Origin of the sequence: Zymomonas mobilis subsp. pomaceae ATCC 29192 (assembly GCF_000218875.1) — a bacterium.
Classification (GTDB): Bacteria; Pseudomonadota; Alphaproteobacteria; order Sphingomonadales; family Sphingomonadaceae; genus Zymomonas; species Zymomonas pomaceae.
Window position 1 is genome coordinate 1,095,758 of the sequence record NC_015709.1, and the last position, 57,671, is coordinate 1,153,428.

45 protein-coding genes and 1 tRNA gene (2 of these 46 running past the window's edge) are annotated in these 57,671 nt (G+C 44.1%); 21 read left to right on the forward strand and 25 right to left on the reverse strand.

What is annotated here, in order from left to right; translation table 11 throughout:
* Positions 1-866, forward strand: the 3' portion of a protein-coding gene (locus tag ZYMOP_RS04810) for a Do family serine endopeptidase (protein WP_013934231.1). The gene continues 715 nt to the left of window position 1, outside the view; only the last 866 of its 1,581 coding nucleotides appear in the window; its start codon lies beyond the left edge, outside the window; it ends in the stop codon at positions 864-866.
* 245 nt (positions 867-1,111) lie between these two features.
* On the opposite strand, the gene ZYMOP_RS04815 is transcribed toward ZYMOP_RS04810, so the two are convergent.
* Positions 1,112-1,198 (reverse strand) — tRNA-Tyr (locus tag ZYMOP_RS04815).
* Positions 1,199-1,433: 235 nt separating this feature from the next.
* Between ZYMOP_RS04815 and rlmB the strand changes: the two genes are divergently transcribed.
* Positions 1,434-2,180, forward strand: coding sequence for a 23S rRNA (guanosine(2251)-2'-O)-methyltransferase RlmB (gene rlmB, locus ZYMOP_RS04820; protein ID WP_013934232.1), 747 nt, complete (start codon positions 1,434-1,436; stop codon positions 2,178-2,180).
* Positions 2,181-2,270: 90 nt separating this feature from the next.
* Here rlmB and ZYMOP_RS04825 read toward each other — a convergent pair whose 3' ends face one another.
* From ZYMOP_RS04825 to ZYMOP_RS04850, 6 genes are all read right to left on the reverse strand, one after another.
* The gene (locus tag ZYMOP_RS04825) at positions 2,271-2,819 is read right to left on the reverse strand and encodes a hypothetical protein (RefSeq protein ID WP_013934233.1); all 549 of its coding nucleotides are present in this window, start codon (positions 2,817-2,819) and stop codon (positions 2,271-2,273) included.
* A gap of 233 nt (positions 2,820-3,052) precedes the next feature.
* Entirely contained in the window at positions 3,053-3,838 is a 786-nt protein-coding gene (locus tag ZYMOP_RS04830) for an ABC transporter ATP-binding protein (RefSeq protein WP_013934234.1), read from the reverse strand.
* Positions 3,835-4,854, reverse strand: coding sequence for a FecCD family ABC transporter permease (locus ZYMOP_RS04835; RefSeq protein WP_013934235.1), 1,020 nt, complete (start codon positions 4,852-4,854; stop codon positions 3,835-3,837). Before ZYMOP_RS04835 ends, ZYMOP_RS04830 begins: the two co-directional genes overlap by 4 nt.
* 11 nt (positions 4,855-4,865) lie before the next feature.
* Positions 4,866-6,356, reverse strand: a complete 1,491-nt coding sequence (locus tag ZYMOP_RS04840; RefSeq protein ID WP_371851889.1) for a lipopolysaccharide biosynthesis protein — start codon at positions 6,354-6,356, stop codon at positions 4,866-4,868.
* 41 nt (positions 6,357-6,397) lie between these two features.
* On the reverse strand, positions 6,398-9,157 hold the full coding sequence (gene polA / locus ZYMOP_RS04845; RefSeq protein WP_013934237.1) for a DNA polymerase I: 2,760 nt from the start codon (positions 9,155-9,157) through the stop codon (positions 6,398-6,400).
* A gap of 15 nt (positions 9,158-9,172) precedes the next feature.
* Positions 9,173-9,922: an SDR family NAD(P)-dependent oxidoreductase gene (locus ZYMOP_RS04850; RefSeq protein ID WP_013934238.1), complete on the reverse strand. Its 750-nt coding sequence runs from the start codon at positions 9,920-9,922 to the stop codon at positions 9,173-9,175.
* 222 nt (positions 9,923-10,144) lie between these two features.
* On the opposite strand from ZYMOP_RS04850, the gene metX reads away from it, so the two are divergent.
* Complete coding sequence (gene metX / locus ZYMOP_RS04855) at positions 10,145-11,266, forward strand: homoserine O-acetyltransferase MetX (RefSeq protein ID WP_013934239.1); 1,122 nt, start codon at positions 10,145-10,147, stop codon at positions 11,264-11,266.
* Positions 11,263-11,913, forward strand: a complete 651-nt coding sequence (gene metW, locus ZYMOP_RS04860; RefSeq protein ID WP_013934240.1) for a methionine biosynthesis protein MetW — start codon at positions 11,263-11,265, stop codon at positions 11,911-11,913. Before metX ends, metW begins: the two co-directional genes overlap by 4 nt.
* 179 nt (positions 11,914-12,092) lie before the next feature.
* Here metW and ZYMOP_RS04865 read toward each other — a convergent pair whose 3' ends face one another.
* From ZYMOP_RS04865 to ZYMOP_RS04875, 3 genes are all read right to left on the reverse strand, one after another.
* Positions 12,093-12,635 (reverse strand): CarD family transcriptional regulator, encoded by a 543-nt coding sequence (locus ZYMOP_RS04865; RefSeq protein WP_013934241.1) that lies wholly within the window; start codon positions 12,633-12,635, stop codon positions 12,093-12,095.
* Positions 12,636-12,969: 334 nt separating this feature from the next.
* Positions 12,970-13,308, reverse strand: coding sequence for a ferredoxin FdxA (fdxA, locus tag ZYMOP_RS04870; RefSeq protein WP_013934242.1), 339 nt, complete (start codon positions 13,306-13,308; stop codon positions 12,970-12,972).
* Between the two features lie 273 nt (positions 13,309-13,581).
* Positions 13,582-16,362 (reverse strand): helicase-related protein, encoded by a 2,781-nt coding sequence (locus tag ZYMOP_RS04875; protein ID WP_013934243.1) that lies wholly within the window; start codon positions 16,360-16,362, stop codon positions 13,582-13,584.
* Positions 16,363-16,819: 457 nt separating this feature from the next.
* Between ZYMOP_RS04875 and ZYMOP_RS04880 the strand changes: the two genes are divergently transcribed.
* Positions 16,820-18,373 (forward strand): M23 family metallopeptidase, encoded by a 1,554-nt coding sequence (locus ZYMOP_RS04880; protein WP_013934244.1) that lies wholly within the window; start codon positions 16,820-16,822, stop codon positions 18,371-18,373.
* 35 nt (positions 18,374-18,408) lie between these two features.
* Here the strand turns inward: ZYMOP_RS04880 and ZYMOP_RS04885 are convergent, their stop codons facing one another.
* On the reverse strand, positions 18,409-19,059 hold the full coding sequence (locus tag ZYMOP_RS04885) for a 5-formyltetrahydrofolate cyclo-ligase (RefSeq protein WP_013934245.1): 651 nt from the start codon (positions 19,057-19,059) through the stop codon (positions 18,409-18,411).
* A 279-nt stretch (positions 19,060-19,338) separates the two neighbouring features.
* Between ZYMOP_RS04885 and ZYMOP_RS04890 the strand changes: the two genes are divergently transcribed.
* From ZYMOP_RS04890 to ZYMOP_RS04920, 7 genes are all read left to right on the forward strand, one after another.
* On the forward strand, positions 19,339-20,769 hold the full coding sequence (locus ZYMOP_RS04890) for an MATE family efflux transporter (protein WP_013934246.1): 1,431 nt from the start codon (positions 19,339-19,341) through the stop codon (positions 20,767-20,769).
* Between the two features lie 291 nt (positions 20,770-21,060).
* Positions 21,061-21,369: a 50S ribosomal protein L21 gene (rplU, locus tag ZYMOP_RS04895; protein ID WP_013934247.1), complete on the forward strand. Its 309-nt coding sequence runs from the start codon at positions 21,061-21,063 to the stop codon at positions 21,367-21,369.
* A 136-nt stretch (positions 21,370-21,505) separates the two neighbouring features.
* Positions 21,506-21,775 (forward strand): 50S ribosomal protein L27, encoded by a 270-nt coding sequence (gene rpmA / locus ZYMOP_RS04900; protein ID WP_013934248.1) that lies wholly within the window; start codon positions 21,506-21,508, stop codon positions 21,773-21,775.
* A gap of 190 nt (positions 21,776-21,965) precedes the next feature.
* Positions 21,966-22,571 (forward strand): GNAT family N-acetyltransferase, encoded by a 606-nt coding sequence (locus ZYMOP_RS04905; RefSeq protein WP_013934249.1) that lies wholly within the window; start codon positions 21,966-21,968, stop codon positions 22,569-22,571.
* A gap of 97 nt (positions 22,572-22,668) precedes the next feature.
* The gene (gene obgE, locus ZYMOP_RS04910; RefSeq protein ID WP_013934250.1) at positions 22,669-23,712 is read left to right on the forward strand and encodes a GTPase ObgE; all 1,044 of its coding nucleotides are present in this window, start codon (positions 22,669-22,671) and stop codon (positions 23,710-23,712) included.
* Positions 23,697-24,902 (forward strand): glutamate 5-kinase, encoded by a 1,206-nt coding sequence (gene proB, locus ZYMOP_RS04915; RefSeq protein ID WP_013934251.1) that lies wholly within the window; start codon positions 23,697-23,699, stop codon positions 24,900-24,902. Before obgE ends, proB begins: the two co-directional genes overlap by 16 nt.
* Positions 24,899-25,822, forward strand: a complete 924-nt coding sequence (locus tag ZYMOP_RS04920; protein ID WP_013934252.1) for an SDR family oxidoreductase — start codon at positions 24,899-24,901, stop codon at positions 25,820-25,822. Before proB ends, ZYMOP_RS04920 begins: the two co-directional genes overlap by 4 nt.
* A 58-nt stretch (positions 25,823-25,880) precedes the next feature.
* Here ZYMOP_RS04920 and ZYMOP_RS04925 read toward each other — a convergent pair whose 3' ends face one another.
* Complete coding sequence (locus ZYMOP_RS04925) at positions 25,881-26,513, reverse strand: cation efflux transmembrane domain-containing protein (RefSeq protein ID WP_013934253.1); 633 nt, start codon at positions 26,511-26,513, stop codon at positions 25,881-25,883.
* Between the two features lie 68 nt (positions 26,514-26,581).
* On the opposite strand from ZYMOP_RS04925, the gene ZYMOP_RS04930 reads away from it, so the two are divergent.
* Positions 26,582-26,983: a MerR family transcriptional regulator gene (locus tag ZYMOP_RS04930; protein WP_013934254.1), complete on the forward strand. Its 402-nt coding sequence runs from the start codon at positions 26,582-26,584 to the stop codon at positions 26,981-26,983.
* Positions 26,984-27,110: 127 nt separating this feature from the next.
* On the opposite strand, the gene ZYMOP_RS04935 is transcribed toward ZYMOP_RS04930, so the two are convergent.
* From ZYMOP_RS04935 to ZYMOP_RS04980, 9 genes are all read right to left on the reverse strand, one after another.
* Positions 27,111-27,653: a gamma-glutamylcyclotransferase family protein gene (locus tag ZYMOP_RS04935; RefSeq protein ID WP_013934255.1), complete on the reverse strand. Its 543-nt coding sequence runs from the start codon at positions 27,651-27,653 to the stop codon at positions 27,111-27,113.
* Between the two features lie 57 nt (positions 27,654-27,710).
* Entirely contained in the window at positions 27,711-28,409 is a 699-nt protein-coding gene (gene anfO, locus ZYMOP_RS04940) for a Fe-only nitrogenase accessory protein AnfO (protein ID WP_013934256.1), read from the reverse strand.
* Positions 28,410-28,506: 97 nt separating this feature from the next.
* Positions 28,507-29,895, reverse strand: a complete 1,389-nt coding sequence (gene anfK, locus ZYMOP_RS04945; protein WP_013934257.1) for a Fe-only nitrogenase subunit beta — start codon at positions 29,893-29,895, stop codon at positions 28,507-28,509.
* 14 nt (positions 29,896-29,909) lie between these two features.
* The gene (anfG, locus tag ZYMOP_RS04950) at positions 29,910-30,260 is read right to left on the reverse strand and encodes a Fe-only nitrogenase subunit delta (RefSeq protein ID WP_013934258.1); all 351 of its coding nucleotides are present in this window, start codon (positions 30,258-30,260) and stop codon (positions 29,910-29,912) included.
* A gap of 14 nt (positions 30,261-30,274) precedes the next feature.
* Entirely contained in the window at positions 30,275-31,843 is a 1,569-nt protein-coding gene (gene anfD, locus ZYMOP_RS04955) for a nitrogenase iron-iron protein, alpha chain (protein WP_013934259.1), read from the reverse strand.
* A 112-nt stretch (positions 31,844-31,955) separates the two neighbouring features.
* Positions 31,956-32,798, reverse strand: coding sequence for a nitrogenase iron protein (gene nifH / locus ZYMOP_RS04960; protein WP_013934260.1), 843 nt, complete (start codon positions 32,796-32,798; stop codon positions 31,956-31,958).
* A 578-nt stretch (positions 32,799-33,376) separates the two neighbouring features.
* Positions 33,377-35,020 (reverse strand): sigma-54-dependent Fis family transcriptional regulator, encoded by a 1,644-nt coding sequence (locus tag ZYMOP_RS04965; protein WP_013934261.1) that lies wholly within the window; start codon positions 35,018-35,020, stop codon positions 33,377-33,379.
* 399 nt (positions 35,021-35,419) lie between these two features.
* The gene (locus ZYMOP_RS04975) at positions 35,420-37,327 is read right to left on the reverse strand and encodes a methyl-accepting chemotaxis protein (RefSeq protein WP_013934262.1); all 1,908 of its coding nucleotides are present in this window, start codon (positions 37,325-37,327) and stop codon (positions 35,420-35,422) included.
* Positions 37,328-37,646: 319 nt separating this feature from the next.
* On the reverse strand, positions 37,647-39,374 hold the full coding sequence (locus tag ZYMOP_RS04980) for a methyl-accepting chemotaxis protein (protein WP_013934263.1): 1,728 nt from the start codon (positions 39,372-39,374) through the stop codon (positions 37,647-37,649).
* Positions 39,375-39,833: 459 nt separating this feature from the next.
* Between ZYMOP_RS04980 and ZYMOP_RS04985 the strand changes: the two genes are divergently transcribed.
* The 3 genes from ZYMOP_RS04985 to lexA all read left to right on the forward strand — a co-directional run bounded on the left by ZYMOP_RS04985 (position 39,834) and on the right by lexA (position 42,359).
* The gene (locus ZYMOP_RS04985; RefSeq protein ID WP_013934264.1) at positions 39,834-40,418 is read left to right on the forward strand and encodes an anthranilate synthase component II; all 585 of its coding nucleotides are present in this window, start codon (positions 39,834-39,836) and stop codon (positions 40,416-40,418) included.
* Positions 40,419-40,507: 89 nt separating this feature from the next.
* Positions 40,508-41,530: an anthranilate phosphoribosyltransferase gene (gene trpD, locus ZYMOP_RS04990; RefSeq protein WP_013934265.1), complete on the forward strand. Its 1,023-nt coding sequence runs from the start codon at positions 40,508-40,510 to the stop codon at positions 41,528-41,530.
* 166 nt (positions 41,531-41,696) lie between these two features.
* Positions 41,697-42,359: a transcriptional repressor LexA gene (lexA, locus tag ZYMOP_RS04995; RefSeq protein ID WP_013934266.1), complete on the forward strand. Its 663-nt coding sequence runs from the start codon at positions 41,697-41,699 to the stop codon at positions 42,357-42,359.
* A gap of 54 nt (positions 42,360-42,413) precedes the next feature.
* On the opposite strand, the gene prfB is transcribed toward lexA, so the two are convergent.
* From prfB to ZYMOP_RS05010, 3 genes are all read right to left on the reverse strand, one after another.
* Positions 42,414-43,541, reverse strand: a complete 1,128-nt coding sequence (prfB, locus tag ZYMOP_RS05000; RefSeq protein ID WP_013934267.1) for a peptide chain release factor 2 — start codon at positions 43,539-43,541, stop codon at positions 42,414-42,416.
* A 120-nt stretch (positions 43,542-43,661) separates the two neighbouring features.
* Positions 43,662-46,253 carry a penicillin-binding protein 1A gene (locus tag ZYMOP_RS05005; protein ID WP_013934268.1) on the reverse strand — a complete coding sequence of 864 codons (2,592 nt, stop codon included), beginning with the start codon at positions 46,251-46,253 and terminating at the stop codon, positions 43,662-43,664.
* A gap of 190 nt (positions 46,254-46,443) precedes the next feature.
* Positions 46,444-47,340, reverse strand: coding sequence for an N-acetylmuramoyl-L-alanine amidase family protein (locus ZYMOP_RS05010; RefSeq protein WP_307722258.1), 897 nt, complete (start codon positions 47,338-47,340; stop codon positions 46,444-46,446).
* 680 nt (positions 47,341-48,020) lie between these two features.
* On the opposite strand from ZYMOP_RS05010, the gene ZYMOP_RS05015 reads away from it, so the two are divergent.
* The 5 genes from ZYMOP_RS05015 to ZYMOP_RS05035 all read left to right on the forward strand — a co-directional run bounded on the left by ZYMOP_RS05015 (position 48,021) and on the right by ZYMOP_RS05035 (position 55,896).
* Complete coding sequence (locus tag ZYMOP_RS05015) at positions 48,021-50,723, forward strand: Rne/Rng family ribonuclease (RefSeq protein WP_013934271.1); 2,703 nt, start codon at positions 48,021-48,023, stop codon at positions 50,721-50,723.
* A 289-nt stretch (positions 50,724-51,012) separates the two neighbouring features.
* Positions 51,013-52,374: a M48 family metalloprotease gene (locus ZYMOP_RS05020; protein ID WP_013934272.1), complete on the forward strand. Its 1,362-nt coding sequence runs from the start codon at positions 51,013-51,015 to the stop codon at positions 52,372-52,374.
* Positions 52,371-53,192: a DsbA family protein gene (locus tag ZYMOP_RS05025; protein WP_013934273.1), complete on the forward strand. Its 822-nt coding sequence runs from the start codon at positions 52,371-52,373 to the stop codon at positions 53,190-53,192. Before ZYMOP_RS05020 ends, ZYMOP_RS05025 begins: the two co-directional genes overlap by 4 nt.
* A 340-nt stretch (positions 53,193-53,532) precedes the next feature.
* Positions 53,533-54,444 (forward strand): MurR/RpiR family transcriptional regulator, encoded by a 912-nt coding sequence (locus ZYMOP_RS05030; protein WP_013934274.1) that lies wholly within the window; start codon positions 53,533-53,535, stop codon positions 54,442-54,444.
* Between the two features lie 96 nt (positions 54,445-54,540).
* Positions 54,541-55,896 (forward strand): L-serine ammonia-lyase, encoded by a 1,356-nt coding sequence (locus tag ZYMOP_RS05035; RefSeq protein ID WP_013934275.1) that lies wholly within the window; start codon positions 54,541-54,543, stop codon positions 55,894-55,896.
* 24 nt (positions 55,897-55,920) lie between these two features.
* On the opposite strand, the gene ZYMOP_RS05040 is transcribed toward ZYMOP_RS05035, so the two are convergent.
* On the reverse strand, positions 55,921-57,671 hold the 3' portion of the coding sequence (locus tag ZYMOP_RS05040) for a TonB-dependent siderophore receptor (RefSeq protein ID WP_013934276.1). 646 nt of this gene lie beyond the right edge of the window; the window shows 1,751 of its 2,397 coding nt (coding positions 647-2,397); its start codon lies beyond the right edge, outside the window; the stop codon is at positions 55,921-55,923.

Below are 57,671 nucleotides of genomic sequence, written 5' to 3' on the forward strand. Positions count from 1 at the left end.
CGGCGATCAATCAGGGTAACTCCGGCGGCCCAATGTTTGATGTTAATGGCAATGTTATCGGCATTAATACGGCTATCTGGGCCCCTAATGGCGGCAATATCGGCATTGGTTTTGCTATTCCGGCAGAAATTGCCAAACCTGTTGTTGATACGTTGCGTTCTGGCAAAAAAGTCCGTCATGGTTATCTCGGCATTGCGATTCAATTATTAACCGATGACATTGCGGCCGGTCTTGGTTTGCCCAAAGATCATGGTGAAATCGTCGTCAGAGTGGAACCAGGTGGTCCGGGCTTTAAAGCAGGTATCCGCCAAGGCGACGTCTTGGTTAAAGTTAATAACATCGACGTCACGCCTGATAATACCCTCAGCTATTTGGTTGCCAGCCAACCCGTGGGTGCCAAGGTGCCGATTGAAGTTATCCGTAATGGCAAACATCTAACGATCTATGCTGTTTTGGCAGAACGTCCGCCCGAAGATCAGTTAGCTGCCAGTGGTATGCCTGATAATCAGGATTCGGATGATGATAGCGCACAGAATACACCGCGTAATTCAGCGCGCACGGCCTTGGGCTTAACCCTCGAAGCTGTAACGCCCGAAGTCGCCGGTCGCCTCAATATTCCTCAAAATTCCCATGGATTATGGGTTGCCAATGTTGATCCTGCTAGTGATGCGGCTGAAAAAGGATTACGTCGAGGCGATGTTATTCTTTCCATGAACGAAAGACCTGTAACCAGCATTGGTGATGCCGTGGCCGCTATCACAGCGACAAAGGCTGCCGGTCGAGATACAGTTTTAGTTTTGGTGCAGCGTGGCAATAATCCGCCGCTCTTCACGGGCTTGAAACTGATGCAGAATCCTAAAAAATAATTTAGAATATTATTCTCTTGGAAGACCTGTCCTCAATTTAGCAGAGGGCAGGTCTTTTTATTAAATCAGACCATTGCCCGTATAAAAACACAGTTTGCCATAGGTTTTTTGAATTCGATCTTTAGAAAAAATCAAACTGATCAGAACACATATCAGCATCATGAAGATACGTTTCTAAAGATAAATTTTTATGGGAAAGAAAAGGAAGAAGGCTGGTTAGGCCTTAAACCATCTTAATAAAAAGATGGTGGACAGGAATGGATTCGAACCATTGTAGGGCGAAGCCCGGCAGATTTACAGTCTGCTGCCTTTAACCACTCGGCCACCTGTCCGCAAAAAGGTGTTTTTATTTGAGGGGGTTCAATGACGAAAACACAGCCTTCTGTCAACCGAATATTTGAAAAATAATTGTTTTTTCTGCGCTTATGCCGATAAAATAGCTAAAAATTGCTATCATCTCTTTTGAATTTACCCTCCATTAAGGGTAATGCGTTCTAATCTTAAAATATTTCAGGGTTTATTCTAACCGCCTTGAATTTGTCCCCCTTCGATAAGGAATTAAACTCTATGGCTCGAAACCGGCACAGTGCTTCCCCTTCACATCCTCGTTTTTGGGGTCGCCATGCGGTAGAGGCTGCACTAAACAATCCAGAACGTCATATTCGACGCATATGGGCGACACGGGAAGCTTTAGCTCCCTATTCTATTGATAAATCCATTCCTGTTACCATTGCAGAGGTCACAGATCTCGGTCGCTTTGTGCCGAATGATGCGCCCCATCAAGGTATTATTGTGGAAGTTGATCCCCTTCCTGACATTTGGTTAGCGGATTTATTGGAACAACCCGATACCGATAAAAGACCTCTACTCATTCTCGATCAGGTAACTGATCCGCATAATGTAGGGGCTATTTTACGCTCGGCAGCGGCATTTAATGCCCTTGGCATTGTAACACAGGATCGCCATTCGCCACCAGAATCCGGGGCATTGGCGCGGGCAGCGAGTGGTGCGCTTGAAATTGTTCCTTGGGTCAGGGTAACCAATTTAGCGCGGGCACTAGATGAAATTGCTGAAGCAGATTATTGGCGTATTGGTCTTAGTGGCCATGCAGAAGAGACACTAGCAAAGACCTTAGGCAGCGGTAAAACAGCCTTAGTGCTTGGTGCTGAAGGTGAAGGGCTACGCCAGAATACAGAAGCGCATTGTGATCAAATAGCTAAATTGCCTATCAGTGCGAATATCGAAAGCCTGAATGTGTCAAATGCGGCAGCGGTTGCGCTTTATGCCGCTGTTGAAAAACTAAATGCCGAATAAAGCCTGATCCCTAAGGTAAACATTCTGAAAAAGACCGCCGGCTATATATTAACGAGCGGTCTCATCAGAAATATCAGCCTTTTGTTATGATCAATTAGGCAGGTGCTGCTGCACCTTCTCTACCCATTCGGGGATGAAGCAAGGTTCACGGTTCGACCAACCTGGCGCGGTGACGGCAGCTTCACTAATCGACTGCAACAACAGACGACGTTTATCAGGGTGAAGATGGGGCAAAGCTGCTGCCGCACAAAAGGCCGAGGGCAACCATGGTCTGGCAGCAGCGCCGACCAGACGTTCATAAAGAAAACGATAAGCAGAAAAACCATTCAGACGATCTTGCCCGAGATCGAAAGCTGACATGATAACCAATGGCGTCAGAAAATGATGGAGCGATTCCAAACCATTATCATCAGGTAAATGCTGCCTGACCGTATCAAGATGCTGATAGATTTGGATCTGGGCCCGGATACTTGCAGCCTCGATCACATCACGTGACCATCTTCCCAGCACATCATGACGCTTTAGTCCGATGTCTAGCGAGCGACGAATATAACGCTGAGTCGCAGCCGGAAAGGTAGCGAATTCTTTCATTTCCACCAAAGCCATGGCACCATTCGCCGGTTTTTTCGGGGAATTCATTACACGTCCTCCCGTTGGTGCTGAAGCTTCTTTCCGCCTGAAACAAGGCTGAAAAAATACAACCGCAATCCTTCTTTTGTTATCTTCACCACATTTAAAGATAATAAAGATTGATAATCTTAAAAGTCTAAAAGACTGAAAACTATCATTTTATGAAAATGAACATTTTTTCTCTGTTAGACAAGCGGTGATTATAGGTTTTTTGTATAAATACAGTGAAGAAAGAAAATTTTTTAAAAATTCACACGCTCAAAGGGCGTAACCAATAAATGGCCATCTTGTTTTTTAATAAATGCCCTTATGTGATAAATAGTAGCGAGATGCTTTTCCGTCAAGACTGACTCGGGATCAGAATCAGCGATAATCTGCCCTTTATTCCATAAAATCAGCTTATCACAATAGCGCGCAGCCAAAGTTAAATCATGAAGCGCTACAATAACAATCCGTCCCTGACAGGCTTCCTTCCTTAATATCTCCATCATCTGCATAGCGTAACCAGGATCAAGCGCTGCCAAAGGTTCATCGGCCAATAAAATATCAGCTTCTACCGCTAAGGCACGCGCCAATAGGACACGCGCACGCTCTCCGCCTGAAAGGCTTGAGACCGGACGATCGACAAAAGCCCCCACCTCTGTCACCCTGATAGCATAATCTATAGCGGTCTTATCGGTGGCATTGATCTGATTTAAAGATCGACCATAGGCTAACCGTCCAAGGCTAATCAAATGACGCCCGACAACCCTGCTTTGTATCATTTGCCCTTGTGGTAAATAGGCTATATGTCTGGCACGCAGCCTAGAAGGCATCGTAGTAATATCGACGTTATCAAAATAAACGCTTCCCTTAGAAGGCGCAATAAGACCAGCCAATCCTTTTAAAAAGGTCGTCTTACCTGCCCCATTGGGGCCGATCATACCTGTCAGAGAACCACCTTTAAAAACACAATCACCCAAAACAGAAAGTGCATCCGGAGAATGCCCTGCTTTTACTAACAGGTCTTTAGCGACAAGCTTGGTCATAAAGCCCTGATAGAAGATTGCCGACCGAGGGTTTCCCGCAAAAAAATCGGGACTCCTAAAAAAGCCGTTATAACGCCTAATTGTAGTTCATTACTGGTCGGTAATATCCGCACTACAATATCTGCCATAGTAACAACTAAGGCCCCACCGATAGCCGAAGGCCATAAAAGGGCGGAAGGTATCTGATTAGTAAAAGGTCGTAAAATATGAGGGACTATCAGACCGACAAATCCAACGGCACCACTTACCGCGACAGCGCCCCCGACGCCAATAGCTAACCCCAACATCACTTGCCATCGCAGTCGGATAAGATTGAAACCCAAACTAGATGCAACCTCTTCTCCCAAAATCAAGGCATCTAAGGCCGAAGCTGTCTTCATAAAAATAAACAGAGCAAGACAGACAGAGGGTGATAACAAAATCACATGGAGCCAGGTGCGATCAGCAATTGACCCCATAAGCCAATTCATAATTTCCATCGCGGCAAAGGGATTTGACGATAAATTAAGGACTAAACTGATACAGGCGCCACTAAAAGCAGCCATAGCAACGCCCCCCAAAATCAGACTTTGAGGGTCACAGCTTCGGCGAATAAACCACAAAAGCGGCAACAGGCCGACAAGGGCACCCAAAAAGGCAAATAAAGATAAGCTTAGGGGAAAAGCACTGGCATAACCAAAATAAAAAGCAATAACAGCGCCTAACGCCGCCGCGTTAGAAGTCCCCAATAAAGAAGGATCAGCCAAAGGGTTGCGCAAATAACCTTGGTTAACGGCACCGGCCATCCCTAGAATCGCCCCCACCCCCAGCCCTGTTAGTAAACGAGGCAAGCGTAATAAGACCAAAATCATCTTTAAAAGTGGATCACCCTGACCCAAGACCGACTGCAACAAGGCTTGGAATCCGATATGGGATGATCCTATCGATAAAGAGAGCAAAGAGACAGGCAGTAAGAGTAAAAGCAGCCCAAGTGCCAATCGATGACCCTGATAAAAAGAAGAGGGGGCGTTACACATCAGGGTATAATTTAAGCTATATTGTCATCGCTAATGGGCGATGACAAAGCCTTATTACGAGTGAATAAAAGTCGATCCTCAGGCGAAAACCCTAAATACCAGATAATCGCGCTATAGCTTATTAGAATCATGGCAACGCCCAACGACAATTCAAGCCATTCTGGAAACTGACGCGCGATCATCCCTACACACAATGTCCCTAAAGTAGCGGGCAATAAGGCCCATTTCCATGGAGATACTGGGGCTTTTAACAGACGTTTTAACAACCATGATTTTAAAAGCGATCCTGTCCCTAACGATATAGCCAAAGCCAAAGCAGGCCCAGCAGCGGCGGCCAGATCATGGGGCAAGTCCCGATGCCCAAAATGCCGATGTAATACCGACATTAAAGGGATAGAAAGCGCGGCTTGCAAAGTCAGCATCGCAATAGAAATAGCCATATTAGTTTTAGGCGCGATATAGATAAGGGCTGCTTCAGAAATAACAGCGGTCGCAGCGACTACCTCGGCCACCAGCAAGAAGCATAGTGCCCCATCCCCTCCTGCAAATCGGGGGCCAACTAACCCCATGACGCCATGACTGGTAATTCCCAAAGCCAAGGTAATTCCTGTCTGGGCGGCAATAACCCAAAAACCTACCTGACGCACTTGATGCGCGACCGCCTGCTTGTCACCGGCTTCTAAGCTACGCGTAATAACCGGCCCTAAAATAGGATCGAAACTAGTCTTCAACTTTTGGACTAAAGAGGCCACTTGTTGGGCAACATAATAGACCCCCACGACGGAAGAGGAAAAGAACAACCCCAATAAAACAATATCGAGCCGCCTTGAACTCCACTCAATCGCATCAGCAGTAGCCAAAGGGATATTTCGCCGTGCCAAGTTAAAAATGGTCGGCAGATGCGGTTTCCATCCTGTCGGCCAGCCATAATGACGGAGTAAAGGCGATAAAGAAGCCACCAAAGCTGCGAGTGCTGAGCAGACGTAAGAAAGGATCAGCCCTTCATGGGGGGCAACCCAGATAAATATTACCGAAGCAATCGAAAGTACCCATGGCTCGATAATAGCCTGTGCTTTTACACTGGCCGCAATATTTCCATGGAAAGCAAGCGCAGCCAAAGCAATATCGGACCAGACCAAAGGAATTATGATCCAGGGAAGCAACCAATGATCTGCAAAACTGATGGAACCATCACGGAACATCAAAAAAGGCATCAGGGATAAGATAATCGCGCCCAAAGAAGCAGTTATCAACGATAAGAGTAAAGCATCTCCGACAATATAATTCTCATTATTTTTTGTTCGGGCTAGTTGTTCAGCCAATCCTCTTGTTAAACCCAATGTCGCTAATTGGTCGACAAACTCGATCACTAAAACAGCATAGGCAAAGCGTCCCAAAGCATCGGCACCGTATATCCGGCCCGCAATGAACAAAAACGGGATACGCGCTGCCAAGCGCAACAGAAAACCAAAAACATTTGTGCGACCACCTTTAGCCAGCATCGCAATATCTTTTGCTTCTGCCGCTTCTTTTTTGTCAGAAATCAATGTGCGGTACCCCAACTTGAACCCGTTCCGATTTCGACTTCTAAAGCCACGGGTAACTGAATAGTGGGTAAAGCCGCATCCATCATAACCCGACGAATGATCGGTTTGGCTTTTTCAACATCGGCTTTTGGAACTTCAAAAACTAATTCATCATGGACTTGCAACAGCATCTTTACAGAAGAGAGCCCCGCTTCCTCTAAAGCCGCTTCCATTCTGGCCATCGCACGTTTGATTATATCAGCAGACATACCCTGAATAGGGGCATTAACTGCTTGTCGCTCGGCCGCCTGACGCTCCGTGACTTTGCGCCCTTTAATGGCCGGCAAATGTGTTTTTCTACCAAAGGGCGTCACGACATAGCCATGTTCACGTACAAAATTTAAGGTACGATCGATATACTGACGAATGGCAGGGAAACGCTCAAAATAACGATCTATAATCGCCTGTGCAGTAGTACGATCAATTTCCAGTCTTGCCGCTAACCCCCATGCTGAAATGCCATAAAGAATAGCAAAATTAATGGTTTTGGCGCGGGCACGGCTTTCCCGATCCACATGCCCAAAAAGCTGTTTTGCTGTTAAGGCGTGAATATCTTCTTTATCCTTAAAAGCCTGAAGCAAAGCCGGTTCATCTGCGACACAAGCCGCTAAACGAAGTTCGATCTGGGAATAATCGGCAGATAATAAAACATGATCGGGCGTTGCAATAAACGCCTCTCTGATTTCTCTGCCGATGTCCGTTCGGATAGGAATATTTTGTAAATTAGGATCTGTAGAAGAAAGACGACCCGTCTGCGCTCCGGTTAGCGTAAAGTTAGTATGGACACGCCCTGTTTCTGGATTAATCTTTCCGATTAAAGCATCACTATAGGTGCTTTTCAGTTTAGTGAGTTGCCGCCATTCCATAATTTTGACCGCAATTTTTTCACCGGATGCTGATAAGCGTTCTAATTCAGTAACATTAGTAGACCATTGACCTGTTTTACTTTTTTTTCCGCCTTCTAATCCCAGTTGTCCGAATAAAATTTCACCCATTTGTTTTGGGCTGGAAATCAAAAATCTTGTCCCGGCAAGATCATATATTTCTTGTTCTAACCGGCTAATATCGGTTGCAAAACGACGGGATAAACGGGCTAAAGCAGACTGATCGACCGCAATACCGGCTTGTTCCATGCGGGCAATAACCGGCGGCAAAGGCCGATCGACATATTCATAGATAGCGGTAACCTGTTCTGTCGATAAGCGCGGTTTAAAAAGCTGCCGCAGTCTTAAAGTAATATCCGCATCTTCAGCGGCATAAGGCGCCGCTTGCTCGATGGGTAGCTGATTAAAAGATAGGGCGGACTTCCCGCTACCGCAAAGAGATTTAAAACTAATCGGCTCATGGTTGAAATGAAGCCGACTTAATTCATCCATACCATGGCCATGTTTTCCGGCATCCAAATCGTAACTCATCACCATCGTATCATCATAAGGGGTAATGGCGACCTGATGGCGTGCCAAAACAATCATATCATATTTGATATTTTGGCCAATTTTAAGGATAGAAGGGTCTTCTAAAAGGGGCCTTATACGGTCAGTTAAGGCTTTAACCTCTATTTGCTTGGGGGCTTGATCCAAAAGATCAAAACCACCATGCCCGCAAGGAATATAGCACGCCTTATTAGGCGCGGTGGCTAAACTTATCCCCACTAAATTGGCCTGTGTGGCTTCAAGATTGTCGGTTTCGGTATCAACCGCAACAAACCCCGTTTTATAAGCCTCGGCAATCCAACGATCCAAAGTCTCAATATCAAGCACGGTTTCGTAAAGACTGCGATCAAAATTTTGCTGAACGGTAGCAGCTTCACTGACACTGGCCGCGACTGGTGGTGTTTTACCCGCCCCCGCCCGTGCCAATAAGGATTGAAAACCTTGTTCTGCTAAAAAGGCTTGTAAAGGCGCCATATTAACGCCTCGAATAACTAAATCATCCAAGGGGGCAGGAAGCGTTTTATCATCCGCCAAGGATACCAATTGTCGAGATAATAGCGCCGTATCGGCATAGGCTATCATATTCTGCCGCAACTTGGGTTGCTTAATTTCAGGAGCGGCCGCCAATACTTTGGTTAAAGACCCATATTCATTTAATAATCGGCTAGCCGTTTTCGGCCCTACACCTGGCACACCAGGAATATTATCTGAAGTATCGCCGGTTAAAGCCAAGAGATCACCTAATTTCTCAGGCTCAACACCGAATTTCTCGATAACTTCTGTAGATCCAATAGAACGATTATTAACAGGATCAAATAAACTAAGTCCCGGCTGTATCAGCTGCATTAAATCTTTATCAGAAGAATAGACCGTTACTGAAAAGCCCCGTTGTAAGGCGACTTTGGAATAGCCGGCGATAATATCATCGGCTTCCAACCCTTCTTTCTCAAGGCAAGGCACAGAAAAAGCGCGCGTGGCTTCTCGAATCAAAGGAAATTGCGGCACTAAATCTTCAGGAGGGGGCGGACGATGGGCCTTATATTCTGAATAAATAGCCTGCCGAAAATTTTTTCGGCTAGAATCAAAAATAACAGCAAAATGCGTAGGACCATCTTGCTTGCGAACATTCTCAATCAGTTTCCACAGCATCGTGGTAAAACCGTAAACGGCACCCGCCGGCTGCCCTTCTTTATTCGTTAAAGGCGGCAGACGATGATAGGCACGAAAAATATAGCCGGAACCATCAATCAAAATAAGATGGGGCTTTTCAGAATGATCTGTCACAAAAGACCTTAATAATTAATCACGATAAATACGAAATGAATTCCAGGTTTGACTGACCGGCATCAGTTCCAAAGAATTGATATTAACATGCGGGGGCTGGCTCGCTACCCAGAAAAGCGTTTCAGCAATATCCTCTGGTTGTAAAGCATGGGCACCCTTGTAGGTCTGGTCATAAGCTTCTTTATCGCCCTTGGTTCGAACAAGCGTGAATTCACTTTCGCATAAACCGGGTTCTATAGACGTCACACGCACACCCGTGCCATGTAAATCACATCGCAAGCCATAAGAAAATTGACGCACAAAAGCCTTAGTCCCCCCATAGCAATTTCCACCGGGATAAGGCCAACGAGAGGCCGTAGAACTAAGATTAATAATCATACCGCGCTGTTTGATCAGTTTTGGTAATAAGTGCTGTGTAATAACAGCAAGGGCGGTGACGTTAGTATCAATCATAGTACGCCAATCCGCAAGATCGATATCAGGGGCGGGCTTTACGCCTAAAGCGAGTCCGGCATTATTGATTAAGACATCAATATCAGAAAATTCTGATGGTAAATCTAATAAGGCCGCCGTCATAGCGGCTTCATCCCGAATATCAAAAGCAGCGGGATGCACTTTATCCGCCCCTAACTCGGTGACTAATTGAGCAAGACGATCGGCCCGACGTCCTGTTACAACCGCTTTCCATCCCTGCTTTACAAAAAGACGGGCGGCGGCGGCACCAAACCCTGCGGTAGCGCCTGTAATCAAAACTGTTTTTGACATATCATCCTCCTCATATTTTTCGTGCTGTAATCGTCCCGTTATTTTTGGTCATGCCTGTTTTTTTAAGAGGCCGCAAACTTATGAAAATAGAATAATCATGATAGTTGTTACAAAAAGCACCCAATGCGCGGTAAAAAAAACCTTAAAGCGTAGCCGTGTTTGGTCAATATCATCAATCGCACGTTGACAAGGGCCGCTGCAACCGCCAATTCGCAATGAACGATGGATAATGACGTACGTTTTGGCCTGAAACGGCATATAACTTTACCCGATGCGCTAGCACTTGATGGCGGCAGTCTGCTCCCGTCTGTAGAAATAGCCTATGAAACCTATGGGCATCTTAATGCGGATGCCTCAAACGCGATTTTGATTTGCCATCCCCTTACCGCCGACCAATTTGCCGCCTCTGATCATCCGATTACAGGAAAAGCCGGCTGGTGGTCACGGATGATCGGAAAAGGAAAGCCGATCGATCCAGATCGTTATTGCATTATTTGTTCTAATGTCCTTGGTTCCTGCCTTGGCTCAACGGGGCCTTCCAGTTTAGTACCAGACTCGGATCAACCTTACGCGATGCGTTTTCCGGTTATCACCATTCGAGACATGGCAAGAGCCCAAGCTAAATTGCTGGATTATTTAGGCATTCGCCGTCTGAAAGCAGCTATTGGTGGATCAATGGGGGGTATGCAAGTCTTGGAATGGGCGGCTACCTATCCTGATCGTGTTGAATCGGCGATCATTATCGCTTCTACGGCTCGACATTCAGCACAAAATATTGCTTTTCATGAAGTTGGGCGTCAAGCTATCATGGCCGATCCCAAATGGCGGCATGGTGATTATTACGCCGAAAAAGATCCGCCCGTAGCAGGTTTAGCCGTTGCTCGTATGGCCGCGCATATTACCTATCTTTCAGAAGCGGGCCTAACCGCCCGTTTTGGCCGGCGTCTACAATCAAGGCAGGAAAAAAGCTTTGGTTTTGATGCTGATTTTCAGATTGAGAGTTATCTCAGGCATCAAGGTATTCGTTTTGTCGAACGTTTCGATGCCAATTCTTATCTCTATATTACACGCGCAACAGATTATTTTGATTTGGCAGAGGAACATGGTGGTAAACTGGCGAACGCTTTTCAAGGCACTCGTAGCCGTTTTTGCGTCATCAGCTTTGATAGCGACTGGCTTTATCCAACCGCAGAATCGCGGGTTATTGTCCATGCTTTAAATGCAGCAGGTGCCGCTGTCAGTTTTATGGAACTATCTAATCCAAATGGCCACGATGCCTTTTTATTGGATGCCCCCGATCTTCACAGGACGATACACGGATTTCTGCAAGGAAATAGAGCATGACCTCTCTGAAAGACCCTTTAATCCGTGAAGACCCATCGGTTAAAATATCGCTTTCTATACAACCTACGCGTCCAGATTTCGCGATTATTTCAAATCATATTATACCGGAAAGCCGCGTTCTGGATATTGGATGTGGGGATGGGGCACTTATGTATGCCCTAAAAAAAAGTAAAAATATTGATGCGCGTGGTATTGAAATCAATCCTGTCAATGTGGGTCATGCTGTATCGCGCGGGCTTTCCGTTGTTCAGGGTGATGCAGATACCGATCTCGTTAATTATCCCGATCAGGCTTTTGATTTTGTTATTTTAAGTCAGACGTTACAAACGACACGGGCCCCCCATCAAATATTAGATCAGCTTTTACGGATTGGCCGTTATGCGTTCGTCTCCTTTCCTAATTTTGCTTATTGGAAAGTTAGACTAGAATTATTGTTACATGGGCGGATGCCGATGACGCCTAGTCTTCCTATTTCATGGTATGAAACTGATAATATTCATATGCTGACGATAGAAGATTTTTACGAATTTATTGCCGCGCATCACTATAAAGTAAAAGAAAGTTGGTTTTTTACCCATAATAAACAGATTACTGCGCGTGCAGCTAACTGGCGGGCAGAAAATGCCTTATTCCTTATTCATCACTAACTTAACGTTCGACAGAAACTATAAAAACCCAAATACTTTAAGGGAAAATAAAAATTTAATCTTATTGTTATCTTTTGAAGTAAATAAATTAAAAGCGGCCTATCTCTTTTCAAGAAAAGCCGCTTTTAAGTCTACTTAATGCCTCAATCCATAATATGGATTACAAATAATTTTTAGAATCAGTCTGCCATTTCTTCTTTTACAACCTGACGATGATCAGCAGCCGCTTCTTTCAAAATCTCAAATATTTTATCTAAGGCTTTGGGTTCGTCGGTATTTTCCATAGCGGCTAATTCACGGGCAAGACGGGAAGCAGCCCCTTCAAAAATCTGACGCTCGGAATAGCTCTGTTCCGGCTGATCATCAGCACGAAATAAATCACGTACAACTTCAGCAATAGAAACCAGATCACCAGAATTAATTTTCGCTTCATATTCCTGCGCACGGCGGGACCACATCGTCCGCTTGATCCGTGGTTTACCTTTCAAGGTCTGAATAGCTTCTTGAAGGGTAGCACTGGATGAAAGCTTACGCATACCTACAGCCTCTGCCTTATTTGTAGGAACGCGTAAGGTCATTCTCTCTTTTTCAAAACGCAGGACATAAAGTTCAAGACGGGTTCCGGCAATTTCCTGGCTTTGTAATTCAACAACACGGCCTACGCCATGCTTAGGGTAAACGACATAATCGCCGACAACAAAACTCAGCGCCTTGGAAGCCATTATATACGACCTTTCCTGTGGTAAAGCCCCCCGCAACGACGGATGATTGTAAAAAATCAGGTGTCAGAAACCCAGATATCAATAGCCGACCAAAGCCGGTAGTCATGATGCGGAGAACCCATTTCTGTAAGACAGAGGAAGAAAAGAGACAGCATTTATTATCTGCTATCTGGTAAAGTTCCCCCAAAAATCTACTTTTCGAGAGAGTCTTTATCATAAATCAGGAAAAGTTCCAACAGCCCATAGCCTAATAACGCCCGAAAGCAGAAGCTAAGGGCGGTTATCAGGCTAAAAACGGCTATTATTTTTTAGAACGCTTGAAACGGAAAAAGGATCAATCGCCCTTCCCCGGTTTAGGTGAAAAGAATTTTTCTAACTTATTAGTAACGTCCCGCATTTCATCTGCATCGGCTGGGGCTTCGCCTTTACGCGTGATATTGGGCCATTCTTCAGCATATTTGCTGTTCAGTTCCATCCAGCTTTCAAGGCCATTTTCCGTATCGGGCAAAATAGCTTCTGCCGGACATTCCGGTTCACAAACCCCACAATCAATACATTCATTGGGATTGATGACGAGCATATTCTCGCCTTCATAAAAACAATCCACAGGACAGACTTCGACGCAGTCCATATACTTACAACGGATACAGGCATCGGTGACGACGTAAGTCATTAAAACAAACTCCGGTAAGAGGGCTCACGCCGAAGCTCACTTCCAAAAGCTCAACGACATACCCAGACGAACAACCACAGACGAAAAAACGACAGAAAACATCCTAAAAAATGTTCTTCTGGCTAATCATCTGCTCCGAAAGCAACACTCAAAAAGTGCCCTTTGGAATACGAACCCCTGCTCTAGAAATTAAATAGATTTTTGACAAGCGTTGAAGCGGAAAAGCCCGATTCTGACAAGGCAAGTGCAGTAAAAAGAATACAGTTTATAGACCTACCCTAAGGGTAAAGTACCATCCTTTAAGGTCGCTAAAACGGCGAAGGCGTTCCCGATATTCCGTTCACTGTTAGGGGATGCCCTTGTTGGACCAAGGCGACGCCTTGCGCCCCGCCATATCCACCGCTGTTCCCAACCCCAAACTTGCTGTTTTGTTTTTTGCGCCTGTCCTTGTTTTTTTTCCACTGGACGAAAACCCAGCTTTAACATGAGCATAGCAAAAGATTCAGGTTTTAAGCCCATGCCACGCATCATCGTTAGATCGGGTATAAAATCTGATTTTTTTACCTTTTGATGCGTTTTATCAAGCACCTTGCTTTTCGGATCAGAAATAGAGTCTCTTATGGACAACGGATATTTTAATTGAGAGCGTTTTAACCTTTTAAAAGGTGAAGCCAATTTTTTTTGCGCCTCTAAATTATTTTGAGCAGGCTCTAATTTTTCAGAGGACAATTTTTCAGCCCTTTTGAGCAAACGCTGGTCATGTGCCATTTTGGCCAATTTTTCGACGCTATCAACCCGTACCATCTGGCCACCCAAAGGCCGAAAACCGATAAGGCTCGCGCGCTCTGCGGTTTCAGCATCAAAAGGCTTCTCGATCGTTAGCTGTCCTTTTTCTGGATAAAAACGCAAAGGCTCATTTTTAGAGGCCGCCATTAAAGCAGAACGCCAACGTATCGCTTCTGGTTGAAGCAATGCCGAGATAAAAATATCCAATCGCCCAAAACGAATACCAAAAGCCGCCGCCTTTTTTCTTAAAGGACGATCTAAAGTTTTTATAATATTTTCTATTTCAAAACGGGGTAAATATCCGCCTTTTTCAATCAAAGATGCAAACAAAGCCCGTAACGCAGGGGGCGTTGTCATAATGGTTGCCACCTCCGATAATTTGACCAAAGAAGCTAATTTTTGTCCGGTCTGTTTTGTCAGCCAGTTGTTAAGCCGTTTCTCAATATGCTTTTGATCATTCGAGGTAAGACGTTCTAGCGGGCGATGTAAGATAATCTTGGGTGTCAGAAAGGATTTACCTCTATCCAAACGGGCAACAGGATACCCTTGCCACAATAGGCCGACGGGCTGCCCTTTTTCCGCTAATAAAGAGAAAGCCTTGTCCTCATCATCCGATAAAGCTTTGGCGCGCCGAGCCAATTCATTTCCCAGCCTTCGTTCAGCCGCCGCATGTAGCCGCTTCATATCGCCATGGCGAGAGGCAGGATCAACATGAAAAGTAAAACCGTCCAATTGCCCAATCATTTCGCCACCGACCAACACCGCACCGTCTTCTGCAAACTCTGTCGGGATTAGGTCAAGACTGGCTTTGCCCATATCACGCATCAAGATAGATGTGCGCCGATCGACGAAACGTTGCGTCAGCCGTTCATGGAGGGCATCAGATAATTTTTCTTCTAACTCCCGTGCTCTATTAGCCCATTTTACAGGGTCTTCTAACCAATCAGAACGATGTGCAATATAAGCCCAAGTCCGAATACCGGCCAGACGCTCAGATAAAATCGAAACATCGCCTTGCATATTATCCAGTTTGACGATTTCATCAGCAAACCAGCTAACAGGCAGGTAGCCATTCCCTTCTGTTAAATAACGGAATATCCGACTGACCAAACGGCTATGCGCTTCGATACCTGTTTTTCTAAAATCCGGTAATCCACAGGCCGACCACAACCTTTTAACAGTCAAGCTGCTACGGCTTCGTTCCCTTATCTTGGGATCTTCCGCTAATTTGTGTAAAACAGCTAGATCATAGCTTTCGGGGGCCGCTCTCAACAGAGGTAACCCCGGTTTATGTTCAAGAGAGGCAATCAGGTTGTCTATGTTACTAGTATCGGGTTGGCCATCTCGCCAATACAGATACTGAAGGGGCGGGAAACGATGTTCTTCGATAGCAGAAACTTCTTCTTCCCGTAATGCGGTTGTTTCTCCAGGCCATTGCAATACCCCAAAGCTACCATTGCGTTGAAATCGTCCGGCGCGCCCAGCGATTTGGGCCATTTCAGCAATTGTTAGGCGCCGTAACTGCCGCCCATCAAATTTACTTAACGAGGCAAAGGCGACATGGGTCACATCCATATTTAACCCCATACCGATCGCATCGGTAGCGACAAGATAGTCCACCTCACCCGCTTGGAACATCTCGACCTGAGCATTCCGCGTCCGAGGCGATAGTGCCCCCATAACAACAGCGGCGCCCCCTCGTAACCGCCGCAGCATTTCAGCGGTGGCATAGACTTCTTCGGCGGAAAAAGCGACGATTGCCGAACGCGGGGGCAAACGGGATAGCTTGGCAGGACCAGTATAAGAAAGCGTAGAAAAACGCGGGCGACTGACAATTTCAATCCCCGGTATAAGGCGGCGTAAAAGAGGTCTAAGGGCATCAGAACCCAAAAACATCGTCACCTCGCGCCCTCTTAAATTAAGGAGCCGATCGGTAAAGACATGCCCCCGTTCCCGATCACAACCTAATTGGACTTCATCCAAGGCGGCAAAAGCAAAATCCCGATCCATAGGCATGGATTCCGCTGTGCATAAAAAATACTGTGCTTTTTCGGGTAAAATTTTTTCCTCACCCGTAATCAAGGCGACGCGCTCTTTTCCTTTTATCGCGACGACACGATCATAAACTTCACGGGCTAACAAGCGTAATGGAAAGCCGATAACACCGGAAGAATAAGCGCACATGCGCTCGACGGCCAGATGTGTCTTGCCAGTATTGGTAGGACCAAGAACGGCAATCACGGATGACGAAGATGTAAAGCGGGCCATAATATGGTATAATGTCGGGATTTATCAGAAAAAAGGCAAGTGGTTACCACAGACTTATTCAGTAAGTGGTCTTATGCTTTACAAAGCATGACAATTTTTACCGCATTTTTCTATCAATAAAATGCGGTCTGATTATTAAAATAAAATGATAATTTTTAACATTATATTATTTTAGTCGCATATTCTTAGCTGTTCATCGCAAATTCAGCTGGGGCTTATTGTTATTATTTAAAACAAATCGCTTTCTTCCGTTAGCATCCTTAAGCCTTTTATCCGATACAGAGATCTTCGGGATAAATTGGTCTTAAATAAATTTTGATAATTCTGGGATAGATACCCCCTAAAGGCATAGCCTTTTCAATATTACATACCAAAAAGGTTATCCCAGAAGTTTGGATTCTATTCTTTTTTTAAAAGAAAAGGCCAATTTCGGTTATTTTATTAAGGTTCTTTATTAATGGGTGAAAGCATCGCCACCACGGATTCTATAGCGTCCCATCGTAATCGGACGGAGAAAGCCCCTCTCCCCTTACGGATGGTGGTAGATAGAGTACGCGCTTTTACCACAACCTATCATGCCCCTTCTTCATCACAAAATGATTGGCTACAATTGGATACATGGTTTCTAAGAGATGACTGGGTAGTCAATCTTGCGGAGGCTATCGGTTCACCCCGTTGGTGGCGCGGCATTTTTAGCTTAACAACCCTGATAACAGCGGCGGCTTTAACCTATCCCGTTCCAAAGGCTGTATTGATACCGGCTGATACAGAACCTGTTACACCCACGATCACGGCACAACCACGGAAAACGCCGCTATCCGCAGGGCTTGCTATGAATACGTTTTTTCCTGAAAAAAACCATATAACTGTAGTGACTACGGCAGAAAGCTTATCTGCGGTGCATCCTGTGGGGATGCATAATTTGGAAAGAAAAGGCCTGAATTTTGTTCAAATGCTTGAGAAATCAGGTGTTGCGACAGAAGAAGCACAGCATATTCGCCAGTTAATTGAAACCGTTACGCCGGTTGATAGTTTGGCACCCGAAACTATTTTTCATGTCATTATGAGCACGGCCGCTAATCCGATGCAGGCGCGAAAGATAGAGCACCTTAATTTTCAGGCGCGTTTTGATGCAATAATCAATATTGATCGGGAAAAAGAAGATTTAAAACTGACACAGCATAAAGTGCCCTTCACGACCCGTCCTATCCGGTTCAGTGTCATCGTTGATAAGAATATTCCAGAAGCTGTACAGGCAGTGGGTTTGCCCCGCCTCCTTGCCGAGAATATAGAAAAATTGCTCAAAAAAAATATTACCCATCCCAATATATTTTTACGCCATAAAACACGGCTTGATATGGTGCTAACCCAACGACAAACGGTTTTAGGTGAAAAGGCTATTGGCGATCCTCTTTATATTGCCCTCAAACAAGAAAATTTTTTTCCAAAAACAAAAGATCAACAGCCTTCCCAAATTCAGTTATTTAAATGGGAAAAAGAGGGGGAAAGCTATTGGCTTGATGAAAAAGGCCGCGCTCCGCTGGCCAATCCCCATAATTTTATAGTGCCGGTGTCAGGGCGGATAACATCACCCTTCGGCTATCGTTACCATCCGATTTTGGGCATCACGCGTTTTCACAAAGGGATCGATATTAGTGGCCCCTATGGTACGCCTATCAAAGCGGCGGCTGACGGCCAAGTGATCTATGCAGGTCAGCGGTCGGGTTATGGAAATTTCATATTAATTGATCATGGACGGGGCATAGAAACCGCCTATGGTCATATGAGCCGCCTGTTTGCCCATCAAGGGCAGTATATTTCACAGGGACAGATGATTGGTCAAATAGGTAGCAGCGGCCTTTCTACTGGCCCCCATCTTCATTACGAAGTCCACTATAATAATACGCCCATCAACCCCAATAATTTTGTCAGCGCCAGCTATTATCAGCTTGCAGGCCAAGATTTAGATAAATTCCGCCATGCGATAACCCCGCTTCTTGCTAACAAATAACAAGACATAGAGAGGGAAAGAAAGAATAAAAAATACTAAAAGCCAATCCATTCTTTTTCTGTAGCAACAGCATGAAGCGGAATATCCCATGGGTCAACCGGAATAGAGGGGGCTTCTTGAATGCTCCAAGCGATCCCAATACGGATAGCATCGGGATAAGCCTGAAAGCTACGATCATAATAGCCACCCCCTCGACCTAAACGTCGAAGAGAGCGGTCGAAACCAACCAAGGGTGTTAAAATAATATCAGGTATTATCTCTTCTGCATTCGCTGTTGGCTGTAAAATACCGGCACAACCTTCTTCTAAAGGATCTCCAGGCCACCAATGGTGAAAATGCAGCGGTGTATCCTTGGCGACAATCCGAGGTAAAACGGGTTTGATACCGGCCTCAATCGCTTGTAGAAAAACGGGCAGAGGATCAACCTCTCCATCATTGGGCAAATAAGCTGCTATAGATTGGGCTTTTCCAAAATGGGTGCGCACATGCTCTGCCAGCATAAGGGTAAAAATTAACCCATCTGCACTCCATGACGGATTGTCACGCAACGCCTTTCGACGATGACGAAAAACTTTCCGCAAAGCTTTTTTATCAGCTAAATCATTATGACAGCCGATATTATCCCCCTCACCCCCCTCTTTGAAAAAATTTGCGGTAGAAAAAGGGGAAGACGAAGCAACGGACACAAGCTTCTCCATCAAATCAAAAAGTTAGAATAAAAAATGCTTCAGTTTATGATATCTCGTTCTGGCTTGTTCTTTTTTCAACCTGCATCCGTTAAAAAGAAAAGAAAAAACAATACTGCAATAGGGCCGTCTTCCCTTAAAGGTTTTCCTCCATCCAAAAAAATTAGAAAATTTTAGTCTTTGTTGTAGCCTAATCTTGAAACCTAAACCGATCCAATATTCGGTATTCTTCTTTTATGTTCCCTTGACAGTCAAAAATCCTATGGCCATGCCTCCAACATGGCATCAACACAACAAATATTCCCTCGTTTTTTTCCTAATCTTGCCTTTCAAAAACTAATCGTAACGATCGCCTTTCCAGCGATGCTCACCAATATTGCAACGGCCCTATTCGGATTAGCCGATATCTGGATGATCGGAAGAATGGGCAATCCTAATATGCAAGGTGGGGTCGAAATTGGCGCCAGATTACTAACAACCTTATGTGTTATTTTTAATTTTTTACGCTCTGGTACGACTGCGCTTACAGCACAGGCCGCAGGACAAAAAACGACCCCTGAAACCCCACCTCAGTCTCTGACAGAAACCCCATGGCAAGAAGATGAACTGGGACATCCCTGCCGAAAAACACCTAATTATCAAACTGAACGGACCTTGGTTCGTGCCGTTGCGCTTGCCATATCTATTGGTGCGTTTTTATTAATATTGAAACCTGTTCTTTTATCCTGTGGACTATATTTACTGGACGCTTCGGGAGCGGTCGCAACTCAAGCGCAATATTATGTTGCAAGGCGCTATTGGGTAATCCCCTTAATTTTAACCAATAGCGTCTTAAGTGCTTGGCTCATTGGTATCAGACGAATGCGCGCTGTGTTGATTATGGAAATCAGCAGTAACTTTTTGCATATCGCTCTGGACTGGATAGGCGTTATTATCCTTGGTCAAGGGGTAAGAGCGGTCGCCAATGCCTCTGTCATTTCAGAAATATTTTCGACTGCCTTCTTATTGGTTATGATCAGTCGCCATATTGCTTTTTCGCAATTACCATCCTTATTCAAACAGACCTCGACGTGGCATAAACAAACGATACTAGATTTATTTCGGCTCAACCGTGATCTTTTCATCCGTACGATACTTTTAATGAGTGCAATCACCCTTTTTACACGCATGAGTGTTCAACAAGGAATCGTCATATTGGCGGCTAACGCTATTCTTAATCAGCTTTTCACTTTATCTGTTCTGATTTTAGATGGTTATGAAAGTGCGGCTCAAATTTTGTGCGGAGAAGCCGTGGGGATGAACGACAAAGGCTACTTTTTCAAAATAACTCAGAATTTAATGATCCAAAGCCTAAGCGTAGCGCTTGTCATGGCTCTTTTTTATACTTTTCGTAGTCCCTTTCTGATGCAGACCTTTACAACGGATCATCGCGTTATTGATATAGCCACAAAGAATGCTTTTTGGTTAAGCCTTTTACCCATTTTGGGTGTTAGTTCTTTCGTTATGGATGGCGTTTTTGTAGGCGCAGGATGGAGCCGCGCAATGATGTTCAGTATGGCGGGCGCTTCCTTTTTGTTTACCCTCAGCCTGACTGTAATGCATGGGTTCGGAAACTATGGCTTATGGCTTGCCTATAGTCTTTTTTATCTTTTTCGCAGCGGATTACAGCTTGGACTGTTGCCTTTTTTAGCAAAACGCCAATTTACATAGGTACCCATTCTACCCTTCTTTTTCGCAGTTTGAGGATGAATATCGCGGCTTTAAAAAGGATAGAGCCAATGATTACCTTAATTGTCCTTATCAGCAAAAAAGATAGGTGAACTCTATAGGAAAATTAAAAAAAAGGCCAAAAACCGCCGTTTTCTTTTAAAACAGCTATCAAATATATTGACTCGAACAAAAGATTAGACTAGCAGACCTCACTTAAACCGGCGTGCGCGGGTATCCTCGCACGATCCGATCGTATGTATTTTCATGCCTTATGAAGAAGTGATAAAAGCCATGTTCGCTATCGTGCGCACCGGCGGGAAGCAATACCGCGTCGCCGCTGGAGACAAAATTGTTGTCGAAAAAATCGCCGGCGAGGCGGGAACGACAGTTTCTCTTGAAGATGTCCTGCTTGCTGGTGAGGGCGCTGATCTTAAGCCCGTCACAGGTTTGACGGTTGCAGCTGAGATCATTGCTCAGGCTAAAGCGGAAAAGGTCATCGTCTTCAAGAAACGCCGCCGCCATAACTACCGCCGCCGTAACGGCCATCGTCAACAGCATACGATTCTCAAAATTGTATCAGTTGGTAACGCCGCTGCTTAACATTTGATTTTCGTTTTTTCTGAAACTTTTTTTAGCACTGTGCGTAGTTTTACCTATCAGTGCCAAAATGTTCAGAATTTTAACCGGCGAAGTTCTTCCTCCTATATGGAGCAGACTTTTCTAGGGAGATTGCATAATGGCACATAAAAAAGCAGGCGGCTCATCGCGTAACGGTCGTGATTCAGCAGGTCGTCGTCTTGGCGTTAAAAAATTTGGTGGTGAAAACGTTATTGGCGGTAACATTATTATCCGTCAGCGCGGAACCAAGGTATATGCTGGACGTAATGTAGGTATGGGCAAAGACCATACATTATTTGCAACAGCAGAAGGCCGAGTAGTTTTCCATAAGGGCAAACTAGGCCGTAGTTACGTCAGCGTCGATGCATTGCCCATGGCAGCTGAATAACGGATGATCCGTTGGGTCGTCCATGTGAGGGCGACCCGATTACAACTACTTGTAAAAGTAGTAAAAGAGGGAGCAGCCTAATAAAAGGCCGCTCTTTTTTTTGATCGGTTAGCCGCTCGCTTACTTCGTTTTTGTCATCACTCTGTCTTTTTAGGCAAGTAAGAACAAAGCGATCAAGGAGCTTGAACCGATGTTCGCTTATAGCGCACGTTTATTTTTAAGACCGCTGTGGTCAGATGATCTCAGCATTTTGTTCGATCGGCTCGAATCCACATTTTTTTGTGATGAGCCTAAAGATAACCATAAGAATGATATTGCGCGTTATCTTAGAGAAAAAGCGTCCCTCCTTATACAGGATAGGGATCCGACACGCCCCCATTCAGGCATCTTTTTACGGGGTGAAGGCGAACCGACGCTTATTGGTATTACCGGCATAGCGGATGAATGCGCCCGATTTTTCTGCTGGATCGCCGCCCCTTTTCGCGGTCATGGCTTTGCAACAGAAGCTAGTCGGATGATGCTGCATTTTGCTGATAACGCCTTAAGGCTGTCTCAGCTTACAGCATGGTATGATGCCCAGAATGTACCCGCGAAGAAACTGTTAGCCAAACTTGGCTTTGCGCCAAAGGAACAGATATTCTCGATTTCACATTGGGAGCCATCGACCATATCCCCTTTATTTCAAGGCGCTTCTCTTGAAGAAGCGCTCTTGATAGAGAATCATCTCTATCAACGCTATCTTCCTAAAAAGAAATCTCAGACTATAGCTATCGCGGCCGCGACACTGGCTGCATAATAAGATAATGCAGGGATATTATTTCATCTGAAATAATATCCTCTGCTATCATCGGGCTTTTAAAAATTCCCGATTTTCTTTATAGTCTGTAATTACCATGCAATTTCTCGATCAGGCAAAAATTTACGTTCGCTCTGGGGCCGGAGGCCCGGGAGCTGTCTCCTTTCGTCATGAAAAATATATTGAATACGGTGGCCCCGATGGCGGCAACGGAGGTAAAGGCGGCGATATTATCTTTGAAGCCGTTCCCGGCCTCAACACCTTGATTGATTTTCGCTACACACAACATTTTCGGGCACAACGCGGTGACCACGGCGCTGGTTCAAATCGTACAGGGGCTGGTGCAAAAGATTTGGTTATAAAAGTCCCTGTTGGCACACAAGTGCTGTCTGAGGATAAAGAAGAAATTCTACACGACTTTACAAAAGTCGGAGAAAAAATTGTCTTCCTTAAAGGCGGCGATGGCGGACGCGGTAATGCCAGTTATAAAAGTTCTACCAATCGTGCTCCCCGTCAGCATGGCCCCGGTTGGCCTGCGGAAGAGGCCTGGGTATGGCTACGTCTTAAATTATTGGCCGACGTCGGTTTGGTAGGCTTGCCGAATGCGGGTAAATCTACTTTTCTGAAGGCCTCTACCAACGCTAATCCAAAAATCGGTAACTACCCCTTTACAACACTTCATCCTCAACTGGGCGTCGTGCGTCGCCATGGTCAGGAATTTGTGCTGGCCGATATTCCCGGATTAATCGAAGGCGCAACCGAAGGGGTAGGTATTGGAGATCGCTTTCTTGGTCATATCGAGCGCTGCCGTATTCTTCTACATTTAGTAGACGTCTCCGGTGAAAATCCGATAGCCGCTTGGCAGGAAGTCCAAAATGAATTAAAACTATACGGCGCAGGGCTTGAGGATAAACCCCAGCTATTAGCACTTAATAAAACAGATGCTGTTGATGAAGAAACGCTGGATAGCGTGAAACAAGCCTTAACGGAAGCCAGTGGACAGCCCATTTTCCTTTTGTCAGGGGCCAGTGGTGAGGGTGTCGAGGATATTCTCGATCGTCTGATTACCATGACAGGTCACGCTACAGAAGAGGCTGAGAAAATTGTCTCTGAAACGGAGAAAACATGGTCACCGCTTTGACAACCCAAGACAAACCGGCACCAATTTTACAAAAAAATGAAGGAAACGCCACAGCGATAGAAGATAATAACGGTGTGGTTTTCCGGCCTAATAATTGTAACCGTTTGGTGATTAAAATTGGTTCCTCTTTATTGGTAGACAAAAGAGGACAGGTTCGGCGCGATTGGTTGCAAACTGTGGCTTATGACATCGCCAAGCTTCATCAGGCAGGACAACAAATTATTGTCGTTTCATCGGGGGCCGTTGCCCTAGGTGCCCGCCGTTTAAATCTTCCTCGAGGTGGACGGGCATCCCTGGAAGATGCGCAAGCCTCTGCCTCTGTAGGACAAATTTTACTCAGCCAATGCTGGGCTGAGTTATTAGGTGCTTGTAGCTTAGATTCCTCTCAAATTCTTCTCACTTTAGAAGATTTAGAAGATCGTCGCCGTTATCTTAATGTTTCTGCGACTTTAGATAGATTGCTGTCTCTAGGTGTCGTGCCTGTCATCAATGAAAATGATTCGATAGCGACCGCTGAAATCCGCTTTGGCGATAATGATCGGTTAGCCGCGCGGATTGGCCAGGCCAGCCATGCGGCTGGTGTTATTTTATTTTCAGATGTTGATGGCCTTTATACAGCCAATCCTTCTAAAAATCCTGAGGCCAAGAGAATTGACCGTGTCGATTGCATCGACAATTCTACAGAAGCAATGGCCAGCACAGATTCAGATTCCGGTATGGGATCAGGCGGTATGGCTTCCAAGATAGAAGCGGCACGGATTGCAACGCATTCCGGCGTTAATCTAGCGATTACGACAGGTAAACGTCCCTCTCCTTTAACGATGTTTTTAGAAGATGGCGCAGGAACCTTATTTACGGCTGATGCGAGCGCTTCGGCGCATAAAGTTTGGCTTGCAGGTCGTCTAACCGCCCATGGGCAAGCGTATATTGATGATGGTGCAGTAAAAGCGCTTCAAGATGGGAAAAGTCTGCTGCCCGCCGGTATATATGAAATAAAGGGTCAGTTTAATCGGGGTGATGTCGTGGATGTTTTGGATGGCGAAGATCATTTAATCGCTCGAGGTCTGATCGAATATGACAGCGAAGACGTCTATAAAATCATAGGTAAAAGATCAGAAGAAATCGCGGCTATTCTGGGTTACGAGCCGCGCACCGCTTTAATTCACCGTAATCATATGGTCATGCTATGAAGATAGCCCTTACAGGCGGGACAGGCTTTATCGGCGGTCATATTTTCAATAATACCGCCGGTCGGGGATTGGAAATCAAGGCGCTGGCACGGCGTCCACAGCCTGCCCGTCCGGGCGTGGAATGGATTAGAGGGCCACTTGAAGAGACGGCCGTATTAGAAAAATTGGTATCCTCTTGTCAGGCGGTGATCCATGTCGCAGGAGCGATAAAAGCCGAAAATCGAGAAGCTTTCGAAGAAATCAATATTGGCGGCACGGAAAAGCTTATTCAGGCAACTAAAAACGCCGGTATCCGTCGTTTTATCTATGTTTCTTCATTGTCTGCCCGAGAACCCGCGCTATCAGATTATGGATGGTCAAAAGCCCAATCTGAAGAAAAAGTAAAAAATTCGGGTCTAGATTGGACAATCATTCGCCCCCCTGCAGTTTATGGCTCGGGTGATCGTGAAATGCTGGAAATGTTTAGAATGGCGGTATTGGGTATTATGATTATGCCGCCAAAGGGACGCTTATCAGTCATTTCTGCGGATGATCTCTCACGCTTAATTCTCGACCTTGTAGAGGGTAAAAACGACGAAAAAAGCCATCATCAGCTTTATGAAGTCGATGATGGTCAGCCAGATGGATGGAGCCAAAATGAATTTGCCCAAGCCTTAGGCCGGGCGGTTGGTCGGCCTTCCCTGCGTATAATCCATTTTTCTAAATCCATGCTTTCTGTTGCCTCACGGGCAGAGCATTGGATTAGAGGCAAGAAATCTCGTCTTACAAAAGATCGGGTTCGTTATTTTTGTCATCCGGATTGGGTCATCAATGCCAAGTTGCAGCCCCCCCCTGATCTTTGGAAACCGACAATATCCCTTGATGAAGGGCTTAATACAACAGCGATTTGGTATCGTTCTCGCGGTTGGCTCAAAAGGTAAACCCGACTGGGTAAAAAATGGCCGCAAATAGCGGCCAAATTTCCTGTTTTTATCAATTTTATTCCGTAGCCAGTGACCGTAACTCACCCAAGGCCATACGAATACTAACCCACGCGCCTTGCAAAGCCAGAATCGCCATAACGGCGGCCACACCATAATCCGGCCAACCTTTGGCAACATTAAACACACCTAACGCGGCCAGCAGAACAGCGAAATTGCCAATCACATCATTGCGAGAACAAATCCATGCTGAATGCATGTTGGCATCACCGGATCTAAAGCGCCATAATAACAAAAATGAAACGATATTCGCAACGAGCGCTATGCTTCCAATAACGCCCATTGTCTGCGCTTCTGGTAGAGTTCCACTGATAATATGCCAAAGAGTAATAAAGATTACCCATACCCCCAACAGACCCATCGTTAAGCCTTTTACAAGAGCAGCGCGCGCACGCGCCTGTAGAGAGAAACCTATAACAAAAAGGCTGATGGCATAATTAAAGGAGTCTCCCAAAAAATCCAGTGCATCACCCTGTAAAGAAGCGGATCCTGACACAATACCGGCCCCTATTTCCGCTATGAACATAGCCGCATTAATAATCAAAACACCCCACAAAGCTCTTTTATACCCTACAGGAATATCTTTTGTTGTGGGTGAAAGTGTTTCACAACTACAGCATTTCGCGCCCATGATGATCCTCGTGCAATCAAATGATAATGCGTCTAAGATGCATGCTATAGTAACTATAGGGTCAAGCCATGAATCGGGATTATTTCACTATTGGCGCTCTGGCAAAAAAAACAGAGACTAAAATTGTCACTATTCGCTATTATGAATCTATCGGTCTGTTGCCAGAACCGCCCCGAACAGAAGGTAATTATCGTCTTTATAATCATCACCATCTGATGCGATTGACATTTATTCGACGCTGTCGGTCACTGGGTTTCACCTTACATGACGTTCGTGAACTTATAACGTTAGCCGAAAGACGTGATCAAAATTGTAAAGAGGTTGACCATCTGGCGCGCAATCATTTGGAGGCGATCGAACACAAAATTCAGGATCTTACTAAATTAGCCTTAGAACTTCGTTGCCAGATAGAATCTTGTCGAGGCGGAACGATGGCAAATTGCCATATTTTAGAAGCCCTTTCTTCTTAGAAAAAAAATTAGCGTTTTATAAAGATCCAGAAAGAAAAATATTGCCTATATTTTTTTATAACAAAGAACATCGGGACTTATTTTTCTGATTGCCCGATGTCTCTATTAGGATTGCGGTTAAAATAAATTAGCAATCACAAGGGACAAAGTTTTTCAAAAATTCTTCTACACTTCCCTTCATCGGAACAGGATAGCGCGCTTTTTTCGTTGTAATTTTTTTAAGGCCTTCAATATAGACCATAGGCAGAGCATGTTTTTCTGCACTAGCAATAATATCGGCCATTTGTTCTTCGCTAGGCTGTTCGGCATTGCCTAGCATTGCCTTTTTATAGACCAAAACAGAATATATTTTGCCATCTTCACCGATGACATCTTCGGGGGTATGAAAATAGGCGCCCGTGCCGTCTTGTTTGGCATCTTGACGAATATCAAGAACATCAGAATCTGTCGCGGCAAGTTGGTAAACGATACCCCATAAATCTTCTCCAGCCGCCGATATTAAAGTTTCAGCACCACCGTCCCAAATATCGGAATGCTCATAAAAAGATAACTTATGATCAGGTAACCGAGCCACGGTAAGAATTTTTGCCTTACGGCAATTCCGTTCCGTATTCATATTAGCGCCATAAGCAAAATAAAGCATATCCGGTTTTTTGTGTCTGGGAGCCATTTTCTGTCCTTTTTGCGTTATGTTAAAGCGTATTAGGAACTAGTCAGCTTTTCACTTTTAGGCGGGGGCGTGCATCAGAGTGGCTTTTACGCCATTTTCTAACCTGTCAGAGGCTTCAATTTCAGCAGTTAAATGGAGGTCATCGCTTTTTTTAGTGAACCATTTTGGCAGATGGTCACAAAGAATTTCCAGTTTTCTAAAAGGAAAATCTTCCATAATGGGGATCAGTATTTCACGAGAATTAAGCGAAGGATTCAGTTTCATTACTTCAATAAGGCTAAGGGTATAATCGCCCTCGTCATTCATTTTTACCAAAAACGGCGTCATGTCAGGCGGACATTCGCTCTTTTCTGCATCACCGTGTTTTTTGCCACCTGTTGGGCAGCATCCTTTTGAACAATCGCCCTTCAGCTTTGCAATAGTACGCGCTTCCTGTTCTTTCTGAGCAACGATATTAATCTGTTCTTCCAACGAGCCTTCGGATTTCCAGATAGAAAATCCCATTTCATCACGCAAAAAAACATAGGCAATGCCATTGATGTCGCCGGAAAGAAAAGTCGTACAATCTTCAAGCTCTTTAATAAGATTCAATAAGGCTTGCCGAATACCCCCTAATGTTGTGACATCGACCAAGGAAAAAGGAATTTCCTTTTCAGCGCGCCATTTTCCATCACAAGATTCGTAAAGTCTGACAGAGCCTTTTTCTCGAAAAGTAGCCACTTCGCCTTGATCGTTAATATAAACTGCGATTTTCATTATGCCCTCTTATCAAAAAGCTATTGACAGGAAAGGTATCAGGCATTTGACTACCTGATACCAAACTGAACGGAAAATATCGCGAGATTACATAGACTTACCAGACGTTAAGCAGCCACTCCTTATTCTTTTTATATTCCATATCGGTAAACAAGGCATTGGCCATTTCTTCTGCCAGACGCTTGGCACCCGCATAACCGACAATCGGATAATTATAGAGACCCGCGCGGTCAAACGTTGGGAAACCGACCCGTACCATCGGAATATTATAATCTATGGAAATGAAACGTCCTTTGGAATGACCAAGGATCAAATCAAGTTCAAGACCTTCATTCTTGATTCTGTTTTCCAGTTCCCAAAAATCGGCATTGGTGACGATTTCCATGTCATAATTGACATTTTCCTGAAGGGCTTTGATCCGAGGATCTTTTTCGTAATTGCCGTTATCATCGCCCAACAGCAAAAGCACTGGCTTCATTTCAAGATCAAGGCAGAATTCAGCCAGACCAATGACCATATCTGGCGCGCCATAAATAGCGACCCGCTTTTCAGCAAGGAACATATGGCTGACATCAGCAATAGCATCAAGCGCCACGCCACGCTTATAAACCAAAGATTCTGGGATCGGTTTACCCGTCATCTCTTTCAAGTTATGGACAAAACTGTCGGTGTTGCGAATACCGATCGGAGTCTGACTAATAAGCGCCGGTACTTTGAATTTCTTTTCAAGGAAAGTCGCGGCTTTAGCCCCTTCATAGCGATTGAGAACGATAGTCCCCTTCGCATTAGCAGTGCCTTCCAAGTCCTGAATGGTCGTATTACCATGGCCGACTGTATTACCCGTTGGCATGATCGGCGCATCGAAACTTTCGATCTCAAACAGCACCGTTGCATCAATATCCATGTCTTTCAAAATGGATTTAATTTCGGTGACATCGCCGGGATTGACCCAACCGGTAATCACATTGATCTTATCGGTCGGTTCACCTTTTTTAGCGAACTTCTTAACAAAAGCGAGAACGGCAACATCATAACCACTAATCATACTGCCAACAAAACTCGGCGTATGAATGGGAACCAGATGTACTTCACGACCGGCAAATTTTTCAGACAGAAGTTCTTCTTCTAACTTGTTAATAACACCGTCGATGTCATCCCCGATAATTTCGGTGGAGCAGGTCGTTATGATCGGCACCACTTTTACATCAGGATAACGGGATAACAATACGTCAACCGCTTCTTCAACGCGATTGGTTGCCCCGAACACCGCACCATCTTCATGAAGAGAAGAAGACGCAATTTCAAAGCTTTCTTTAAAATGCTGGGAAATCAATAGGCGTACAAACATCACGCAGCCCTGACCACCATGCACAATCCCGATACAATCCTTAACCCCAATACTCGCGAACTGGGCACCTGCCGGTTGGCAGGTGAAAATGGGATTGACGACGCCGTCCCGCTCTTTTGCTTTTACTTCACAGCTCATGAGGCAATTCCCTCTTAATAATTTTTAACGGTCAGTTCTGCATTCAAAGAACCGTCGATCGTCTGGTAATCCAAGCGCTCATGTAACTGGTGAATGAGGGCTTTGATTTCATCCTTGCTCAAGGCACGCAACCAAGGAAAATTATTGTTGAAGCCATCAACGACGCATTGCGCTTCTGCGTAATAACATTTGTCAGCAGGCGTCTCTTTAGAGACAGGTTCATCACAAAGGAGTTCTGAAACCTTGGCCAGAATACCTTCATTCTGCTTACGCCGATCCCATCCACGGGAATTGAACTGCCACAGGCTGTTCTTCATGATAAAGTCAAACAGATAGCCGACTCTGTTTTCGATAGTTTCTTGCATTATCTTCTCTCCCGTCACTCAGCCGCAGCGGGTGCAGATTGAGATTCAAATTTTGGATATTCCCGATCGTGAAGCTTGGAAACGCTGTCGAAACCACCGGTATATTCACGAAGTTCAGGATTATTTTTGACTTCGTCGCTAAGCTCAGCATCAGAAAGCATCTGGCGGGTTGCAAAACCTTTATCCGTTGCAAAGTCATCTTTACTGATGTCAGTAAAAGCTAACTGATGCAGAGGGGAATAAATCGCATTGTAAATATCGCGTGCAAAACGAACCCAGCCTTCAAATCCTTTATAGGGGCCATTGTGGTAAGCATGGGCGTTCAGGTAAGGAACCCGGACTTTTTTTGCGACTTCCCCCGGACGTTTACCGGTTAGGATAAGGTCTGGTTTCAGCTTTTCCATGACTTCAAGGGATTCAAGCTCATTGGGATCATCGATGGCCAATGCGCCTTCACTACAACGGGAAATACCCTTTTCCATATCGCCCTGATGGCCGAATTTGGTATAAACAGAAACGATCCTGACACCCAAATCTTCTTCAAGGGTATGGGCCCAATGCCAAAGTTTGGAACCACCTGGCCACAGACAGATTTTCTTGCCTTTTAACCGTTCTTTGTACCAGTCAAGTTCCGGCTTCCACCTAGCAACTTCTTCATCAATAATCGCCTGAGCACGATCTTCAATGCCAAAAAACAACCCGATTTTCTTCAGTGATCCGGCCAAAGCCTTAAAACCGAAACCATCAATATCCATGCGGGGGATACCATAACGAACCCGCAATTCATCACAGATATATTCAGCAGAACGGGCACATTCGAGCACGTTTAAATGCGCACGATGCATACCCCGCAAGTCGTCATAGGAACCGTTACCCGTAAAGGTAGAAAGAATCTGGATACCCATGCGCTTGAAATAATCCTGCATGATCTCCTGATCACCTTGGATATTATATTCACCCACATAGTTGATGACATAATCACTAGTGATTTCAGGTTCGACCGTGCCGACCTTATTATTGACCCAAGCAATATTGATTTTGTGATGGCCAGCAGATTGGCTAGGACCAGCAAAACCCGGGGAATTGCAGACGAAAATATCAACGTCTGGCAATTCTTCCATAACTTCATCGCAAACGGCTTCGATATCATCACCGATTAACGCCGTAGCGCAGGTTTGATAAACGGTCATGCGTTTGATTTCAGGGAAAGCTTTAAATGCCTCGAGAATATTGCTTTTAAGAAGCTTATCCGCCCCGAAAACAATATGCTTTTCTTTCACATCTGAAGCAAAAGTATATTTCAGCTGGAAATTGTTATTATCACTAAGATAACGTTTGGTCTGCCATGTATCATAGGTGCAGCCCACTGGTCCGTGACTGATGTGGATAACATCCTTCATCGGGGTACCGATAACGTGTTTGGCTCCGCAATAGGCGCAGCCACGCTCTGAAATCGTTCCGGGAATGGTGTTGAGGTATCCCTTAGGAAGACAGGACGTTAAATCCTCGCCTCTGCCCTTAACAACGGCATGTTGTTTTCTTTCAGGGATCACCTTGCTGCAGTCAAACTCATGTAAAGGCATGATTTGTTCTCCGTTAGGTGAGGCTTTTACTTATTGCCGAAGCCAAAAAATGTGATTTTTATGTAAATTGAGGTGATATTTTATTACTCACCTCAATTATATCCTGAATTATTTAGTCAAGAATACCGTACTTAACGACCATGGATTCGAGTTCATCCATGGTTAGTGGTTTCGGTATAACGAACATTTCATTTTCAAGAATCTTACGGCCTAATTCTTTGTATTCTTGTGCCTGATTCTGTTCCGGATCGAATTCAGTGACCGTTTTTTTGTTAAATTCGGCTTTCTGAACGATGTTATCACGGGGGACAAAGTGAATCATCTGGGTGCCAATGGCATTTGTGAATTCTTCAAGGAATTCTCTTTCACCATCAACATTACGGCTGTTGCAAATGATACCACCAAGGCGAACACCGCTTTGTTTGGCGTATTTAACAAGACCCTTACAGATGTTGTTGGCCGCATAAATGGCCATCATTTCACCAGAAGCGACGATATAAACTTCCTGCGCTTTACCTTCACGGATCGGCATGGCGAAACCGCCGCAAACAACGTCACCCAACACATCAAAGAAAATAAAATCTAAATCATCGGTATAGGCGTCGTTATTTTCCATCAGATCGATGGCGGTAATAACACCGCGACCTGCACAACCAACACCCGGTTCCGGCCCACCGGATTCAACGCAACGAATGTCATGGAAACCCGTTTTCATGACTTTTTCTAAGGTAACATTTTCAGAACCATGATCACGCAGAGCATCCATCACAGTTTCCTGTGGTTTACCACCGAGGATCAAGCGGGTTGAATCAGCCTTTGGATCGCAGCCATGAATGAAAACTTTTTTGTCATGGAAGAAAGCCAGAGCAGCGGCGGTATTCTGAGTGGTCGTTGATTTCCCGATACCACCCTTACCGTAAATGGCTACTTTACGTGTTGCCGTAGCTGTTGTCATCGTTGAGAACTCCCTTGATTACCAAAGACAGCGGAACAGGGGGAAGAGCTAAGGTTCCAAAACTGCCTTCACGATCAAGAGCTATGCAACAGCCATACCAATTATGAGGAGAGGTCTAATTTTAGAATAAAAAAATCAAAAAAACTTAAAAATAATAAATTTTATCTGAAAATATTTAATTTTTTAAAATTAAATTTTAAAAAAGAGTATTTTAAAAATTCATTCCGGCTGAAAAAGCAAAAAAATTAAATTGGGCTATTCGAGCCAGCGCATAATATGCGAAAAGAAATATACCGATAGGGTATATTCTGAAAAAAAATATGCATTTGGTGCAAATTTAGAAAAAACACAAAATTAAGATATTCATTTTTAATATTTTATCCTTTTATAGCGACAAAGCATGGGCATGATTAACAGCAGCCGAAAGGATCTGCTGTTAATCATACTATGTGAATTATAAGAAATAAAATTTTAGATTAATTTTAGAAAATATAAAAATATTCTACATTTAAAAATAAAATTTAAATAATATATCTAAAATAGATAAACATGCCCATTTTTGAAATTTATAGAAATATCTATCCTATATTCTCTTTTTTATGCGTATCATTGTTATGAGTTCTAAAACTTTTATAGCTAATACCATAGCGTTCCATACGAACACTTAACATCCGTCTCGTAAGACCTAATTCCTTAGCCGCTTCCCCCATATGCCCATTATTATTTTTGAGGGCCTCAACAATCATTTTGGTTTCTATCGCCTGAATACGGGATTCTAAAGTAATTCCACTTGGCGTATCCGCAGCTTTTGTTTCTTTCTCGGTTTGTAAAGAAGGAGGAAGATCATAACTGTGAATAGCATCGTCATCGGCAAGAATAACAGCCCGTTCGATGACGTTTTCTAATTCACGAACATTTCCAGGCCATTTATAACTCATCAACATATTTAAAGCAGGGGTCGATATTCTTTTAATATCTTTATTATTCTCTTGTGCAAAAAATTTCACAAAATAATCTGCCAAGGTAATGACGTCGCTTCCTCGATCCCTTAAAGGCGGAATCATCATGGGAAAAACATTCAGGCGGTAATAAAGATCTTCCCGAAAAGTACCTTCTTCCACCATTTCGGCTAGGTTACGGTTGGTAGCAGCAATAATACGGACATCAATATTGATAGGTTTACTGCCCCCTACCCGTTGAAAAGTTCTTTCTTGTAAAACGCGCAACAGCTTTGTCTGCACGCTAAGACTAAGTTCCCCTACCTCATCTAAAAAAATAGTCCCGCCATCTGCCTGTTCAAAAAAACCTTTATGCGTCGCGACAGCACCCGTAAAAGCCCCCTTCTCGTGACCAAACAGTTCACTTTCGGCAAGGCTTTCAGGAAAAGCCGCACAATTTGCCTTAATAAAAGGGCCGTCTGCACTGGGGCTGTTATAGTGGATAGCGGTAGCGACCAATTCTTTACCAACGCCACTTTCCCCTAAAATTAAAACCGTCGCTTTTGTTGCAGCAACCTTATGAATAAGCTGATAAATATCCTGCATCGGTTTAGAACTACCGATGATATTGGAAGGTTTGAAACGCTTTTTTAAGGTATTTTTCAAGCGGCTATTTTCATTTTCCAATCGGACTTTTTCAATATTTTCAACCAAATATAATTCAGCAGCAGGGGCAAGCATGGATGCAATCATCGCTAACAGCTGAACATCCTGTCTCAAAAGTTGAGGGTTCATATAGACACGCTCGGCACCGATCGTGCCTAATACCTTTTGTCCTCTCATAATAGGCACACTGAAAAAAGCTGTTTTAGTATGTCTTTTCTTATAAGAACTACCTGTCCGGTTAAGAAAATCAGAATTATCAATCAAGCGTTTAGCGACAATAGCTTTACCTTTTTCAACAACTTTTCCAGTAACCCCTTCGCCAAGTGCATAGATACCCCGTGTCTTTTCTTCTTCGGTTAATCCAAAACTATCATGAATAAAGATTGTATCTACATGCCGATCATAAAGCGTTATAATACCACGCTGCATTTTCAAATGATTTTGCATAGTATTTAAAATAACAGGGATAGAAGCGGTAAGATCGGCACTATCCGTCAAAACCTGACTTATTTCATAAAGAATGGGTAAAATAGCTACCCGGCATTCACCGGTAAAGCAGTGACTGAACTCTTCAAAAGAATCGATGACATTGATTTCTAAGGTGACGGTATCATTCATTAGTTTTCCGTTCCTTGGCCGTGTCACAAAAATTAAAAATACATCCCCCACCCCAATCAATGGCATTTTCATTAATTCTAGGGAAGGTCTTCAAAAAAATAAAATTATAAAAATAATATACATTTTTGTTAAAAATATTAAAAATACTGCCATTAATATACTTACAATGCACAAAACGTGCCGTTCTGTGCAAAAAGGTCAATTTTATATTATAAGAAAGTGGAAACTACTTTCCTATGGAAAGAAACAGGAAAACAGATTCTAAAATTATATCAGATGGCCAATATTCTAAACCGAAGATGAAATCTGTTGGATGAAAAACTATATTCAAGAACAAAAAAATGGGCCGAAAATTCGGCCCATGAAGTTTAAGTTTTTATAATATTTAAAAGATGAAAATCAGAATTCTGACCAATCATCATCGGCCATAGGGCGAGGCGTTGGGTTAGGCTTTGCCTTTGGAGCAGATGGGGCAGAGCTGGAACTAATCCGCGAGGAAGAACGTGTTGGCGAAGACGTTTTCGCGGCAGGTTTTTTAGGGGTAGGGGTCGGCGCTTTGTTAAAGCTAGCGTTTCCGCTCTTATTCTGTAGCTTAAACATGCTGACCTGTTGCACCATATTCAGGGTTTCATTAGCCAGATTACGAGCCGCAGCGGTAGATTCTTCAACCATCGCGGCATTTTGCTGGGTAACCCCATCCATTTCAGAAACAGCGGTATTCACCTGTTTAAGACCGATAGATTGCTCTTCCGCCATGTTTGATGCTTCGGTCACTTTCTGACCGACATCATAGATTTGGGAAACGATACGATCTAAAGCCTTACCGGTTTCATTAACCAAGACAACCCCGTTTTCGACCTCACCGGCACTAGCTGTAATGCGTTCTTTAACATCTTTTGCCGCTTCGGCAGAGCGTTGGGCCAAAGCACGGACTTCAGAGGCAACCACGGCGAACCCTTTACCCGCATCCCCTGCTCGTGCCGCTTCAACACCGGCGTTTAAGGCAAGAAGATTAGTCTGGAAGGCAATGCCATCAATCACACTGATAATCTGTGCGATTTCATTGGAAGAACTTTCAATCTTACCCATTGCATCAATAGCACGACGAACCACTTCGCCACTTTTTTCAGCCTCACTCTGCACTTTATCCGTGATAGTTTTGGCTTGCTTAGCACCATGCGCGGACTGATCAACCGTTCTTGAAATTTCTTCCATCGCAGCGGAAGTTTCTTCGAGGCTAGCAGCCTGTTGTTCTGTCCGCTGGGACAAATCATCAGAAGCCTGACGAATTTCACTAGCCCCATTCTGAATATTTTCTGCTGATTTCAGAATTTGCGACATCGTTTGATCTAAGACTTCCAAGGAAGAATTAAAATTATTCTGAATTTCAGCAAAAGACCCAGAAAGATTACCATCCATACGGGTTGTCAGATCGTAATTAGTTAACCCCTCTAAGGCCTGTCCGATGCCAGCAAAGAGGGCATCCAGTTCCATCTGCTTTTGTTTTTCTGCATTGCGCATCCGGTCACGGAAAATCCGCAAAGCATCCATCAACTGCCCAATTTCATCGGCGCGATTCTCAAGTTCAACATGAACATCCATGTTACCTTCAGACAATTCACCCAACGCATTGGTAACGACCTGTAAAGGACGAACAATAGCCTTGATAACCATACCGGCAATCAAAATGGAAAGCAGAATGGCTAATATGGTAAGGATAATAATCAGAATGCGAATGAAACCAAAAGAGTGTTCCATTTCAGCGACTTTATTTGTATTTGCCTGTTTTTCAACATTTTGCAAATTACCAAGAGACGCCGTTACCTGATCAAAAGAGGGTAATTCTTTCCAGAAAAGATCCCGGGCTTCATTAGCCCGACCCTGCTGTACAGCATCCACTGTAGCACGATTAACTGAAATATAATTCTGCCAATTGTTAAGAAAATGGTGATTAGCTTCTAAAACATCATCGCTAGCCTTGCTTTCTTCTAAGGCGCGAATATTGTCTTCGATCCGTCCCCTGTAAACGGTCATTTCCTGTCTTGCCGCTTGGATAGCCTGAGGATCAGGTACCATGACCAGACGCGTTTCCGCTGATCGATAATCTGCTGTTGCACGGGAAATATCACTGACGGCCTGGGCACGTGCCCTTTGGGTAATCCCAAAATCCTTGGCCATCATTGCAAATTTCCACTGGACACTAAGTGAACCGATGCCCCCTAAGACCAAAAAGACTAAGGGGATAACCAGAATCAAATATGTTTTAGTGGCAACTTTCAAATTTTTTATTAAATTTGAAATATCCATAATTTCACCATTTTTTTAAAAAGCAGAAAAAGACCTCATTCTGTTACAAGACGACATTTTTCTGCTTTTATTTACTGAAATATATTTTTAAACGCATTTGTAACATTTGTTGCAAAAAATAATAATAAACCTCGAATATGGAGATATTTTAATTTTATGAAATTTTCATTAATTTTTTTGTTTTCCTAGAAAAAAGAAATATTTTCCATCCTTAAAATAAGCACAATTAAAAATATATTTTTGTAATTATATAAAAATTCAATATTTATAAAAAATTACATCAATATTTATAAAAAGCACTTACTAATGGGCTAATGGGCTAATGGGCTAATTTAAATTGTTGCATCTGTTGCATCATATTTTGTGCTTCTATAGCTAACTGGCTGACGGCCTTAGTCGATTGCTGAACCATAGCAGCATTTTTTTGCGTAACACTATCCATTTCAGAAACGGCTGTATTAACCTGTCTTAGACCGCTAGCTTGTTGCTCTGCCATTTCCGCCGACTGCGTTACACGCTCGCTTATTTCATGAATCTGCTGAACAATTTGGGTTAAAGTGTCCCCTGTTTTATTGACAAGCAGAACACCGTTCTCGACTTCTCGAGCACTATCGGTAATCCGCTCTTTAACATCTTTGGCGGCCTCTGCCGAACGTTGTGCCAAAGCGCGTACCTCTGCTGCCACAACTGAAAAACCTTTTCCCGCCTCACCCGCACGGGCCGCCTCAACGCCGGCGTTCAAAGCAAGAAGATTAGTCTGGAAGGCAATGCCGTCAATAACCCCAATAATTTGAGCAATTTTCTTCGAACCATTTTCAATTCGGTTCATGGCTTCCATGGCCTGTTGAACCACATGGCTACTCTGAACCACTTCTGTTTCGACTTGATCTGTAATAAGCTTAGAGGCATTGGCCCCCTCGGCGGTGTGATCAACAGTATTCGAAATTTGCACCATCACCGCTGAAGTTTCTTCCAAACTGGCCGCTTGTTGCTCTGTACGAAGCGATAAATCATTAGAAGCTTGCTGAATTTCATCAGCACCCGTTTTAATATTCTCCGCCGATTGAATAATTTTAGAGACAACATCATTCAAGACACCGATAGAATAGTTAAAATCTTCCTTAATTTTAGAAAAACCACCCGTTAAATGTCCTGTAATACGGACGGTAAGGTCACTTTTTGATAGGCCGTGCAGGGCATCCCCTATGTCGGATACCAATAAATTAAGTTGCGCTTCTTTTTCTTTTTCGGCGTTCAATATTCGCTCACGAAACAGGATGAAAGTCGTAATAAGTTCGCCAATTTCATCACTGCGTTTTTCAACGGGCACATTGACATTTGTATTACCCCCAGCCAACGCATGCAGTGCGTGCGTTACCATTTGCAAAGGTTTCACTGTAACTTTAACGATAAGGCCAGCAACAAAAATAGACAGTAAAACAGCCAGTAAAGTTGTCAGAATAATCAGCCACCGCACGACAACAAAAAAAGCCTTCATGTCGTTAACTTTGGCTTCTATGATTTGGCCTTGAATATGACGAATAGTTTTTAATTCATCTGAAATTTGATCAAAAAGCGGCAACTCTTTCCAAAAAAGGGGGTGTGCATCGGCTTTATGGTTTTCAATAACAGCCCCAATAGTTTGGCGACTTAGGTCGATATAACGCTGCCAATCACTTAAAAATTGCTGGTTTTTGATAAGCATAGAAGGGGGTAGTTGCGCGTTATTGAGCTGTTGGGCTAAATCTTGCACTTCAGCTTGGTAAACATCGATTTCTTTTTTAGCTGCCTGTTCAATGATAGGGTCACTAGTCATGACCATCCTCGTTTCGGCAGAACGATAATCAGCAACCGCTCGTGAAATATCGCCGGTAAGCTGCAAATGGATGCGCTGACGAATACCCAAATCCTGACCAATATCTGACAATTTGAGCTGTATAATAAAAGCACCCATTCCACTGGAACACAGAAAAAATAAGGGGATGGCTAAAATCAGATAAATTTTTGCAGAAATTTTCAGATTTTTAGTTAAATTTGAAAGCCCCATACTACCCACCCCACAAGAAAAAGAAGGGCTGTTAACAGCCCAGATGTCAGGTTTCCCAAAATACCCGGCATCAGAGATTACCGCAAAATCTGCGTTTTATATCTTAGAAAAGACTATTTCTTATCCAATTCGGAACAAATATTATGTATTTGTATTGTAAGATGGGTCAATATAATTTTTTAAAATTTTTATAAATTCTATTTTTTTATTGCATATAATAAATATATTTTAATTTTTTTAAATATTAAGATGTTATCTTGATAATAAAATTTAAAAATTGCAGCCAGTATTAAAAACATCCCTATCCTCTCTCTCAAGGGGCTGAAACGCCTTAAAATTCGACAGCGCTTAGCTTGAGATCAAAGGATATTGCTAGAACTCTGACAAGACTATCCCCGTAGAGGAAAAGCTGTGCTAAGAGCAAAAGTGATCTGATCTGTTTTAAAAAGTACCCATAAAATGATCCTTGTCATTGATAATTACGATAGTTTTACATGGAATATCGTTCATTACCTGCAAGAGTTAGGGGCTGACATAAAAGTTGTCCGTAACGATGCGTTAACTGTCTCTGAAGCTATTGCCTCGGGTGCCGAAGCTTTTGTTATTTCTCCGGGGCCAAAAACGCCGGATGAAGCAGGTATCTCGCTAAAATTAGTCGAAGCTTGTGTCGAGCAAAGCTATCCCTTGTTAGGCATCTGTCTTGGACATCAGACAATTGGCCAATATTTTGGGGGCAAAGTTATCGGCGCCCATGATCTAATGCATGGTAAAACATCGCCTATCACCCACGACAATAGTGGTGTATTTGAATCTTTACCCTCACCCCTGATTGCGACACGCTATCACTCCTTAGTCGTAGAAGAAGAAAGCTTTCCGGCTGATCTGATAATAAATTCAAGAAGCGATGATGGAACGATCATGGGTCTCAGACATAAAACGCTCCCCCTTCATGGTTTGCAATTTCATCCTGAAAGTATTGCTACAGAACATGGACATAAAATGCTTGGTAACTTTTTAAAAATTATTGATAGCCATTCTAAATAAAAAATTTAATACTGTGTTTAAATATCAAAATAATTATCTTTTTTAAGTATCATTATCTTTATGTTTATTGATGATAGTAAGGTTATTTTATGATGCCTACCCTTCCTGATCCAGTTCATCTGCTTGAACTTTCAGAGGCAGAAGCGATATTCGGTGATATTCTCGAAGGTTATTACAGTGATGGAGACGTCAGCAGCTTTCTATTAGGCCTTTCACAGCGGGGAGAAACGGGCTCTGAAATTGCCGGAGCGGCCAAAGCCGCTGCTCAAAAAATGATATCAATCGAAAGTACAGATGATACTATTGATGTCTGTGGCACCGGTGGGGATGGTCAAAATAGCCTAAATATTTCTACTGCTGTAGCGCTCGTTGTCGCAGCCACCCATGTGCCTGTTGCGAAACATGGCAATCGTGCATCATCCAGTCTAGCCGGCGCGGCAGATACCCTAGAAGCGCTTGGCATTAAAATCGATCTTACGCCCAAACAAGCCACTGCCTGCTTAAAAAAAACGGGTATTACCTTTCTCTTTGCTCAAACTTACCATCCGGCTTTGGCACGCATAGCCCCTTTAAGACGAAAAATCGGAAAACCCACCATCTTTAATCTGATTGGCCCCTTGGTTAATCCAGCCCATGTCAAAAGACAATTTATTGGCGTAGCAGCGCCCCGCTATCTTGATGCCTATAGTGAGGCTATCCGCCTGCTCGATTTTGAAGCGGTTATGCTTGTTTCGGGTGATGATCCTTTTGACGAGTTATCTATCTGTAAAGCAAGCTCTGCTTTAATGATTAGAAAACATGAAAATCCAGATAGTGGAATTCCAGAAGGTCTTATCCGTCTTACCCCTGCCGATGTTAATTTAGATAGCCATCCCCTCAGCAGTATCCGAGGAAAAGATGCCGCCTATAATGCCCAAGCGCTTCTTGATTTATTAGACGGAAAAGCCTCGGCTTATCGGGATGCGGTTTTAATGAATGCAGCGGGTGCCTTGATCGTTGCCGAGAAATGCTGGGACTGGGATGATGGTGTAAATGTCGCCTCAAATATTATCGATAGTGGGCGTGCAAAAGAAGTTTTCGAGAATTGGAAAGCTTTTACACAAACATGCTGAAAGTAAAGTTTACAGAAATCTTCAAAACGATTGACTTCTATTGACAGGTCGGTGGATGTTTCCTACACGTTCTTTATCTGTTCCAACAGAATAATGAAGCCTATCTTAAAAAGATAAGGAAACACGCCCCCTGTTAACGGCGGGCCTTTGACGGAAGATTGCGGCTATGCTGACGCGCAAGCAACATGATTTGCTTCTTTTCATTCACAACCGGCTCCGCGTTTCAGGTATCTCACCTTCTTTTGAAGAAATGAAACTTGCCCTCGATTTGAAATCGAAATCAGGGATTCATCGGCTTATCAAAGCTTTGGAAGAACGCGGTTTCATTCGGCGCTTACCTAATCGTGCAAGGGCGTTGGAAGTTATTCGATTGCCGGAAAACCGGACAGATTCCAATCAACAGGAAAAAAAAGTCCGGGAAAATTTTTCGCTACCTAAAGCGCATAATGATGTCGTCGAACTCCCTTTACACGGACGAATAGCGGCAGGTTTACCCATAGAAGCCTTAGAAGGGCAATCAACCTTATCGGTACCGCCTGCGCTTCTTGGAAATGGGGATCATTACGCCTTAGAAGTCGCTGGTGATTCCATGGTCGAAGCGGGAATTTTTGATGGGGATTTTATCCTTATCCGTCAAACGGACGAGGCCCATGAAGGGGAAATAATCGTTGCCCTGATTGATAACAGCGATGCCACTTTAAAATATTTTCATCGTGAAGGCCGTATGATCCGGCTGGATCCTGCAAACCGCGCTTATGCGCCGATGCGTTATGATGCCAGCCGGATAGGTATCCAAGGACGTTTGGTAGGATTGTTGCGCCGCTATTAAGTTTTCCTACCTAATAAAATAATTTAAAACTACGACGAAAGGGATTTTGTTCTCTTACTCAACATCCTCGACTTCGACAGTTTCGCCAGTAATTCTTTGTGCTAATGCAGCGGCAATAAAATCTTCTAAATTACCATCCAAAACATCAGACGGCGCTGTCGAAGTAATACCTGTCCGAAGATCTTTGACGAGCTGATAGGGCTGTAAAACATAAGAGCGGATCTGATGTCCCCAACCAATTTCACTTTTGGCCGCATACCCTGCGCTGGCTTCTGCCTCTCTAATCTGTAGCTCCCGTTCATAGAGCCGCGCTTTTAATTGCTTCATCGCTTCTGCACGATTTTTATGCTGAGAACGCTGATTCTGGCATGCAACGACAATACCTGTTGGCATATGCGTTATACGCACCGCTGAATCGGTGGTGTTCACATGCTGCCCCCCTGCCCCCGAAGAGCGATAGGTATCTATTTTCAAGTCCTTATCCAGCACTTCAATATCAATATCGTCATCCACTACTGGATAAACGGCGACGGAGGCAAAGCTGGTATGCCGTCTTGCATTGCTGTCGAAAGGAGAAATTCTCACCAAACGATGGACACCGTTTTCTGTCTTGGCATAACCATAGGCGCTTTCGCCTTTTATCAAAAGAGTAGCGGATTTAATACCAGCTTGTTCCCCCGCATGATAATCGACCAATTCAACACGAAAACCTTCGCGCTCTGCCCAGCGTTGATACATCCGGCTCAGCATCTCAGCCCAGTCTTGACTTTCAGTGCCTCCGGCGCCAGCATTAACTTCGATATAGGTATCGTTACTATCGGCTTCACCAGACAGAAGTGCCTTCACTTTGTCACGATTAGCGCGTTCAGCCAAATGGGCTAAGGCGGCAATAGCATCCTTAACCATGTCTTCTTCTTCTTCGGCCTCGGCCATTTCGATCAGGTCAATATTTTCCTGAAGTTCCCGCTCGATAGCCCGGGTAGCAGCGATGGATTCATCCAATCGCCCCCGTTCTCGCATCACTTCTTGAGCCGCACGAGCATCATCCCATAAATGTGGATCTTCGACGCGCGCATTTAATTCATCCAGCCGCCTTAACGCCCGATCCCAGTCGAGAAAGCGCCTAAGGAGCGCCAAAGATTCTTGGATATGGTCGACATGGGCTTGCGCTTCGGCGCGCATAATCATCCCTTTCTATTTCAGAAAAAGCCCTTCTGTTTAAAACAGTGAGGCCAAAACAATACATAAATGACTGATCAGATGAAATTCAGATAACCAGCAAGGCTTCTAATAGATTCTGCCTTACTTCTGCAAGCTACCACTGTCATTTGGTTTTTGGACGGCGGGTGAAGAAGGCAGTATCCCATTTTCAGGCGGTGTTACAGCATGATCGGTTGAGAGTGAAGTGACCGGAGCAGCAGAAGATGAATTATTGGCGCTGGGCGCTGGGGCCATCACAGCCGAACGATAAAAACTACGCTTAGGTTCATTATCTGCCTTAAACGCTTCCCAGATAATCGGACTCATCGGATCTTCAGGATTAAACGGGGGTGAACCATAAATCCGCAATCCAGAATAGCGATCAATTTTCACCATATGGACGTTCGGCGCAATAGGAAAAGGTCGAACGGGCATATTCGCCATAGTTTTTTGAGCGAATTGTTTAAAAATAGGTGCAGCTACCGTGCCGCCTTGGGCACTATGCCCCATGGAATGAGGACGATCATAACCCACATAAAGCCCTGCAACCATATCCGCCGAACCACCGACAAACCAAACATTGGTCGGGCCTGTAGAGGTACCCGTTTTGCCAAACATAGGTCGGCCTAAATCGCGGAGAATAGCGGCAGTTCCGCGCTGAACAACACCTTCCAGAATATGCAACATCTGATAAGCCGTAACCGGATTGATCGCTTGTTCTGATAAGGCTTTGGGACGGGGCATCGGGCTTCCGTCCCATTCTGACATATTACAGTTGGGACAAGGGCGATTATCTGACTTAAAAATAACCTTACCATTTCGATCTTGCACATAATCAATCAAGGTAGGTTGAAGCCGCCGCCCCTGATTAGCAATCATCGAATAACCATTGGTCAAGCGCATAACCGTAGTATTCCCAGCGCCTAATGCGATACCCAAAACCGGCGGATAAGGATGTCCCGGGGGATTAATGCCAGCGTTTTCAGCCATTTTTACAACATGAACCATGCCTGTTTGCGCTGCCGCACGAACAGTCATCAAATTTCGGGACTGCTCCACCCCCCAACGCATAGTCTGCGGGCCGGAATATCCCCCAGAAAAGTTACGAAAGCATTTCATGCCTAAACGGGCAGACTGATACACACAAAAAGGACCATCCACAATAATAGAGGCAGGGGTCATGCCATGATCCAAAGCCGCCGCATAAACAAAGGGTTTAAAAGTTGAACCGGGCTGACGTTCTGCTTGCGTAGCTCGATTAAAGTCTCCATTCTTAGAATCAAAGCCGCCTTGCATTGCCAATATCCGGCCATTATGCGGATTTTCGACGACCATACCGCCGGAAACTTTCGGCAGACTTCTTAAAACCCAAAAATTATCAATCTTTTTTACGATAATAATATCGCCGGCATGTAAAAAACGCCAAGCAGGAATAACGGTATCATGACGGGGTATTGTCGCCGCCCAAGGGTAAAGGTAATCTTCGCTACCGTCATTAAAGCCGATTTTAGCCCGACCATTTTCCCTTTCTAGCACGGCCACAGCCTGCCAATCAGCATAGCCTGTGCCGACGTTGGCCAAAATCAAGCGTTCTTGCCATCCTTCCCCCGGATCAATGGTCCCGACACGCCCGCTCCATCCCTGATCACGTTCAAAACGCACAAATCCATCCCGTAAAGCTGTTTCAGCAGATTCCTGAATCTCGGGATCAAAAGAACTTCTTATCCAAAGGCCACCAGAATAAACGTTATTATCACTCTCTTCTGCCGTTTCTCCAAAACGGCTGATAAGTTCACGGCGGATTTCTTCCAGAAAATAGCCCCCCTTAGAAGGGGGTTTTGCTTCAATATGATGTTCGATCACCCTTAACGGTGTCCGATTAGCTTCATCACGTTGATAAGCTGTAATGTAGCCATTGGCCTGCATTTGTTGTAAAACATAAGCCCGTCGCCCCAATGCCCGTTCGGCATGTCTTTCTGGAATATAATTCGCGGGGGCTTTGGGTAAAATAGCGAGGAAAGCCGCCTCAGGCAGCGTTAAATCCTTTAGATTTTTCCCAAAATACGCTTTCGCAGCAGCACTAACGCCATAGGCATTACGCCCTAAAAAAATCTGATTGAGGTATATTTCAAGAATTTGGCGTTTCGTTAATAGATGCTCGATACGAAAGGCAAGAATACCCTCTTTTACCTTACGGGTAGGGGAATATTCGTCACCGACCAGAATATTTTTGGCGACCTGTTGGGTAATGGTAGAACCGCCATGTGCCCGTTCACCCGTTCCCATTTTGGTAAAATATTCGTAAACCGCTTTTAGAAAAGCGGGAGCATCAATACCATGATGGGAAAAAAAAGTTTTATCTTCTGCCGCTAAAAAGGCCTGAATAACAACGGGCGGAAAATCTTCGTAGCCTAATTTTTCTCGATGCTCTCGCATGAACCGCCCAAAGGGCATACCATTTATATCACGGACGACGGCGGGCATCGGTAAATGGTAATCTGCTAACACCTCGACAGAGGGTAGATCTTTCAAAAAATAATGCCAGAACAGAAAGCTACCCAGAGAACATCCCATAATGAAAAAGACAAAAAGAGACTTCAGTATTTTACGCCGAGTGCCCCGTTTAAAAGACGCATCCCCCAATCTTCGGCTTTTTATGTTTAACCCCTCCTCTGGCATAAGGGATTTAGACATTATAGAGCCTCTGCTTAAACATAATTTTTATAGCTACCGCTATAGTGTAAGATAAAAAATTCTCAGGATGAAACAGAGAAAGAAATGGATCAGAATGAAGATAATCTTTATCATTATTTCCATTTCTAGATTGAATATCTGCCATGCCTGTTCATTCACCTTAGTTAAAAAATATTATCTAAAATATATTTTATTCATTATGTTTATTTAAGTTTTTTAATACCGAATCAAGACTCCTTGTTGATGATTTACGCTCAGACTTAGGCTTTTCAAAATTTGAAGATTCTGCCAGATGCGCCAAACGACGTGCAAAATAAATTTCAACGGCACGTCTGATACCACTGGCGATAGCCTGCCGGTAAGAACGAGAAAAAAGCTGCGCCGCCTCATCAGGGTTAGAAATATAGCCGGTTTCAATAAGTACAGAAGGCACATCAGGTGCTTTTAAAACGACAAAGCCCGCAAAGCGATGATAATGACTACGAAACGGGATGCGACCTTGTAATTCTCTTTGCAGAAGCGACGCAAAAGACACAGAAGCATTCATGGTTTCACGGCGAGTCAAATCATAAAGGATAGATTTGACATCATTATTCTGGGTCTGAATATCCGTAATACCGGACAGATCGGCCTGATTTTCTCTGGCTGCCAGATTAGCGGCAATCTTATCTGACGCAATTTCGGATAAAGTATAAATGGTCGCCCCGTGTGGATTACCCGAAGGTGCACTGTCCGCATGGATCGAGATAAATAAATCGGCCTTCATGCGACGACTCATTTCCCGACGACTAACCAAAGGTAAAAAATGATCGTCTTCACGGGTCAGAACAACGCTTACACGCCCCGATTCCCGTAAGGCATTCCGAACTGCAAGCGCAATGGCGAGCGTAACATTTTTTTCATGAAGCCGACCATCCCGTGACGAAGAACCGGGATCGTGCCCCCCGTGACCGGGATCAATAACGACCAAGGGTCTTCCTGATACCCGTCCCTTATAAATTTTAGGCGATATTTTGTCAGAGGTTACGGCATGGGCAAGGGGAATTCTAACCGCTTGAGACGTCGTTGTCCCTTTTGCAAGCAGCAAGTCATTCCATGAAAAAAACAGAAAAAAAATCCCGATAAGATATATTTTTTTTCTATAGTTTTCATATCCAAGATGCCTTATTAGAAGGCAAAGATATTTAACCATCACAGTTTCTTCTTGGCGAAGAAAGTTTTTTTTCAGTTTTCGGTACGCCATTTAAACCGATTACCTTTGTTATTCGGGTTATGACTAGCGGGAAAAATAGCGATTTTTTAAAAAAACATCTTTAATAGTGAAACTATTGATATCTATCATTCTCATCCACAAAGGATAAGCCCAACAACGTAGTAAAAAAGCTACCATTGCGTCTATCGTTAAGCGATGGTAGCGAATCAAAGAAGAGAACAGAAAAAATTTGGTCCTTAAAAACCGACATGACTTCTGCCTCTCATTTTTTAAACATTTTACGAAACCCTATTCACTTTTTTATTTCCGGATTGAAAGCATAGATGCACGCCGCTGTTTTAAGCCTGCCCCCTTCCGAAAAGGCATGGCCCGCTGCAGCCAGTCTCCCCCGCGCTTTGAACAGCGCCGGGTATGGCCGCGCGGCAAATCGGCGTTGTCGTTCATGGTCGGCCAATAGGCCGACGTTAAATCCTTCTAATATTATATATATATCCTCATTATTCGCGCGCCTCTCGCCTTTTAGGCAGATGTGCAGCGCGACCGGAGATTTTTGAATGACTCTCACAAAAATGTTGATCGACGCCCGCCACCGGGAAGAAACTCGGGTCGCCGTCATCAAAGGTAACCGCATTGAAGAATTTGATTTTGAATCAGCAGGCCGCCGTCAATTAAAAGGCAATATCTATTTAGCCAAGGTGACGCGCGTCGAACCATCGCTTCAGGCTGCTTTTGTCGATTATGGCGGAAATCGTCAGGGTTTTCTGGCCTTTTCAGAAATTCACCCTGACTATTATCAAATCCCCCGTGAAGATCGGGAAGCCCTTTTACGGGAAGAAGAAGAATATTCGGCGCGTCAAAATCGTCAGCAAGAAACGGAAGACGATGAAGATACCTATGAATCTGCGGATTCTGAGCCAAGTAGAAATGATACCAGCGAGGATAGTTTCGAAAATTTAAGAAATCGCCGCCGTCATTTTGGGCGTCATCATTACCGGATTCAAGATGTTATCCGTCGCCGTCAAGTGTTGCTGGTACAAGTTGTTAAGGAAGAACGCGGCAATAAAGGCGCTGCGCTTACTACCTATCTGTCTTTAGCAGGGCGCTACTGTGTACTTATGCCCAATACCAGCAATGGTGGGGGTATTTCGCGTAAAATTTCCAACTTAACTGATCGCAAAAGATTAAAAGCGATTATGGCAGAATTAAATCTGCCAAGTTCGATGGGCTGTATCGTCCGTACCGCAGGTTTACAGCGGACTAAGAGCGAAATTAAGCGCGACTTTGATTATCTTGCCCGATTATGGGATGAAATTCGTGAAAAGACGCTTTATTCTCAAGCCCCTGCCTTAATCTATGGGGACAGTGATCTGATCAAACGGGCTATTCGCGACATCTACAGTCGGGAAGTCGATGAGATTCTGGTGGAAGGGAGTGAAGGTTATCAGGCCGCGCGTAACTTCATGCGGTTATTGATGCCAAGCCACGTCCGAAAAGTACGCCCTTATGCGGACCCTGCCCCCTTATTTCAGCGTTTTGGCGTTGAGCAACAGCTTAATGCTATGTATCAGCCTATCGTTCAATTAAAGTCCGGCGGCTATCTTGTCATTAATCCAACCGAAGCGTTGGTATCAATCGATATTAACTCTGGCCGATCAACCCGCGAACATAATATCGAACAGACGGCAACGGCAACCAATCTTGAAGCGGCCACCGAAATTGCCCGTCAGCTACGGCTGCGGGATATGGCGGGCCTGATCGTTATTGATTTCATCGATATGGAATCAAGTGCGAATGTCCGACGGGTCGAAAAGGCGATGAAAGATGCCTTAAAGCATGACCGTGCTCGGATTCAGATTGGCCATATTTCTAGTTTTGGTCTGTTTGAAATGAGCCGACAGCGTCTAAGAACCGGTATGCTGGAAGCATCGACAATCCCCTGCCCCCATTGTCAGGGTTCGGGCTTAATGCTGACGACACCTTCTTCGGGCTTGATGGCGCTTCGCATGATTGAAGATGAAGCTTCTCGTGGTAACGGGAGCCAAATTCATGTCATGATGTCCCTTGATTCGGCTATCTATGTCTTGAATCGTAAACGTAAAGAGCTGGGTACCATTGAAACCCTCTATGGTGTTACGGTTTTGATTGATGGTGATCCTTTACGCGGTAATAATCAGATTTCAGTAGAATCTGCCGGCCCCCCTCCCAGCCATGGCTTAATGTTACCACCACCGCTTCCAACGCTTTCTTCTGATGATAGCGATGAATATGAGGAGGAAATCGAGGAAGAAATCGAAGAGATTGAAGAGATCGAGGCCGAAGAAATTATAGAGGCACCGTTCAGAAAAAATCATCGTCAAAATATGGCGCGTCGTGAATATGCACGCTCTGAACCCCCGTTCAAAGCTGAAAATATTGAAGAAGAGCCTGAAGAATTTACGTCTTCTGTTCCCGAAACAGAGGAAGAAACAGGCTATGATGACGATAGTGAGCATAATCGGCGGAATCGACGTAGTCGGCGGGGTCGGCGCGGTGGCCGGCGTCGTAATGGTGAAGCTATAGAAAAAACGGCAGAATTCATTTCTGAAACTACTGAAGCCGAGCCGATTGATCTTGCACCAGACTATGATTTACCAAAAGAAAATCATCAGCCTAATCTTGAACCAGAAGTTGAGGTGCCTACTCAGCAGACTTCAGATGTCTTAGAGGAAGAGGCTACCGAAGCCCCCGTAGCGCGCAGCAAAACAAGGCGTCGTCCAAGAGCACGTCCGGTAAAGGCCGAGAAAGCCGAGGAAGAAACCACGGGTGCTTCTGAAATGGATGAAAAGGGTACATCAGAAGCTAGAATCGCTACGCCAAAAGCTACCGATGACAAAACCTCAACAGCGGAAAGCAAAACTGAAGAGGAAGATAAAGCCGAAGAGGTAAAGCCCAAGCGCGTAAGAAAACGCACGACAACGTCACGTCGTAAAAAGGCTGAACCGAAAAAGGTTGATGTCTCCGTTGAGGAAAAAGAAGAGGTTAAGTCTGATGCTACCGAAAAAGCATCAGAAAAAACGACCTCTCCTGAGGTAGAAAAACCGATAGAAACGGTAAAAAAAGAAAAACCGGCCGAGGAAGTTTCAAAAGAGGCGACCCCATCGGAAGAGCCTAAAACAGCATCCGATAAAAAAGCCGAAGAGACTACACCAACATCTTCAGATGAAGGTGAAAAGCCTGCTCCTCGTCGTGGCTGGTGGCAACGTACGTTTGGAGAATAAACGGCAAACGGACTACCGTCTTTTTTTAAAGAGCAGGGTTTTCCCCTGCTCTTTTTTTATCCCTCTATCTTTATTAAAGCGGTAAACAGACAATTTTTTTATTATTAAAAAGCCCAGACTTGGGTAAAATGAAGTCCAGATAATTATAAAAAAACATTTAAAATTAATGATTTAACTATATCAGCAAAAATTTTCATAAATATTTTATGGCCTATAGTCGTTATCACGATACGACCCTATTATATAAAAGTCAGTCCGATCTTCCTGATATTAAGGTTATATTCTCTTCATGATACGCCGCTTTTGGCTTTTGATCTCTTCTTTGCTTATCAGCCTGATGATCCTGCATTCGGCGGCCTTTGCGCAGGAAATACTGCAAGATGCAGAAACGGATGCGCTTTTAAAAAAGGCACTTTCACCGCTAGTAGCCGCTACCGGATTAAGGACAGGGGATGTTAAAATCCTGATTGTCAATGATCCAGAAATCAACGCCTTTGTAGCCGGTGGCCAAATGGTCTTTATTAATTCTGGAACCCTTATGGTGGCGGATAATGTCAATCAGATTCAAGGGGTCGTTGCCCATGAATTAGGTCATGTTACGGCAGGACATGTCGTCAACAGCACCGGAATAAGTGAAGCAAGTAAAATCGGGCTGGCTGCTATGATTTTACAAGTCGTTTTAGTCCCCTTATCCGCGCTTGTCCCCGTAGCAGGCCCTCTCGGCATGATGCTGGGTGGCATTGGCAGCCAAGTAGCCGTTCAACATTATCTAGCCTATACGCGCACACAAGAAGCTAGTGCAGACGCTGCAGCCGTCAAATTCCTTAGGAAATCCGATATTTCTGGGCGGGGTATTCTTGAATTTTTTAATAAAATTCGCCGCGAAGAACATCGTTTAATGTCGTCAGATTCCGATGGTAGTTTCGCCAGTGATCATCCGATGACAGCAGATCGTGAAATGATGCTAAAAGGTGATCTTGAAAATTTACCGGCTTGGAACAGACCTATTGATCCTGATTTGCAGCAACAGTTTCTACGGGTCAGGGCAAAATTGATCGGTTATATTTCCGATCCACATCAAGTATTAAAAGATTACCCCGATGATCCCCATAATATACCAGATCTCTATGCACGAGCTTATGCATGGCATCGTCTTTCTTATTTTGATAAGTCTATGGACGAAGTTCAAAAGCTGCTGACTTTAAAACCCAAGGACCCCTATTTTCTTGAAATAAAAGGACAGATTCTTCTGGAATCGGGCCACCCCGATGAGGCATTGGCTCCCTTAAGAGAAGCCACGGCATTATCTCAATCACCTTTGATCGCGGCCTCCTTTGGTCATGCTTTAATGGCAACAGAAAATCCGGCACATTATGCAGAAGCCAAACATGTTCTAACCGTAGCGGTAGATCATGAAGAGGATAATCCCCTAGCATGGTTTGTTCTGGGAACCATTTATGATCGGGAAGGGGATGTAGCGCATGCAAATTTAGCCACAGCTGAACGTTACAGTCTCAGTGGTCAAACCACCTTAGCGATGGACGCTGCAGATATGGCGTTAAAAGGTCTTGATCCCAATACTGCCGATTGGCGGCGTGCGAATGATATTGCCATAACCGCACGTCACGCTTTGGAAAGAAAGAAAAAATGACAGATTTACCAGCCCCCCCTAAGGCTCAAGCCTCCTTAGAGCCCCATAATGATGATAAAACTATAAATGCGCTCAAGGATTCCCCCAAAAACAGATGGGGCTCGATATTAGCAGGCGCTGTGGGTGGGGCTGCGGTTGTTATTGCCCTTTCTACAGTCAGCGCCTTCACTGGCAAAATACCCTTGTTTAATTCAGATAATAACATTCGCCATTATATTCTTGAACATCCTGAGATCATTCCTCAGGCAATGGAGGCGCTACAGCAAAAGGAAATAAACAAACTTGTTACAGAGAATAAAACGGCGCTTGAAACGCCCTTTGGAAGCGCATGGCTAGGCGCTGAAAAAGGAGATGTCACTATTGTCGAATTTTCTGATTATGGCTGTGGATATTGTCGAAAAGCGGTCAGTGACTTAAACAAATTATTGGCTGAAGATAAAAACGTTCGTTTAGTAATCCGACAATTACCCATTCTTGGCCCCGATAGCGAAATGGCCGCAAGAACGGCCCTTGCAATAGCACAAACAGGTTCACATTTCGGCGCTTTTCATAATAAACTTTATAGTAATGGACCGCTTTCGCGTGAAGCTGTCATGGAGGCTGTGCACGCGCTTGGACTAAATGCTACAGAAATAGAAAAAGAAAGTAATAATGCCTCCATTACACAAGAGATTACTCATAATATAATGTTAGCGCGGGAATTTGGGCTGTCCGGCACACCCGCTTTCATTATTGGAAATAAGGTTTTTTCGGGTGTAATCGACTATGATAGTTTAAAAGAGGCTGTAAATAAGGCAAGAACACTCTCTAAAAATTAAGTTAACCTCAATTTTTACATAAGAGTATTCGAAAATTCTTTGTCAAAAACTGTAACCCTCCTCAAAGGAGGGAACATATCTCTTTATCGATACATGATATAATTTTAAAAAAACAGAAAATAATAAATATTTATTTTTACGATATTTGATATCTAAAAATAAAATTATCTTTTTTAGAAGAAATCTTATTTACACAATAGACCAATAAAATATCTTTTTTAAACTCTTTTAATTTAAATAATAAAATGTTACCAATATTTTAAAATGGAAGGAATTTCTTAAGCAAAAACTATTTTATATTTGCGAAGATTTTTATGTTAACAAATATTGCAAGCATCGCATGAAAGCACATAAAGTAAAAAAAGATACATCCAATCTAGCTATTCTAATTCATCAGGCGTCAGAAAACTTTACGCAGGCTGAAAGAAGGATTGCGCAGATATTATTTGCCAGTGACTTGATGGCCGGATTGGAGACAGTCGCAAAACTAGGCGCTAAGGCTAAAGTCAGTGGCCCTACGGTTTTGCGCTTCGTCTCCAAATTAGGCTTCACTAGTTTCCCTGAATTTCAGGCCTGTTTGCGTGCCGAGCTGTATCAAAAGCTTATTTATACCACGCCCCATGATTCAGATCATATCGCCGATCAGATCAGCGACAATCAGGCCATGTCTTCGGTTTTGAAAGAAGCAGATGCTTTTTTTGAAAATTGCATGCACCGCACGTTACAGCGCGTCAACGCCTGTGAACTGGAAGAGGTCACCGAGCTTTTAGCGGATGTTTCTCGTAATTTATATGTTGTCGGTGGCTATTTTACGAGCCCGATTGCAGAATTATTCTGGTATCATCTCCATAAATTACGGCCACGAACGCATTTAATCCAAACAAATGCCTTTAAACCGCATGAACAGCTTTCTGATACTGGAAGACGTGATATTTTACTTCTATTTGACATCTGTCACTATCAGGAAGAAATTGCGATCTTAGCAGAGCAGGCGCATCAGAAGCGCTCCACTGTTATTCTGATTACAGGTCCTAAACTATCGCCTGTTTCCCGTCTGGCACATCACGTGTTGACCTGTGATTTTGCTCTTTTTGCGTCTCATGAGTCCCTCGTGCCCTGTCTGGTCATGGTAGAATTGCTGGCGGTCTCACTGGAAAAAAAATTGGGACCAGAAGTTATTTTGCGACAACAGGATATGCAAAAAGAAGAACAGCGTTCAAAGGCAAAACATTTTTTTCCCCGTCCTGCTTAAAATCTGTTCTTTCCAGAATTTTTTGATAGCGTTCTTTTAGAAAAACTGCCTTTTTTATAGCCTTTCATCTATTAGCTAATCAGCTAGGAGGTGATTATGGTTAGCAGTGTTTTTGAATTATTTAAAATCGGTATTGGTCCTTCCTCATCCCATACGATGGGCCCGATGACAGCGGCAGCCGATTTTATAGCAAGGCTAGACAAAAAACAGGTCAGCCGGATTGTTGTGACTCTTTTTGGATCTCTTGCCCTTACGGGTCGTGGACATGCAACAGATAGGGCTATTTTATTAGGCTTATCAGGTGAACGGCCTGATAAGGTAAATGTGAATGAAATTGAGACTATCATCCACCGCATTTATTCTCAAAAGGCTCTGATTTTCGCTGATAATAGCCGGATCCCTTTTGATCCGGATAAAGACATTATTTGGGAAAAGAAAAAGCGGCTTCCCTTCCATTCTAACGCTATGCATTTCGTTGCTTATAATCCTCAAGGTCAGTTGATCCAAGAAAGGACAGCCTATTCCATTGGAGGGGGCGTGGTTATTGATAGGCTTTCCGAACAGGTTAAGAATACAGCCGATATTCCCTATCCTTATCATTCAGCCCGAGAATTACTGGAAATAGCCGTAGAGACAGGCCTTTCTCTTGCTGACATCCAACGTCAAAATGAAAAAATTTTTTATACAGAAGACATTCTATCTGAAGGGTTAGCTAAAATCGCGCAAGCAATGGAAGATTGCATTGAACGCGGGATGAGCGAAACAGGTGTACTCCCAGGCGGTTTACGGGTGAGAAGACGCGCCCCTGCCCTTTATTCACGGCTCAAAAATATTCACAGTGACCGCGCTATAGATCCTTTGGCGGCTTTGGATTGGATCAATCTTTGGGCTTTAGCGGTTAATGAAGAAAATGCGGCGGGTGGTCGGATTGTGACAGCACCCACCAATGGAGCTGCCGGAATAATACCCGCCGTGTTACGCTATTATCGCCGTTTTATGCATGGTGATACGACAAAGGGCGTTGAAAATTTTTTATTAACAGCCACGGTTATTGGTGCACTTTTTAAAGAAAATGCCTCAATCTCAGGGGCAGAAGTCGGCTGTCAGGGGGAAGTCGGGGTGGCTTGTTCCATGGCTGCTGCCGGTTTTGCCGCAGCCTTAGAAGCGACACCGCGCCAAATAGAGAATGCTGCAGAAATCGGCATGGAACATAATCTCGGATTGACCTGTGATCCGATTGGCGGATTAGTACAGGTGCCTTGTATCGAGCGGAATGCAGTGGGGGCAATCAAAGCCATTGAAGCCGCCCGTTTGGCAATGATTGGCGATGGTAATCACCGTGTCAGCCTTGATCAGGTTATCGAAACGATGCGTCGGACGGGGTTGGATATGAATGCCAATTATAAAGAAACTTCACAGGGCGGATTAGCACTCAACATCGTTGAATGTTAAGGTGCTAATCCCCACTCTGCTATCTTAAAGGGCGCTATGAACCGAGAACATGAAACTTCTCGGATCGCCATAATAGTTATAATAATTAAGGGTACCCAAACGGGTATAATAACGGGCATTGCTCAAGTTACTGACAGTAACCGATATTTCAAATTTAGGGTCAAGTTGATAGCCAACTTGTGCCGAGGCTATAACATAGCTTGGCTGGGTAACGAGGCGCGAATTTCCAAACGTGGAACTTTGCGCATTCACCCCGCCACCAAAGCTTAGAATATTCTTGTCAGAAGACGAGCCTAAGGCAAAGCGATAATGTGACCATAATTTAAATAAATGCGCCGGTGAATTAGAGGTAAAACGTATCCCTTTAACAAGGCTACCTCCGCCTTTTAATACGCGGTTATCATTATAGGTATAACCCATATTAATATCGAGACCTTTAATCGGTCGCCCGATAATTTCGGTATCGAAGCCCTGACTACGCACTAGACCAGCCGCCTCGTAGCAAGTTGAGGTACCATTAAGACCGCAATCTATTCGGCCATCCTGCGTAGCTTGGGCACGATTACGTTCCATCACCCTATAAGCCGCAAAACTTGCATGAAGTTTTTCATGGAACCAGGCCCCCTTAATCCCGACTTCCATTTGCTGCCCTTGGATTGGTTTAATTCTTTCACCGGATTCTGTGTATCCGCCCTGAGGAGCAAAGATGTCGGTAAAGCTGAAATAAGAGGTTAAACTAGGCGTCATGTGCCACACAACACCGGCATAGGGCGTTAACTGATTAGCAACATGTTGTGAGTGAACATAAGCACTTCCGGTGGTCAGATTACGATATTTATATTCGTAACTACTCCATCGCCCTCCTAATAAAACCTGCACAGGTTTGATAACTTCAATCTGTGCCGAAGCATACATACCTTTTTGAATAGAGGGTTCTCGATAATAAGGCGACAGGGTCTCAGGTAGCAGAGACGAGGATAAAATCGGCGCAAAAATATCCTGATCGGCTAACTGGGGATATTTACTGGAAGAAACCGAAGATCCTGCATCTTTTTCAACATTATAACTATAGTTAGCACCGACCAAGAAGATATGTTTCCGGTTAAATAAGTGAACCGGACCGGTCACATATAAATCCACATCATCGTAGGTTTCTTTATCAATCGCTTTCGCTAGAGCGAAATTACCCTTCATCGTCGCACTATTGAACTTATTAAGATAGCTATATTGCTGTGAATTATTGGTCTGACGATGACGCCCCGCCAATCGAACTAACCAACCTTTATCCAGATGCCGCTCAAAATCAGCCGCCAATTCATACATCGGAGAACGTGTTTTATTCCAGCCCGCACCAATATAAGTGGAAACCGGTAAATGAAGGTCAGAACCATCACTGCCACGAGGTAATCCCATGAAACGGGTTGTCGTATTTTTTTGACCCGTGGCCATTAATGTTAACGTTGTCTTTTCATCAAAATGAAAATCAATGGCCCCATAACCTGTCCAGCGTTGATCATGACCCGGTTTATAAAAATAGTCCCGACTTGCTCCCGCCATCACAATACGACCATTGATCGTTCCCGCTTTATTTAGTGGGCCAGTGACATCAAAATCAGCATGTAAATTATTCCATGACCCAACCGATCCACTCGTCGCTACGTGAAATTTATCTAAAGGCCGTTTATGGACAAAATTGACACTGCCGCCCGGAGAACCGCCACCCTGAAAGATACCATCAGGCCCGCGGATCGTTTCAATCCGGTCATAAATACTTA

What these genes read in the sequence shown, in the direction of transcription:
- lexA (WP_013934266.1), top strand. Translation starts at nt 41,697, where the DNA reads ATGCTGACGCGCAAGCAACATGATTTGCTTCTTTTCATTCACAACCGG.
- obgE (WP_013934250.1), top strand. Translation starts at nt 22,669, where the DNA reads ATGCAATTTCTCGATCAGGCAAAAATTTACGTTCGCTCTGGGGCCGGA.
- rplU (WP_013934247.1), top strand. Translation starts at nt 21,061, where the DNA reads ATGTTCGCTATCGTGCGCACCGGCGGGAAGCAATACCGCGTCGCCGCT.
- ZYMOP_RS04830 (WP_013934234.1), bottom strand. Translation starts at nt 3,838, where the DNA reads ATGACCAAGCTTGTCGCTAAAGACCTGTTAGTAAAAGCAGGGCATTCT.
- ZYMOP_RS04925 (WP_013934253.1), bottom strand. Translation starts at nt 26,513, where the DNA reads ATGGGCGCGAAATGCTGTAGTTGTGAAACACTTTCACCCACAACAAAA.
- ZYMOP_RS04905 (WP_013934249.1), top strand. Translation starts at nt 21,966, where the DNA reads ATGTTCGCTTATAGCGCACGTTTATTTTTAAGACCGCTGTGGTCAGAT.
- metX (WP_013934239.1), top strand. Translation starts at nt 10,145, where the DNA reads ATGGATAATGACGTACGTTTTGGCCTGAAACGGCATATAACTTTACCC.
- ZYMOP_RS04880 (WP_013934244.1), top strand. Translation starts at nt 16,820, where the DNA reads ATGGGTGAAAGCATCGCCACCACGGATTCTATAGCGTCCCATCGTAAT.
- anfO (WP_013934256.1), bottom strand. Translation starts at nt 28,409, where the DNA reads ATGAAAATCGCAGTTTATATTAACGATCAAGGCGAAGTGGCTACTTTT.
- ZYMOP_RS04875 (WP_013934243.1), bottom strand. Translation starts at nt 16,362, where the DNA reads ATGGCCCGCTTTACATCTTCGTCATCCGTGATTGCCGTTCTTGGTCCT.
- ZYMOP_RS04965 (WP_013934261.1), bottom strand. Translation starts at nt 35,020, where the DNA reads ATGAATGATACCGTCACCTTAGAAATCAATGTCATCGATTCTTTTGAA.
- nifH (WP_013934260.1), bottom strand. Translation starts at nt 32,798, where the DNA reads ATGACAACAGCTACGGCAACACGTAAAGTAGCCATTTACGGTAAGGGT.
- rlmB (WP_013934232.1), top strand. Translation starts at nt 1,434, where the DNA reads ATGGCTCGAAACCGGCACAGTGCTTCCCCTTCACATCCTCGTTTTTGG.
- ZYMOP_RS05015 (WP_013934271.1), top strand. Translation starts at nt 48,021, where the DNA reads ATGACTCTCACAAAAATGTTGATCGACGCCCGCCACCGGGAAGAAACT.
- ZYMOP_RS04825 (WP_013934233.1), bottom strand. Translation starts at nt 2,819, where the DNA reads ATGAATTCCCCGAAAAAACCGGCGAATGGTGCCATGGCTTTGGTGGAA.
- ZYMOP_RS05035 (WP_013934275.1), top strand. Translation starts at nt 54,541, where the DNA reads ATGGTTAGCAGTGTTTTTGAATTATTTAAAATCGGTATTGGTCCTTCC.
- ZYMOP_RS05025 (WP_013934273.1), top strand. Translation starts at nt 52,371, where the DNA reads ATGACAGATTTACCAGCCCCCCCTAAGGCTCAAGCCTCCTTAGAGCCC.
- ZYMOP_RS04975 (WP_013934262.1), bottom strand. Translation starts at nt 37,327, where the DNA reads ATGGATATTTCAAATTTAATAAAAAATTTGAAAGTTGCCACTAAAACA.
- ZYMOP_RS04930 (WP_013934254.1), top strand. Translation starts at nt 26,582, where the DNA reads ATGAATCGGGATTATTTCACTATTGGCGCTCTGGCAAAAAAAACAGAG.
- ZYMOP_RS04985 (WP_013934264.1), top strand. Translation starts at nt 39,834, where the DNA reads ATGATCCTTGTCATTGATAATTACGATAGTTTTACATGGAATATCGTT.
- ZYMOP_RS04890 (WP_013934246.1), top strand. Translation starts at nt 19,339, where the DNA reads ATGGCATCAACACAACAAATATTCCCTCGTTTTTTTCCTAATCTTGCC.
- ZYMOP_RS04835 (WP_013934235.1), bottom strand. Translation starts at nt 4,854, where the DNA reads ATGTGTAACGCCCCCTCTTCTTTTTATCAGGGTCATCGATTGGCACTT.
- ZYMOP_RS04865 (WP_013934241.1), bottom strand. Translation starts at nt 12,635, where the DNA reads ATGGCTTCCAAGGCGCTGAGTTTTGTTGTCGGCGATTATGTCGTTTAC.
- ZYMOP_RS04840 (WP_371851889.1), bottom strand. Translation starts at nt 6,356, where the DNA reads ATGCTGGCTAAAGGTGGTCGCACAAATGTTTTTGGTTTTCTGTTGCGC.
- trpD (WP_013934265.1), top strand. Translation starts at nt 40,508, where the DNA reads ATGATGCCTACCCTTCCTGATCCAGTTCATCTGCTTGAACTTTCAGAG.
- ZYMOP_RS05030 (WP_013934274.1), top strand. Translation starts at nt 53,533, where the DNA reads ATGAAAGCACATAAAGTAAAAAAAGATACATCCAATCTAGCTATTCTA.
- ZYMOP_RS05020 (WP_013934272.1), top strand. Translation starts at nt 51,013, where the DNA reads ATGATACGCCGCTTTTGGCTTTTGATCTCTTCTTTGCTTATCAGCCTG.
- ZYMOP_RS04935 (WP_013934255.1), bottom strand. Translation starts at nt 27,653, where the DNA reads ATGGCTCCCAGACACAAAAAACCGGATATGCTTTATTTTGCTTATGGC.
- proB (WP_013934251.1), top strand. Translation starts at nt 23,697, where the DNA reads ATGGTCACCGCTTTGACAACCCAAGACAAACCGGCACCAATTTTACAA.
- anfG (WP_013934258.1), bottom strand. Translation starts at nt 30,260, where the DNA reads ATGCAAGAAACTATCGAAAACAGAGTCGGCTATCTGTTTGACTTTATC.
- rpmA (WP_013934248.1), top strand. Translation starts at nt 21,506, where the DNA reads ATGGCACATAAAAAAGCAGGCGGCTCATCGCGTAACGGTCGTGATTCA.
- anfD (WP_013934259.1), bottom strand. Translation starts at nt 31,843, where the DNA reads ATGCCTTTACATGAGTTTGACTGCAGCAAGGTGATCCCTGAAAGAAAA.
- metW (WP_013934240.1), top strand. Translation starts at nt 11,263, where the DNA reads ATGACCTCTCTGAAAGACCCTTTAATCCGTGAAGACCCATCGGTTAAA.
- ZYMOP_RS04920 (WP_013934252.1), top strand. Translation starts at nt 24,899, where the DNA reads ATGAAGATAGCCCTTACAGGCGGGACAGGCTTTATCGGCGGTCATATT.
- ZYMOP_RS04980 (WP_013934263.1), bottom strand. Translation starts at nt 39,374, where the DNA reads ATGGGGCTTTCAAATTTAACTAAAAATCTGAAAATTTCTGCAAAAATT.
- anfK (WP_013934257.1), bottom strand. Translation starts at nt 29,895, where the DNA reads ATGAGCTGTGAAGTAAAAGCAAAAGAGCGGGACGGCGTCGTCAATCCC.
- prfB (WP_013934267.1), bottom strand. Translation starts at nt 43,541, where the DNA reads ATGCGCGCCGAAGCGCAAGCCCATGTCGACCATATCCAAGAATCTTTG.
- ZYMOP_RS05005 (WP_013934268.1), bottom strand. Translation starts at nt 46,253, where the DNA reads ATGTCTAAATCCCTTATGCCAGAGGAGGGGTTAAACATAAAAAGCCGA.
- fdxA (WP_013934242.1), bottom strand. Translation starts at nt 13,308, where the DNA reads ATGACTTACGTCGTCACCGATGCCTGTATCCGTTGTAAGTATATGGAC.
- ZYMOP_RS04850 (WP_013934238.1), bottom strand. Translation starts at nt 9,922, where the DNA reads ATGTCAAAAACAGTTTTGATTACAGGCGCTACCGCAGGGTTTGGTGCC.